We start from the raw sequence: 57,671 nt of genomic DNA, 5'->3' as shown, positions 1-57,671 counted from the left end.
TGTGCGGCGGCGACGGCCTCCTCGATCTGGGCGTCGGTGGGAATGCTCACCGTGCCGACCTTGCGGCCGTCCCAGGGCGAGGTGACGTCTAGGGTGTCCTCGCCGGTCGCCTGCCGGCCGGCGAGCCAGAACGCTTGTGTGGAAGTCACGGCAGAGTCCCTCCGGAGAGTGCGAGTACCTCTGCTGCCCACCGTAGGCGGTCGGCGGGGCAGGGTGCGTTGTCCGGCGCGTAGCACTCCGCTGGTGCGGCGCTACGCGACGGAAGGGTGGGGCGGCGCGGGGGTGCGGCGCCGGGGGCGGGGCCCCGCTGCCCGCCGGTGCGCGCACGGGCCGCCGAGGCCGAGGGTACGGGGTCGGGGGCCGCCGCGGCGCGGGACGCGGGGGGTCTGCGCGGGCCCGGCCGCCGCCCGGGTGATCTTGTCGGTGGGGCGGCCTACCCTGGGGCGGGCGTGCGGGGGACGGCGGGGGAGGTCCGCCAGAAGGCCGGCGGAAGGCAGGCAGAAGGCCCACGGAAGGCCGGCGGAACGCCTGCGGGAGGAGCCCGGGACGGGGGCGTGGGGGGCGTGCGGCGGGGTGCGGGACACCCGATTGGCGCGCGCGGGGTGGTGTCGCCCGGCCGAATCGGGTACATACGCACAAGTAGACCGGCTGGTAACCCCTACGCAGCGGCGAGGTGAGTCCCCTCATGACCGCACCATCCACACGGCCGTCCGTCTCCGAGAAGGAAGCCAGGGAGGTCGCCGAGGCCGCACGCGAGCAGGACTGGCGCAAGCCCAGCTTCGCCAAGGAACTGTTCCTCGGCCGCTTCCGCCTCGACCTCATCCACCCCCACCCCGAGCCCGCCGCCGAGGACGTGGCGCGCGGCGAGGAGTTCCTCTCCCGGCTGCGGGACTTCTGCGAGACGAGCATCGACGGGGCCGTGATCGAGCGCGACGCGCGGATCCCCGACGAGACGGTGCGCGGGCTGAAGGAGATCGGCGCCTTCGGCATGAAGATCGACCGGAAGTACGGCGGTCTCGGCCTCACGCAGGTCTACTACAACAAGTCACTCGCCCTCGTCGGCACCGCGAGCCCCGCCGTCGGTGCGCTGCTCTCGGCGCACCAGTCGATCGGCGTGCCGCAGCCGCTGAAGATCTTCGGCACCGAGGAGCAGAAGGAGGAGTTCCTGCCCCGGTGCGCCCGTACCGACATCTCCGCCTTCCTGCTCACCGAGCCAGACGTGGGCTCCGACCCGGCCCGGCTGGCGACCACCGCCGTCCCCGACGGCGACGGGCCCGACGCCGACTACCTGCTCGACGGGGTCAAGCTCTGGACCACCAACGGCGTCGTCGCCGACCTCCTCGTGGTGATGGCGCGGGTGCCGAAGTCGGAGGGGCACCGGGGCGGCATCACGGCGTTCGTCGTCGAAGCCGCCTCCGAGGGCGTGACGGTGGAGAACCGCAACCAGTTCATGGGACTGCGCGGCATCGAGAACGGCGTCACCCGTTTCCACCAGGTGCGCGTCCCCGCCGCCAACCGCATCGGCCCGGAGGGCGCGGGCCTGAAGATCGCGCTGACCACCCTCAACACCGGGCGGCTCTCGCTGCCCGCCCTGTGCGTCGGCGCCGGCAAGTGGTGCCTGAAGATCGCCCGCGGCTGGAGCGGCGCCCGCGAGCAGTGGGGCCGGCCGGTCGCCGAGCACGAGGCCGTCGGCGCGAAGGTCTCCTTCATCGCGGCGACGACGTTCGCGCTGGAGGCGGTGCTCGACCTGTCGTCCCAGATGGCCGACGAGGACCGCAACGACATCCGCATCGAGGCCGCCCTCGCCAAGCTCTACGGCTCGGAGATGGCCAGCCTCATGGCCGACGAGCTGATCCAGATCCGCGGCGGCCGCGGCTACGAGACCGCCGAGTCGCTGGCCGCCCGCGGCGAGAAGGCGATCCCGGCCGAGCAGATCGTCCGTGACCTGCGGATCAACCGGATCTTCGAGGGCTCGACCGAGATCATGCACCTCCTCATCGCCCGCGAGGCCGTGGACGCCCACCTGAAGGTCGCGGGCGACCTCATCGACCCGCAGAAGAACCTCTCCGAGAAGGCGCGCGCGGGCGCGCGGGCCGGCGGCTTCTACGCCCGCTGGCTGCCGAAGCTGGTCGCGGGCAAGGGGCAGGTGCCGCGGACGTACGGCGAGTTCCACCCGCCCGGGCACCGCGACCTCTCCACCCACCTGCGCTTCGTCGAGCGCGGGGCCCGCCGGCTGGCGCGCTCCACGTTCTACGGGATGTCGCGCTGGCAGGGGCGGATGGAGACCAAGCAGGGCTTCCTCGGCCGGGTGGTGGACATCGGCGCGGAGCTGTTCGCGATGAGCGCCGCGTGCGTACGGGCCGAGATGCTGCGCGCCGCCCCGGGCAGGGGCGGGCACGGCAAGGAGGCGTACGAACTGGCCGACGCCTTCTGCCGGCAGGCCCGCATCCGGGTCGAGGAGCTGTTCGGCCGGCTCTGGACGAACACCGACGACCTGGACCGCAGGGTGGTCAGGCAGGTGCTGGACGACGCGTACACCTGGCTGGAGGAGGGCATCGTCGACCCGTCGGGCGACGGCCCCTGGATCGCCGAGGCCGAGCCGGGCCCGGCGAAGAAGCCGAACCTGCACCGGCCGATCGGCTAGCGGACGGCGGTCGCGCGGACGGCGGTGCGGGCCGTCCGCGCGCCGCGGTCAGGCAGGCTGCCGCTCCAGGATCGACTTGAGCTGCGAGGCGAGCATGACCCAGCCGCCGCTGACGCTCTCCAGCATCCTGCTCTCCGCGCTGTCGAAGTGGTCGTGGGTGATGGTCAGCTTCACGCCCAGCTTCGGGATCTCGGCCGGCTCGATGTCGAAGGCGACCTGCGAACGCTCCTTGCTCGCCTCGGCGAACTCCGCGTCCGACATGCCCAGCATCTCCTGGTGCATCGGCTGCAGCGTGTGCCAGGTGTACACCAGCCGCCTGCCCGGCTCGGCCACCAGGACCCGCTGGCCCAGGTCCAGGGGCTCGCCGTTCTCCTCCATCGGCCAGTAGACGGTCGAGCCGGCCTGCCAGTCGGAGCGGGGCGCCCAGCCGCCGTGGTACTGCTTGAGGAACTCCGGCGTCGTCAGCGCCTCGTAGAGCTTCTCGGCCGTGGTCTCGATGTAGATCGTGTAGACGAACGCGGGCTTCTTCAAGGGATTTCCCTCCAACGCTTGCTTGAGCGCGGACAGGGCCGTGAGGCGCCCGCGCTCGTACCGGCCGATCCAGCGGTCGGCCACCTCGTGGATCGGCACGGGGTTGAGGTAGTGCAGCTTCTCCCGGCCGTGCCGCACGGCGGTGACCAGGCCGGCGGACTCCAGCACCGCCAGGTGCTTGCTCACCGCCTGCCTGCTCATCTCCAGTCCCGCGCACAGCTCCCGCAGGGTCTGGCCGTTCCGCTCGTTGAGGCGGTCGAGCAGCTCTCTGCGGCTGCCGTCGGCGAGCGCCCGGAAGACGTCGTCCATGGTCACCACCTCGGTCGCCCAGATTGGCAACCAATTGGTTGCCTGTCAAGGCGGGGCCGTCGAGTGGCGGAGCTCACGGTTCGGGTGTGAAAATCGCAGAAAGCTATCCCTAGCATCCCGATAGGAAATCCCTAGTATCGATGTCTATGGACTTTTCGTGGTCGATGGTCGTGGCCGGAGCCTTCGTGGGCTGCATGGTCGGCCTCACGGGCATGGGCGGCGGCGCCCTCATGACCCCCCTCATGGTGACGGTCTTCGGTGTCAACCCCACCCAGGCCATCGGCAGCGACCTCGCGACCTCGGTCTTCATGAAGCCCTTCGGCGCCGCCGTGCACCAGAAGGCGGGAACCGTCCGCTGGGACGTGGTGCGCTGGCTGCTGCCCACCGGGGTGCCGGCCGCGTTCTGCGGCGCCTTTCTGCTGCAGTTCCTCGGCGAGGGCGACGACCTGCAGAGCCGGGTGAAGATCGTCATCGGCGCGGCGCTGCTGCTCGCCGTCACCGGCATGCTCGCCCGGATGTGGCTGGACCGGCGACGCGCCGCGCAGGGCGAGGAGACCGAGGACGCGCACGTGCCGGTACGCCCCGTGCCCACGCTCGTCATCGGGCTCGTCGGCGGCCTCGTCGTCGGCATGACCTCGGTCGGCTCCGGCTCGCTGATCATCGTGATGCTGATGCTCGTGCACCCCCGGCTCAAGGCCAACCACCTCGTCGGCACCGACCTCGTCCAGGCCATCCCGATCGTCGCCGCCGCCGCGGGCGGCCACTTCCTCGTCGGCGACGCCAGTCTGGGGCTCGCGGCCGTGCTCCTCCTCGGCGCCATCCCCGGCGTGCTCGTCGGCGCCGTGCTCTCCACCCGCGCCCCCGGCGCCGTGCTGCGCTGGGTGCTGGCGATCATCCTGCTCGCCACCGGGCTGTCCCTGGTGCACGTGCCGGAGACCGTCATCGTCCCGGCCTGCGCCGTGCTCGCCGCGTACGCCGTGATCAGCAGCCGCCCCCGCCGCCCGCGGCCCGCGACGGCCCCCGCCGGCGCCCCGGCGGTGGACGGCGAATCGACGGGTGAGCCACCGGCGGACGGCATCGAGAGGGCATCTGCTCCGCGCCAAGTGTGAGCGGACACAATGGGGCGATGACCGAGACCTCTGCTGCCCCGCTCGCCGATCCGCACCTGCGTCCCGCGACCGCCGACGACGGCCCCCGCGAGATCGTCATCCTCGGCTCGACCGGATCCATCGGCACCCAGGCCATCGACATCGTGCTGCGCAACCCCGACCGGTTCCGGGTCACCGCCCTGTCCGCGGCGGGCGGCCGGGTGGAGCTGCTGGCCGAGCAGGCGCACAAGCTGCGCGTACGCCGCGTCGCGGTCGCCCGCGCCGGCAAGGCGGGTGAGCTGCGCGAGGCGCTGGCCGCGCGGTACGGGGCCGGGGAGCCGCTCCCCGAGGTGCTGGCGGGTCCCGACGCGGCCACCGAGGTCGCCGCCGACGAGTGCCACACCGTGCTCAACGGCATCACCGGTTCCATCGGCCTCGCGCCCACCCTCGCCGCCCTCAAAGCGGGACGGATGCTGGCGCTGGCCAACAAGGAGTCGCTGATCGTCGGCGGTCCGCTGGTCAAGGAGGTGGCCAGGCACGGCCAGATCGTGCCCGTGGACTCCGAGCACTCCGCTCTCTACCAGGCCCTGCTCGGCGGCACCCGCGGCGAGGTCCGCAAGCTGCTCGTCACCGCATCCGGCGGCCCGTTCCGCGGCCGGACGCGCGAGGAGCTGACGGAGGTCACCCCGGAGCAGGCGCTGGCGCACCCCACCTGGGACATGGGCCCCGTCGTCACCATCAACTCCTCCACGCTGGTCAACAAGGGCCTGGAGGTCATCGAGGCGCACCTGCTCTACGACGTGCCCTTCGACCGCATCGAGGTCGTCGTCCACCCGCAGTCCTACGTGCACTCCATGGTCGAGTTCACCGACGGCTCCACCCTGGCCCAGGCCAGCCCGCCCGACATGCGGATGCCGATCGCGCTGGCGCTGGGCTGGCCCGACCGGGTGCCGGACGCCGCGCCCGCCTTCGACTGGTCGGCCGCCGCCACCTGGGAGTTCTTCCCGCTCGACGAGAAGGCGTTCCCTTCCGTGCCGCTGGCCTGCCACGTCGGCGCCCTCGGCGGCACCGCCCCGGCGGTCTTCAACGCGGCGAACGAGGAGTGTGTCGACGGCTTCCTCACCGGCAAGCTCCCGTTCCTTGGCATCATGGACACGGTCAGCCAGGTCGTCGCGGAACACGGCACGGACGATCCGGGAACCCGGCTGACGGTCGCGGACGTCCTGGAAGCCGAGACCTGGGCTCGTGCCCGGGCCAGGGAGCTGGCCGGGCTGCCTGCCGACCAGCACGACAAGTGACGATCGACAACTGATGACGAAGGTGCGCCCATGACGACACTCATGACGATTCTCGGCATCGTCGTCTTCGCCCTCGGGCTCCTCGTCTCCATCGCCTGGCACGAGTTCGGCCACCTCAGCACGGCCAAGATGTTCGGCATCCGCGTCCCGCAGTACATGGTCGGCTTCGGCCCCACGATGTTCTCCCGCAAGAAGGGGGAGACCGAGTACGGCATCAAGTGGATCCCGCTCGGCGGCTACATCCGCATGATCGGGATGTTCCCGCCGGGCGAGGACGGGCGGGTACAGCAGCGCTCCACCTCGCCGTTCCGCGGGATGATCGAGGACGCCAGGCAGGCGGCGTACGAGGAGCTGGAGCCCGGCGACGAGAAGCGGCTGTTCTACACGCGGGCCCCGTGGAAGCGGGTCGTCGTGATGTTCGCCGGGCCGTTCATGAACCTGGTGCTGGCCGTCGTGGTGTTCGTCGGCGTGATGATGACGTTCGGCATCGCCACCCAGACCACGACCGTCGGCTCGGTCTCCGACTGCGTGATCAAGGCCGAGTCGGTCGCCGAGAACCCGGACCGCAAGTGCAGCGACGCCGACCCCGCCGCGCCCGCGAAGAAGGCGGGGCTGGAGCGCGGCGACCGGATCGTGGCGTTCAACGGCCGCCCGGTCGGCGACTGGGAGACCCTGCAGAAGAGCATCCGCGAGACCATCGGCCCGGCCACCGTCACCGTCGAGCGCGACGGCAAGCGCGTCGACCTGCACCCCACGCTCACCGAGAACACGGTCAGCAAGAGCGACGGCGACGGCGGCTACGTCGACGGCGAGTACGTGAAGGCCGGCTTCCTCGGCTTCACCCCCGCCACCGGCGTGGTCAAGCAGGACTTCGGCCAGTCCGTGGACCGCATGGGCGACATGGTGGTCAACGGCTTCGACGCGCTGATCGCGCTGCCTTCCAAGGTTCCCGACCTGTGGGACGCGGCGTTCCAGGGCGAGGAGCGCAAGGAGGACTCGCCGGTCGGCGTCGTCGGCGCGGCCCGGGTCGGCGGCGAGGTGCTGAACCTCGACATCCCGCCGGAGCAGCGGGTGGCATCGATGCTGCTGCTGGTGGCGGGCTTCAACCTGTCACTGTTCCTCTTCAACATGCTGCCGCTGCTGCCGCTGGACGGCGGGCACATCGCGGGGGCGCTGTGGGAGTCGGTGCGGCGCGCGTTCGCGCGGGTCTTCCGGCGACCGGATCCCGGGCCCTTCGACGTCGCCAAGCTGATGCCGGTGGCGTACGTGGTCGCCGGGGTGTTCATCTGCTTCACGCTGCTGGTGCTCGTCGCGGACGTGGTGAACCCGGTGAAGCTCACCGGGTGACCCGGGCGGCGGAGCGGGGCGCGGACCAGGCGGTACGCGCCCGCCCGCCGCCTCCCGGCGCCTGCGCCGGTCCGCGAGGCGCGCCCGGGCCGCGCGTCCGGCGCACCGTGCGGTAAACGTACGGTGCCGGTTTGTCGACACTTCCGGTGACCACCCCGGCGCCGGCCGCGGCCCGGCACACGGGTGCCGTAATCTCGGTAGCCGGGCCCTCATCCGGCGGGGGCCATGATCCGTACAACAGGGGTTGCCGCCAGATGACTGCCGTTTCGCTGGGAATGCCGTCCGTTCCGCTGAAGATGGCCGAGCGCAGGGCGAGTCGGACGCTGCAGGTCGGTTCCGTCGCCGTCGGCGGCGATGCGCCGGTCTCCGTCCAGTCGATGACCACCACCCGCACCTCCGACATCGGCGCCACCCTCCAGCAGATCGCCGAGCTGACCGCCTCCGGCTGCCAGATCGTCCGGGTCGCCTGCCCCACGCAGGACGACGCCGACGCGCTGCCCGTGATCGCCGGGAAGTCGCAGATCCCCGTCATCGCGGACATCCACTTCCAGCCGAAGTACGTCTACGCCGCGATCGACGCCGGCTGCGCCGCGGTCCGGGTGAACCCGGGCAACATCAAGAAGTTCGACGACCAGGTCAAGCAGATCGCCCGGGCGGCCTCCGCCGCCGGCACCCCCATCCGTATCGGGGTGAACGCGGGCTCGCTCGACCGGCGGCTGCTCGCGAAGTACGGCAAGGCCACCCCGGAGGCGCTGGTCGAGTCCGCGCTGTGGGAGTGCTCGCTCTTCGAGGAGTACGGCTTCACGGACATCAAGATCTCGGTGAAGCACAACGACCCGGTCGTCATGGTCAACGCGTACCGGCAGCTCGCCGCCCAGTGCGACTACCCGCTGCACCTCGGCGTCACTGAGGCGGGACCCGCCTTCCAGGGCACCATCAAGTCCGCCGTCGCCTTCGGTGCGCTCCTCGGCGAGGGCATCGGCGACACGATCCGCGTCTCCCTCTCCGCCCCGCCGGTGGAGGAGGTCAAGGTCGGCATCCAGATCCTGGAGTCCCTCGGCCTGCGCGAGCGCCGGCTGGAGATCGTCTCCTGCCCCTCCTGCGGCCGCGCCCAGGTCGACGTCTACAAGCTCGCCGACGAGGTCACCGCCGGTCTGGACGGCATGGAGGTGCCGCTGCGCGTCGCCGTCATGGGCTGCGTCGTCAACGGTCCCGGCGAGGCCCGCGAGGCCGACCTCGGCGTCGCCTCCGGCAACGGCAAGGGCCAGATCTTCGTGAAGGGAGAGGTCATCAAGACCGTCCCCGAGTCGAAGATCGTCGAGACGCTCATCGAGGAGGCGATGAAGATCGCCGACCGGATGGAGGCCGATGGCACCGCTGCCGGCGAGCCGGAGGTCACCGTCGGCTGACCGCCGGGCACGGCGCGTACCCGCAGGAAGCGGGCGGACGCGCGCACGGGTACAGTGCCGCTGTGTTGACGACCACCACCACCCGGCTGCTGGAGCCCGCGGAGCTCGACGCCGCCCGTGCCGTGCTCGACCGCGAACCGGTCGCCAACGCGTTCGTCGCCTCCCGCGTCGCCGTCGCGGGGCTCGATCCCTGGCGGCTCGGCGGTGAGCTGTGGGGCTGGTACGCGGGCGGGCGGCTGGAGTCCCTCTGCTACGCCGGCGCCAACCTCGTGCCCGTCTGCGCCACCCCCGAGGCGGTCCGCGGCTTCGCCGAGCGCGCCCGGCGCGCGGGACGCCGCTGCTCCTCGATCGTCGGCCTGGCGGAGCCCACCGCCGAGTTGTGGTCCCTGCTGGAGCCGGCCTGGGGACCGGCGCGCGAGGTGCGGGCGCGGCAGCCGCTGATGGTCACCACCTCGATGCCCGCGGAGGTCGAGCCCGACCCGCTGGTCCGCCGCATCCGCAAGGACGAGATGGACCTGATCATGCCCGCGTGCGTGGCCATGTTCACCGAGGAGGTCGGGATCTCGCCGCTCGCCGGCGACGGCGGGCTGCTGTACCAGGCGCGGGTCGCGGAACTGGTGGGCGGCGGCCGTTCCTTCGCGCGCGTGGAGGACGGCGAGGTCGTCTTCAAGGCGGAGATCGGCGCCGCGACGGCCCACGCGTGCCAGATCCAGGGCGTGTGGGTGGCACCGGAGCACCGCGGGCGCGGGCTGTCGGAGATCGGCCTCGCGGCCGTCCTGCGGTACGCGCTGCGCGAGGTGGCGCCGGTGGTCAGCCTGTACGTGAACGACTTCAACACGGTGGCGCGCGCGGCGTATCGCCGGGTGGGCTTCCGCGAGGTCGGGGCGTTCATGAGCGTGCTGTTCTGAGAGCCGGGTCCGCGGCGGCGCGGGGCGCGTACGGTCGCCGGGTCCGCGGGCTTCCGGCGTCGCGGCGGGGCGTGGCCACGGGGGTTGGGCCGGCGGGCCGCGGGCGCAGGGTAGGGTGCGCAGCCATGGATGACGTCGTCGTCGGCCCTCTCGACCTCGCCGCCCGCGTGGACGACGCGCTTGCCGTACAGGCCGTCGCCTTCGGGCTCACCGACGACGAGATCGCCGTCCGCCGCCATGTCGTGCTGCGGCACCTGACCAACACGGGCGCCCGTGCGCTGGGCGCCACCACCGCCACCGGCCGGCTCGCCGGGTTCGTCTACGGCATGCCGAACAACCGCGTGTACTGGTGGTCCACCGTCGTCCAGCCCTATCTGCGCGCCGCGGGCGAGGACCGCTGGCTCGACGACGCCTTCGTCATCACCGAACTCCACGTGCACCCCGCCTTCCAGCAGCGGGGCATCGGCCGCGAGCTGATCACGCGGATCACCGACTCCGCCGCGGAGCCCAGGAGCCTGCTCTCGGCGATCGACGTGGAGAGCCCCGCGCGCCACCTGTACCGGCAGCTCGGCTACCGCGACCTCGCCCGCCGCGTGGTCTTCCCCGGCGCCCCCAGCCCGTACGTGGTGATGGGCGCGGAGCTGCCGCTGCTGCGCTGAGTTGTCCACAACCGGCGAGTTGTCCACAGCTTCGGCGGGCGAATTACCGGCGGCCCCGCGTCCGGCGCTAGAGTCCGGGGCATGAGCCAGCACAGCCACGTTCAGCGCATGTCCCGGATGATGCTCAAGACGCTGCGCGACGACCCCGCCGACGCCGAGACCGCGAGCCACAAGCTGCTCGTCCGCGCGGGCTATGTCCGCCGCTCGTCCGCCGGGGTGTGGACGTGGCTGCCGCTCGGCAAGCGGGTCCTGGAGAACGTGGCGCGGGTCGTCCGCGAGGAGATGGACGCGATCGGCGGCCAGGAGGTGCTGCTGCCGGCCCTGCTGCCCCGCGAGCTGTACGAGACGACGGGCCGCGCCGAGGAATACGGCGACCTGCTCTTCTCCCTCCAGGACCGCAAGGGCGTGGACTATGTGCTGGGTCCCACGCACGAGGAGCTCTTCGCCCAGGTCGTCAAGGATCAGTGCTCGTCCTACAAGGACCTGCCCGTGATCCTCTACCAGATCCAGATCAAGTACCGGGACGAGGCGCGGCCCCGCTCCGGCGTGCTGCGCGGCCGTGAGTTCCACATGAAGGACTCGTACTCCTTCGACACCTCGGACGAGGGCCTGGCCGCGGCCTACGGGCTGCACCGCGAGGCGTACCGGCGGATCTTCGAGCGGCTCGGCTTCGACTACCGGATCGTCTCCGCCGTCTCCGGCGCCATGGGCGGGTCGGCCAGCGAGGAGTTCCTGGCCCCCGCCGCCGCGGGCGAGGACACGTATGTGCAGTGCCCCTCCTGCGGCTTCGCCGCGAACACCGAGGCGCTGACGACGACGGTGGCGCCCTCCCCGGCCGACGTCCACCCGCCGGTCGAGGAGCTGGACACCCCCGACACCCCGACGATCGAGACCCTCGCCGCGCACCTGGACGTCCCGGCGTCCGCGACGCTGAAGAACCTGCTGGTGAAGGTCGACGGCGAGATCACCGCGGTCGGCGTGCCCGGCGACCGCGAGGTGGACCTGGGCAAGCTCGCCGAGCACCTGGCCCCGGCCCAGGTCGAGGTCGTCACCGCCGAGGACTTCGCCGGCCGCCCCGACCTGGTCCGGGGGTACGTCGGCCCGCAGGGCATGGCCGGCAAGGCGTTCCGTTACCTGGCCGACCCCCGGGTCGCCCCGGGCACCTCGTGGGTGACCGGCGCCAACAAGCCCGACTCGCACGCGCGCAACGTGGTGTGCGGCCGCGACTTCGAGGTCGACCAGTACCTCGACGTGGTCGTCGTCGAGCCCGGCGACCCCTGCCCGCGCTGCGGCGCGGGCATCGAGCTGGACCGGGCCATCGAGATCGGCCACATCTTCCAGCTGGGCCGCAAGTACGCCGACGCCTTCGAGCTGGACGTCCTCGGCCAGAACGGCAAGCCGGTGCGGGTGACCATGGGTTCGTACGGGATCGGGGTCTCCCGGGCCGTCGCCGCGCTCGCCGAGCAGACGCACGACGAGCTGGGGTTGTGCTGGCCGCGCGAGGTGGCCCCGGCGGACGTGCACATCGTCGCGGCGGGCAAGGCCAAGCAGACGGAGCTGGCGCTGGAGCTGGCGGAGAAGCTGGGCGCCGCGGGCGTGCGGGTGCTGGTGGACGACCGGGCGTCGGTGTCGCCCGGCGTGAAGTTCACCGACGCCGAGCTGATCGGGGTGCCGCAGATCCTGGTCGCCGGGCGGCGCGCGGGTGAGGGCGTGGTGGAGCTGAAGGACCGCCGCACCGGCGAGCGCGAGGAACTGCCGGTGGACGAGGCGCTGGCGCGGCTGACGGCGGCGGGGTGAGAGCCGCGGCACCGGCCGCGGAGAACCGGCGGAACTGACCGGCGTCGGCCGCCGCCGTCGGGGCGGCGCGCGGCCGGGTGGCGGCGTCAGCGGCCGGAGCCGCCCTCCGCGGGCGCGGTCGCGCGGAGGAAGCCGGCGGCGACCGGGCCCGCGTCCTTGTCGCCGGAGCCGCCGTCCTCGACGCCGGGGCCGGTCGGTGTGGCGCGCGGCCTCCTCGTTCGCGCCGCGCGCCCAGGCGGCAACGTACGCCCGCACCTCCTCCTGCGCGTCGGCGGCGTCGTCGTCCCCGCCCCTCACGTACGCGATGCTCGCGTCCAGCACCCCGGCCGCGACCAGTACGGCCCCGGCGACCAGGGCCCACCGGGACCGTGTGCGCGAGGGCGGGGCCGGATCCATGCGGGCATCCCAGGGCGTCGCCCCCGCCGCCCAGCGGGCGCCAACAGGCCGTCCGCGGACGGCCTGTTGGCGCCCGCTGGGCGGCCCGGGAGCGGTCAGAGCCAGCCCGCGTACTCCAGGTGGAGTTCGCCGCCGTTGCGGTCGCCGCGGGCCAGGGCCGTCACGCCCGTCGCGACGCAGCGGAACAGCGTCCAGTCCCGCAGCCGGTCCCGGTCGACGTCCAGGGCGTCCGCCAGCTTCGTCAGCCGCCGCCTCGTCGCCGCCGCCGCGCCCGGCGCGGCCACCAGGGTGTCGACGCGGTCCCGCGCCGGCCAGGCCAGGTCGTACGCCCGCTCGCCCACCAGCGGCCGCGGCCCCACCGCGAGCCACGGCATCCGTTCGCCGGCCAGCACGTGCCCCTGGTGGTAGTCGCCGTGCAGCAGCACGTCGGGCCCCGCCGCCGCCCGGTCGCCGAGCAGCGCCTCGCGCCGGTCGAGCGCCGCGTCGACCAGCTCTGCGCACGGCTCGGCGCGCAGGGCGCGCAGGCGCTCCGCGAGCCGCCCGGTGTGCTCGGCCACGGTCGGCAGCGGGTGGCCCGCGGGCGGCGCGGTCCACAGCCGCTGCAGCGTCGCCGCCGCCTCCAGCTGCGCCTTCGCCTCCGCCAGCGAGCGGAGGCTGACGTCCGCCTGGAGCCGTTCCAGCAGCAGCGCCCCCGACGCGGCCTCCGCGCGCAGCAGCCGCACGGCGCCGACGCCGTTCCAGTGCTCCAGCGCGCGCTGCTCGGCCGCGATGCGCTCCGGCTCGTACGCGACCTTGAGCGCCGCCGGGGTGCCGTCCTCCTGCCGTACGAGGACGAGGACGCTGGTCCTGCCGCCCGGCGCGTGCACCCTCTCCGGAGTCAGCTCCCAGCGTCGCAGCAGCCCCTCCACCAGCTCGGACAGCCCTGCGAGCCAGGCGTGGCCGGGGTCGCCGCGGGCGGAGACGTGGCGCACCAGGCGCTCCGGCGGCTCGGCCCTGTACTGCGGTGCAGATGCCATACGGGCGGTGTCCTCTTGCTGGGTCGGGCCTGGCGGCGGGGGTCAGTCCTGGCGGCCGGCGCCCTCCTTCCGGCCCGCGGGTGCGGTGTCGGGCGTGCGTTCGGCCAGCCCAGGGAAGGCTACGCTCCCGCCGCGCCAGCGTGCCGCCCGGACCGCCGCCTCGCGCAGCGCGGCCGCCGCGTCGCGGCGCAGCTCGCCCTCCGCGGCGCGGACGAGGTCGGCGTAGCTGCCCGCGATCCGGTCCTCCAGCTCGGTCGCCAGCCGTACGGCGGCGGCCTCGTCCGGCACCGCGAACGGCAGCGCGTACGCGGCGGCGGCGGGCTGCGGCCGGTCGCCGAGGTCGCTGACGACGCGGCTGAGGGCGTCGCGGCGGGCGCGGTGGGCGTCGTAGCCGGCGCGCGCCTGGTCGGCCAGGCCGCCGGCGCGGGCGCCGACGACGCCGTAGCCGTAGACGGCGGCGTGCTCGGCGGCCAGCGCGCGCTGCGCCGCGGCGCGGGCCTCGTCGGACGGTTCGCTCACGGTGCCTCCTGGGGTACGGGCAGGGGACGGCCCGCCCGGCCGCCGCGCTGGGTACGGCGCCCCCCGCGGCGCCGGGGGGCGGGTCCCGTAGCGCTCACGCCATCGCCCCGAGGAGGTAGACGTGGGCCGCGCCCGCCGCGGCGACCGAGGCCAGCAGGCCCGCCAGCTCCCCCGGGGCCGTGGCCAGGGCGGCGGTGTGGGCGTCGGCGGTGCGCTTCTCGAGGGCGGCCAACTCGGCGACCGCCCGCGCCGGTTCCGCGGCCACCGGCTCGCCGCCGCGCTTCTTCCCGGGCGGCGGGGGAGCGGCGTCCGCGCGGTCGCCGGATCCTTCCGCCCCCCCTTCCGGGGACGCGGCGCGGGTGTCCGCGGGCAGGCCGCGGGCCAGGGCGGCCACGTGCTGCGCCACCTCCGCGCGCAGCGGGGCGAGCGCGTCGGCCACACCGGGGTGGGCCGCCGTCGTCGCGTCGTAGCGCCGCAGCAGTAAGCGCGACTCGTCCGCGGCGCGGCGCCGGAGCCGTTCGGTGCGCGCGGGGTCGGGATCCCCGTCGCCGCCGCCGTCTCCGGAACAGCCCGCGGTGGTGCCTGTCGCCGCCAGCAGGGCGGCACCGGCCAGCACGGTCCTTCTCGCCGGGAGTCCCTTGATCCGCACGAGCCGAGCGTACCGGTGGGCAACGCACAGGTCGTGGAGCGGATACGCTTTGACCGGACACGTGACGTCACACAACAGCACACGCGGCCGAGGAGTCACCCGGATGAGCACCACCCAGAACGAGAGGCTGCGGGATCTGCTGGAGCCACTCGTCAAGGAGCGCGACCTCGATCTGGAGGAGATCGCGCTCACCCCGGCGGGCAGGCGGCGTGTCCTGCGGGTCGTGGTCGACGCGGACGGCGGCGTGGGCCTCGACACCTGCGCCGACCTGAGCAGGCGCATCGCCGAGGAGCTGGACGCCGCCGACGCCATGGGCGACCGCCCGTACGTCCTGGAAGTCACCTCTCCGGGTACGGACCGCCCGCTGACCCTGCCGCGCCACTACCGTCGTGCGGCGGACCGGTTGGTCAAGGTGCAGTTGAGGGAGGGCGGCGAGGTCGTGGGACGCATCACCGCGGTGGACGACGCGGGACTGGACCTGGAGGTGCCGGGGGTGAAGGGTCGTAAGCCCACCGCCCGGCGGCTGGAGTTCGGCGAGATCGCCACGGCCCGGGTCGAGATCGAGTTCAACCGCAAGGTGACGAAGGACGAGGAGGGTTCGTAGCCGTGGACATCGACATGAGCGCGCTGCGCGGCTTGGTGCGGGAGAAGGAGATCTCCTTCGACCTGCTGGTCGAGGCCATCGAGTCGGCCCTCCTCATCGCGTACCACCGCACCGAGGGCAGCCGTCAGCAGGCCCGCGTGGAGCTGAACCGGGAGACCGGGCACGTCACGGTCTGGGCCAAGGAGGATCCGGACGACGTGCCGGAGGGCGGGGAGGCGCGCGAGTTCGACGACACCCCGTCGGGTTTCGGCCGGATCGCCGCCACCACCGCGAAGCAGGTCATCCTCCAGCGGCTGCGGGACGCCGAGGAGGAGATCACCTTCGGTGAGTACGCGGGCCGCGAGGGCGATATCGTCACGGGCGTCGTGCAGCAGGGCAAGGACCCGAACAACGTGCTGGTCGACATCGGCCGGCTGGAGGCCATCCTGCCGGTGCAGGAGCAGGTGCCGGGCGAGGAGTACAAGCACGGCACCCGCCTGCGCACGTACGTGGTGCGGGTGACCAAGGGCGTACGCGGCCCGTCCGTGACCCTGTCGCGCACCCATCCGAACCTGGTGAAGAAGCTCTTCGCGCTGGAGGTGCCGGAGATCGCCGACGGCTCGGTGGAGATCGCGGCCATCGCCCGCGAGGCCGGGCACCGCACGAAGATCGCGGTACGGTCCACGCGCTCCGGGCTGAACGCGAAGGGCGCCTGCATCGGGCCGATGGGCGGCCGCGTGCGCAACGTGATGGCCGAGCTGGGCGGCGAGAAGATCGACATCGTCGACTGGTCCGACGAGCCGGCCGACCTGGTCGCCAACGCGCTGTCGCCGGCGCGGGTGACCAAGGTCGACGTCGTGGACCTGGCGGCCCGCTCGGCGCGGGTGACGGTGCCGGACTACCAGCTCTCGCTGGCGATCGGCAAGGAGGGCCAGAACGCCCGCCTGGCGGCCAGGCTGACGGGCTGGCGCATCGACATCCGCCCCGACACCGAGCAGCCGGCGGACTGACGCCGGGGCCCGGTACCCGGCCCCGGCGCCGCCCGCGCCCGCCTCCCGGGCCCGGCGGCCGGCCCGCGAAAACCGGGTCGCACCGCCGGGCGTAGATCACGTATCGTCGGGCCCGCCGTGGGCTGTGCCCTGCCATGGGCGAAAACAGCCGTTCGATCGGCACCCCGAGGCGGTGCCTGTCGGCCGTGGAGGTAGACTTGAGCGTGTCTGGCCGGACGCGCGCCCGGGCGTGCCCCGAGCGCACTTGTGTGGGGTGCCGGGAGCGTGCGGCCAAAGGCGATCTGCTGCGTGTGGTGGAGGCCGGGGGCGCGTGCGTCCCTGATCCCCGCGGTACGCTGCCCGGCCGGGGCGCTTATCTGCACCCCGTCAAGGCATGCCTCGACCTGGCGGTCCGCCGCCGGGCGTTCGTCCGGGCCCTGCGGGCCCGCGGCCCGCTCGGCACCGCGGACGTGGACCGTTTCGTGGAGCAGCAGGCCGTGGAGGCAGACATGAGCACGGAGAACACGAGCGTCGCGCGGAACCCCGCGCGGCCAGGTACCTCGCGAGTCGGAAGTGGGTCGAGATTGCGATGAGCACTCGATGAGTACGCGATGAGTACGCCCATGCAGAAGTAGCGACGGTCCGGCGGACACCCCCGGACCAGAAGGAGCGAAGTGGCTAAGGTCCGGGTATACGAACTCGCCAAGGAGTTCGGAGTCGAGAGCAAGGTCGTCATGGCCAAGCTCCAAGAACTTGGCGAATTCGTCCGCTCGGCGTCCTCGACCATCGAGGCGCCGGTCGTACGCAAACTGACTGACGCATTCCAGTCCGGCAACGGCTCGGCTGCGGCCAAGCCCGCCGGCAAGCCCGCAGCGCCGAAGAAGACCGCCGCCAAGCCCGGCGTCCCCGGCGCACCCGCGGCGAAGCCCGCCCCCGTCAAGCCCGAGCAGGCCGCGGAGCGCAAGCCCGCGCCGCGCCCGGGCGCCGACGCCGGCAGGCCCGCACCCGGTCCGGGCCCCCGCCCGGCTCCGGGCCCGACCCCCCCGGCGCAGAAGACCCCGGCGCCCGAGGCGCCGGAGTTCACCGCACCGCCCGCCGCGGACCGCGGCGGCGCCCCCAAGCCCGGCGTGAAGCCGGGTCCGCGCCCGCCCGCCCCCGCGCGCGGCGGCGGTCAGGGCGGCGGCCGGCCCGACAGCGGCGGCCGTCCCGGCGGCGGGCGCTCCGGTGCCCCCGGCCCGCGTCCCGGCGGCAGGCCCGCGGGCCCGCGCCCGGGTAACAACCCGTTCACGTCCAGCGGCTCCACCGGCATGGCCCGCCCGCAGGCCCCGCGCCCGCAGGCCCCCCGCCCCGGCGGCGGTCAGGGCGGTGCGCAGGGCGGCGGTCCGCGCCCGCAGGCGCCGGGCGGCTCCCGGCCCACCCCGGGCGGTATGCCCCGGCCGCAGGGCGGCCAGGGCGGCGGCGCGCGTCCCGGCGGCCCGCGCCCGAACCCCGGCATGATGCCGCAGCGTCCCGCGCCCAGCGGGCGCCCCGGCGCCCCGGCCGGCGGTCGTCCCGGCGGCGGTGGCCGTCCGGGCGGCGGCGGTCCCGGCGGTCGTCCCGGTGGCGGCGGCGGTGGCGGCGGTCGTCCCGGCGGTGGCGGCGGCTTCGGCGGTCGTCCCGGCGGCGGTGGCGGCGGTGGCGGCGGCTTCGGCGGCCGTCCCGGCGGCGGTGGCGGCGGTGGCCGTCCCGGCTTCGGCGGCCGCCCCGGCGGTCCCGGTGGCCGCGGCGGCACGCAGGGCGCCTTCGGGCGTCCGGGCGGTCCCGCGCGCCGCGGTCGCAAGTCGAAGCGGCAGCGCCGCCAGGAGTACGAGCAGATGCAGGCGCCGTCCATCGGCGGCGTGATGCTTCCGCGCGGCAAGGGCGAGACGGTCCGTCTCTCCCGCGGCGCGTCGCTCACCGACTTCGCGGAGAAGATCAACGCCAACCCGGCGTCCCTGGTCCAGGTGATGTTCAACCTGGGCGAGATGGTCACCGCGACGCAGTCCGTCTCCGACGAGACGCTGCACCTCCTGGGCGAGGAGATGAACTACACCGTCCAGGTCGTCAGCCCCGAGGAGGAGGACCGCGAGCTGCTCGACTCGTTCGACATCGAGTTCGGCGAGAACGAGGGCGGCGAGGAAGCACTCGTGGCGCGGCCCCCGGTGGTCACCGTCATGGGTCACGTCGACCACGGCAAGACGCGCCTGCTGGACGCGATCCGCAAGACCAACGTCCTGGAGGGCGAGGCCGGCGGCATCACCCAGCACATCGGCGCGTACCAGGTGGCGACCGACGTCAACGGCGAGGAGCGCCGGATCACCTTCATCGACACCCCGGGTCACGAGGCGTTCACCGCCATGCGTGCCCGCGGTGCGAAGGCGACCGACATCGCGATCCTCGTGGTCGCGGCCAACGACGGCGTGATGCCGCAGACGGTCGAGGCGCTGAACCACGCCAAGGCGGCCGACGTGCCGATCGTCGTCGCGGTGAACAAGATCGACGTCGAGGGCGCGGACCCGTCCAAGGTGCGCGGACAGCTCACCGAGTACGGGCTGGTGGCCGAGGAGTACGGCGGCGAGACGATGTTCGTCGACATCTCCGCCAAGCAGGGCCTGCACATCGAGGACCTGCTGGAGGCCGTCGTCCTCACCGCGGACGCCAGCCTGGACCTGCGCGCGAACCCGAAGCAGGACGCCGAGGGCATCGCGATCGAGGCCCATCTCGACCGCGGCCGCGGCGCCCTGGCGACGGTGCTGGTACAGCGCGGCACGCTGCGGGTCGGCGACACGATGGTCGTCGGCGACGCCTACGGCCGCGTGCGCGCCATGCTCGACGACCTGGGCAACCCCCTGGACGAGGTCGGTCCCTCGACCCCCGCCCAGGTGCTCGGTCTGACCAGCGTGCCCGGTGCCGGGGACAACTTCCTGGTGGTCGAGGAGGACCGTACGGCCCGCCAGATCGCCGAGAAGCGCGCCGCGCGCGAGCGCAACGCCGCCTTCGCCAAGCGCACCCGCAGGGTGTCGCTGGAGGACCTGGACAAGGTGCTCAAGGCCGGCGAGGTGCAGCAGCTCAACCTCATCATCAAGGGCGACGCGGCGGGTTCCGTCGAGGCGCTGGAGTCCTCGCTCATGCAGCTGGACGTCGGTGAAGAGGTCGACCTCCGCGTGCTGCACCGCGGCGTCGGTGCGGTCACCGAGACCGACATCGACCTGGCCACGGGCTCGGACGCGATCGTGATCGGCTTCAACGTCCGCGCCGAGGGCCGGGCGACGCAGATGGCCGAGCGCGAGGGCGTCGACGTCCGGTACTACTCGGTGATCTACCAGGTCATCGAGGAGATCGAGGCCGCGCTGAAGGGCATGCTCAAGCCGGAGTACGAGGAGGTGGAGCTCGGCACCGCCGAGATCCGCGAGGTCTTCCGCTCCTCCAAGCTGGGCAACATCGCCGGTGTGCTCATCCGCTCCGGCGAGGTCAGGCGCAACACCAAGGCCCGGGTCATCCGCGACGGCAAGGTGGTCGCGGAGAACCTCAACATCGAGGGGCTGCGCCGCTTCAAGGACGACGTCACCGAGATCCGCGAAGGCTTCGAGGGCGGTATCAACCTCGGAAACTACAACGACATCAAGGTGGACGACGTCATCGCGACGTACGAGATGCGCGAGAAGCCGCGCGCCTGACAGCAGCACCGCCGGCCGGGGGCGGCCCTTCGCGAAGGGCCGCCCCCGCGCCGCCTTCCTTCCGTATATCCCGTACCGGCGGGTGATCCGGACACACGTGTACGTAGGGACGCTGTCCTGCGACTTCCTCCTCGGCGACGTACGGTCGCTGAAGGAGAAGCGCTCCGTCGTCCGCCCGATCGTCGCGGAGCTGATCCGCAAGTACGCGGTGACCGCCGCGGAGGTCGGGCACCAGGATCTGCACCGCCGGACCGTGATCGGGCTGGCGGCCATCTCCGGGGACGCCGGGCACCTCACCGACATCCTGGACCGGTGCGAGCGGATGCTCGCCGCCCGGCCGGAGGTGGAGCTGTTGTCCGTACGGCGGCGGATCCACCACGAAGACGACGAGTAGACAAGTGGGCAAGGAGACGGACCAGTGGCCGACAACGCACGGGCGAAGCGCTTGGCGGACCTCATCCGTGAGGTCGTGGCCGAGAAGCTGCAGCGGGGGATCAAGGACCCGCGGCTCGGCTCCCGGGTGACCATCACCGACACGCGCGTCACCGGGGACCTCCGGGAGGCGACCGTCTTCTACACGGTGTACGGCGACGACGAGGAGCGGGCGCAGGCCGCGAAGGGGCTGGAGAGTGCCAAGGGCGTGCTGCGCTCGGCGGTCGGCGCCGCCGCCGGGGTGAAGTTCACGCCCACGCTCGCGTTCGTGCCGGACGCGCTGCCCGAGAACGCCAAGAACATCGACGACGTCCTGGAACGCGCCCGGCTCCAGGACGAGCAGGTGCGCAGCGCCGCCGCGGGCGCGGAGTACGCGGCGGGGGCGGACCCGTACAAGCGGGACCGCGACGAGGACGGCGCGGACGACGGCGCGGACGACGGCGAGGCGGACCCGGGTGAGCCGGGCCCCGGCGCGGCGCGCGGCGATAAGGACGGGGGCCCGGCGGGGGCATGAGGGGGAAGCCGACCGGCCCGGACGGCCTTGTCATCGTCGACAAGCCGGCCGGGCTGACCTCGCACGACGTCGTCGGCCGGCTGCGCCGGCTGGCGCGCACCCGGCGCGTGGGCCACGCCGGGACGCTGGACCCGATGGCGACGGGCGTGCTCGTCGTCGGCGTGGAGAAGGCGACCCGGCTGCTGGGCCATCTCGCGCTCACCGACAAGGAGTACCGGGCCACGATCCGGCTCGGCCAGACGACGGTGACCGACGACGCCGAGGGCGACGTCACCGCCGCCGCCGACGCCGGTGACCTGCCGCCCGGCGCGGTCGACGCCGGCATCGCCGGGCTGACCGGCGACATCATGCAGGTGCCGTCCGCCGTCAGCGCGATCAAGGTGGACGGCAAGCGGTCGTACAAGCGGGTGCTCGACGGCGAGGCCGTCGAGCTGCCGGCCCGGCCGGTGACCGTCAGCACGTTCGTGCTGCACGACGTGCGGGCGGCGACGGCCGCGGACGGCACCAGGGTGACCGACCTGGACGTCACCGTCGCGTGCTCCTCCGGCACGTACATCCGCGCCCTGGCCCGCGACCTCGGCGCCGGACTCGGCGTCGGCGGCCACCTCACCGCGCTGCGCCGCACCCGGGTCGGCCCGTACGGGCTGGACGGGGCGCGGACGCTGGAGCAGCTGGAGGAGCGGCTCGACGTGCTGCCGATCGGCGACGCCGCGGCGGCGGCGTTCCCGCGCTGGGACGTGGACGCCGAGCAGGCGCGGCTGCTGTCGCACGGGGTGCGGGTGGCGGTGCCGGAGGGGCTGGCCGAGGAGCCGCACGCGGTGTTCGGCCCGGACGGGCGGTTCCTGGCGCTGGTGGAACCGGCCGGGGGACGGGCCAAGGCGCTGGCGGTGTTCGCGTAGTCCGCGGTGCCGGTCGCGTAGTCCGCGGTGCGGGTCGCGTGGTCCGCCGGGCCGCGGTGCGGTCGCGCGGGGGTACGTGACCGGCGCTCCGGGCCGCCGTGGCGGCGTGGATTCCGCCGAACGGGTGCCCCCGGGGGGCGCATCGGGCCATTCGTCGTTTCCCGTGATCAGGCGGTGGCAAGCCATGCCCTGGGGCTCACCCGGGGAGGCTGGTCGTTGCCGTATTCATCGCCGCCGCCGCGCGCGCCCGGCACCGTCGTACGCATCCGCGACCTGGCCGGCCGCCCGCGCGGCACCGGATTCGTCGTGGACGCCGAGGGCACGGTGCTCACGAGTCACGAGGCCGTGGACGGGCTCGCCCGGCTGGTGCTGCACGCACCCGGCGACGCGCACACCTGGCTGGTCGAGTCCGCGGACGTCACCTCGCTGCCGGGTGCGGACCTGGCGGTCGTACGGGCCCGGGGGCTGGCCGGCGCCCGGGCCTTCGCGCTCGCCGCGGCGGTGCCCGACGACGGCACGGAGGTGGCCGTCGCGCTGCCCCGGGCGCGGGTGCCGGGGCGGGTGGTGGCCGCGGCCACGGCCACGTACACCGCGACCGACCGCTACCACCTCGTCGACGGGGTGCTGCAACTCGCCCTGGCCCCGCATGAGTCGCTGCGCGCGGGCGGCGAGGCGAGCGGGGCACCGGTCGTGGACGCCGCGAGCGGGGCGGTGGTGGCGGTGGTCGGCACCGCGCTGCACGCGGACCGCGGCGGGGTGGCTCACGCGGTGCCGCTGCGCGGGGCGGCGGACGACGCGGCGGGGACCCTGGGCGCGGCGCTCGACCGTGGCGGGGCGCAGGTGCCCGCGTACGGCAGGGACTTGAACCTGGCGGGGGCGGTGGAGCTGGGGGCGGCGGGCGGTGGTGCGGCCGCGTTCGCCTTCCGTGCGGCGGGGGCGGGTGGAGCGGGGGTCGCGCGGGACGGGGGGCGTGCCGGCACGGCGGCTGCGGAGGGCGGCGGGTCCGGGTCGGTGTGGGGTCCGGCGGTGGAGCGGCGCGAGGTGGGGGCGGAGTTCGGGCGGTTCTTCCGCGGTGACGCGCACGTTCTCGCGCTCGTCGGCGGGCCCGGCACCGGGCGGTCCACGGAACTCGCCGGCCTCGCGGCCCGCCGCGCCGCGGAGGGCGCGCCGTCGGTACGCCTGCGCGGCGCGGATCTGAAGGTCGCGGACGCGGGGGTACGGGATGCCGTGGCCCGGGCGCTGCGCGACGCCGCGCGGGCGGTGGCCGTGGCGGCGGGTGCCGCCGGCTGCGCGGGCGACCCGGCGTCGGCCACCCCGGAGGCGGTCGCCGCGCAAGCGCACGTCGCGGGGCGGCCGTTGCTGGTCCTGCTCGACGGCCCGGAGGAGATGCCGCCGGTGCTGGCGGCGGCGCTGGGGGAGTGGACGGCGCACACGGCGGAGTGGCTGGTCGGGCACGGCGTGCGGCTGGTGCTGGCGTGCCGGCCGGAGTTCTGGGAGCGGGCGGGTGCGCTGTTCCCCGCGGGGATGCCGCACGCGGGGCGGTCGGGTCCCGACACGCTGCCGCCGTGCGTCCCGCTGGGGGACTTCACTCCGGCGGAGGCTGCACAGGCGCGCACCCGCTACAGCGTCCCGCCCACCGCACTCCACGGGGCGGAGGCCCGCCACCCGCTGACGCTACGGCTGCTGGCGGAGGTCCGCGCGGCGCTGCCGCGGGACACCGGGCCGGGGTCGCCGGGCGGACCCGGGGCGCGGCGGTGGGAGGTGTTCGAGTCGTATCTCGCGGTGGTCTGTCTGCGCATCGCCGAGCGGCTCGCCCGGGAAGCCGGACCCGCCGGGCCCCGGGGGGCCGCCCTCGGCCGGCTGGCCGTGTATGTGGCCGGGCAGGCGCACGAGGCGGCGCGGCGGTGTCTGGGGCCCGGGCAGGGGGAGTTGGAGCGGGCGGCGTTCGAGGAGCTGTTTCCCTGGCGGGTGCCGGACCACCTCGCAGGGCTCACCGGGTGGGCCTCCGCGGTGCTCGCCGAAGGGCTGCTGGTGCCCGCGGGTGCCGGGTACCGGTTCGCGCACGAGGAGTTCGCCGACTGGCTGCAGGGCGCGCACCTCGACGTCGACGCCGCCCTCGCCGTACTCGTCCACCGCACCTCCGAGCGCTGGCGCCCCGGCGACCTGCCGTCCTCCGCGGACGGCGGCGCCGCGCGGCGCGCGCTGCCGGTGCCGCCGCACCGGATCGGGGCGTGCGTCGAGGCGCTGCTCCTGCTGGAGCGCCGGCACGGGGGTACGGAGCTGGGCCGCCGGCTGTCGGACCTGCTGGCCGCCGCCGACGCCGCGGTCAGCCGCCGCACGTCGTTCCCCGAGCCCGGCCCCGGCACGCCCCCCGGGGCCGACGGCGGCTGGTGGGCCGCCCATCTGCTCGGCGAGACCCTGCTGCGGGTGCCCGACGCCCGCCCGTACCGGCAGGTGCTCCGGCGCCTCGCCGCCTGCCTCGCCGGGCACGCCGCCCGCTTCGGCGGCACCGCGCAACTCCCCGCCGTGCTCGCCCCCTTCGGCCCGTCGTTCTTCACCCGGCTGCCCCTCCCGCTCGCCGACCGCCTCGACCTGCTGCGCCGCCTCGTGCCCGCCGACACCCGCCGCCCGTCCGCGTACCTGACCGCCGCGGGCGAGCTGCTGCACGCCGACCCGGCCACCGCCCAGCCGCTCCTCACCGGCTGGTTCGGCGACGAGCGCGCTCTGCCCGCCGACGGCGCCACCGTCGCCGACGCCGCCCAGGCGCTCCTCCACACCCACCGCGCCCGTGCCGTGGACGACCTCGCCGACGCCCTCGTCGCCACCGCCCACCCGCGGGCCGGCGAACTCCTCGCCGCGCTCGCCGAGGACGAGCCGTCCGCCCTCTGCCGCGCCGTGGACCGCTGGGCGCGCGACCCCCGTCCGGAGCGGCGGGAGGCCGCCGCGACGTACGCGCAGAAAACCGCCCGGCACGCGCGCGGCGCGGCCGACCGCGCGCTGCTGCGCTACGCCGCGCGGGCCCTGCTCGCGCACACCGGCGACGACACCCTCCACGGCCCCGCCCTCGCCGTGCTCCTCCGCGACCCCGAGAGCCGCGCCGCGCACCTCGACCGCGCCCTCGCGCTCCTCGCCGCCGACGACCCGCACCTCGGCCCCGCCGACTTCGCCCCCGCGCTCGCCACCCACCCCGGGCCCGTGCTCGACGCCTTCCGGGACCGCCTCCACCGGCCCGGCGACGGCGCCGCCGACGTGCTGCGCACCCTCGCCCGCCTCCGTGCCCCCGCCCCCGCCCTGGCGCGCGGCGCCGCGGACCTCGTCCGCGAGTACGTCGACCACCACCCCGAAGGCGCCGCGGCCGCCGCCGACTTCGTGGACCGGAGGCTGGAGCACGGGCAGGGCGACCGCGCCGTGCTCCTCCCGCTCGCCGTCGAGCTGCTGACCGCGCACTCGCCCGTGGTACGCCGCGCGCTCGCGCCCGTCGTCGCGGACCCGGGCACCCGCGCCTCCGGCGCCCTCCGCCGCGAACTGCTCGCCGTGCTCCTGGACCGCGAGCGCGAGCCCGCCGTGCTCGACGCCCTCCTCGCCGCCGTCGGCCGCGCCACCGGCCGGCGCGCGGAGTGCGCCACCCGGGACCTCGTCCGGCGCATCGGGCTGCTGCTCTCCCGGACCCCGGAGGGGGCGGCGGTCTTCGACCGGCGCCTGGTGGCGCTCGCCGCCGAGCTGCCCGCGTTCGCGGCGCAACTGCGCGGCTGGCTGGCCGCGGACCGGGACGGCTGGGCCGTGCTGCTGGGGCCGAGCGCGCAGCTCGCCGTGGGCACGGCGCACCCGCGGCGCGCGTCCTGAGCCCGCGGGCGCGCGCCCGAAGACGGCGGAGTCGGTACGGACCGCCCGTACCGCCGCACGAAACCGGCCGTCCCGCCGGGCCGACAGGCGCCCGGGTCCTGCGCTCGACCGCGGGCATGGCAGTCTTGTGTTCCACAACCCTGTACGGGGCAGGCACGACAACGGCGGACCGAGGAGCGGGCAGAGTGCAGCGCTGGCGTGGCTTGGAGGACATCCCCGAGGGGTGGGGGCGCAGCGTCGTCACCATCGGCTCGTTCGACGGCGTGCACCGCGGCCACCAGCTCATCATCGGCCGGACGGTGGAGCGGGCCCGGGAGCTGGGCGTGCAGTCCGTCGTGGTGACCTTCGACCCGCACCCCACGGAGGTCGTCCGCCCCGGCAGCCACCCCCCGCTGCTGGCCGCGCACCACCGGCGGGCGGAGCTGATGGCGGACCTCGGCGTGGACGCGCTGCTGATCCTGCCGTTCACCGCGGAGTTCTCGAAGCTGGCGCCCGCGGACTTCGTGGTGAAGGTGCTGGTCGACAAGCTGCACGCGCGCGCGGTGGTGGAGGGCCCGAACTTCCGCTTCGGCCACAAGGCCGCAGGCGACGTCACCTTCCTCGCTTCCCTCGGCGAAACGTACGACTACACGGTGGACGTCGTCGACCTCCAGGTCAGCGGCGCTGCGGGCGGCGGCGAGCCCTTCTCCTCCACGCTCGCCCGGCGCCTGATCGCCGAGGGCGACGTCACCGGGGCGGCGGAGGTGCTGGGCCGGCCGCACCGCGTCGAGGGCGTCGTCGTACGGGGCGCGCAGCGCGGCCGCGAGCTGGGCTTCCCGACCGCCAACCTGGAGACGCTGCCGCACACCGCGGTCCCCGCCGACGGGGTGTACGCGGGCTGGCTGGAGGCCGCGGGCGAGCGGCTCCCCGCGGCGATCTCGGTCGGCACGAACCCGCAGTTCGACGGCACGGAGCGAACGGTGGAGGCGTACGCGCTCGACCGCGACGACCTCGACCTGTACGGGCTGCACGTGGCCGTCGACTTCCTCGCCTTCGTCCGCGGCCAGGAGCGCTTCGACACGGTCGAGGACCTGAAGGCCCAGATGCGCCGCGACGTCGACGCCTGCCGCGAGCTGACCGCGGGCCGCTGACGGCGCCGCCCGGGACCGCCCCGGGCCGGCGCCGCCCGCCGTCCTACGCGGGCGGGGCCGCCGCCGTCCCGGCCAGGTGGCACGCCACCCCCGGCCGGGCCCCGCCCAGCACCGGCAGGTCCCTGCCGCGGCAGGCGTCCGCGACGCCCGCCGACGCGGCCTCGCCGGAGGCGAGCTGCTGACAGCGCACGTGGAACCGGCAGCCGCCCGGGATCCGCGCCGGATCCGGCGGCTCGCCCGTCAGCACCACCGGCGCCGTCCCCGACTCCGGCAGCACCGACAGCAGGGCCTTCGTGTACGGGTGCCGCGGCGCCGTCAGCACCTCCTCCACCGGACCCGCCTCCACGATCCGGCCCAGGTACATCACCGCCACCCGGTCCGCGATGTTCCACGCCAGCCCCAGGTCGTGCGTGACGACCAGCGCGGAGAGCCCCATGTGGTCGCGGAGCCGCAGCAGCAGCGCCAGGATCTCGCCACGCACCGAGGCGTCGAGCGAGGCCACCGGCTCGTCGGCGACGATCAGCTCCGGGTCGAGCACCAGGGCACCGGCGATGACGACGCGCTGCCGCTGCCCGCCGGACAGCTCGTGCGGGTAGCGCAGGAAGAACCGCTCCGGCGGGCGCAGTCCCGCGCGGGCGAGCGCGGAGGCCACCACGGCGCGTTCGTCGCCGCGGTGGCCGTGGATGCGCAGGCCCTCGGCGACGGCGTCGTAGACCGTGTGCCGCGGGTTGAGCGAGCCGCTGGGGTCCTGGAGCACGAGCTGCACCCGCCGCCGGTACGCCTTGAGCGCCCGGCTTCCGTACGCGAGCGGGGAGCCGCGGAACGACACCGTGCCCGCGGTGGGGCGGACCAGGCCGAGGAGTGCGCGGGCCAGGGTGGTCTTGCCGCATCCCGACTCGCCGACGAGGGCGACGATCTCGCCCTGGCCGACGGCGAGGTTCACGCCGTCGACGGCCCGCGCGGCCGGTGCACCGTGCCGCCCGGGGAAGACGACCCGCAGCCCGTCGGCGGCGAGCAGCGGCCCGGCGGCGCGGGCGTCTTCGTCGCGTACGGCCGCGGGCCCGGACTTGCGCGACCCGGGGCCTCCGGCACCGGCCGAGGTCCCGTTCGCCGGCTCCTTTCCGGCGACCACGGGCTCACCCGCGCGTTCCGCCCGTACCTCCCCGTCCGCCTCCGGCGTCCCCGCGTCCTTCGCCTTCTCCGCCGACTCCCCGCTCACCGTGCCTCCTTGACGCTGTCCACGTGTACGCACGCCGCCCGCCGACCCGGGCCCGCCTCGCGCAGCCGCGGGTCTGCCGCCGCGCAGGTCTCCAGCGCCACCGGGCAGCGCGGGTGGAACGCGCAGCCCGGCGGCAGCCGGGACGGGTCCGGCGGATCGCCGGGGAGGCCCTGCGGGGCGCGGCGGTCGGCGGCGCGGCCGACGGCCGGGAACGCGGCCGCCAGCGCGCCGCTGTAGGGGTGCTCCGCCGCCGTGAACACCGTCTGCGCCGGGCCCTCCTCGACGATCCGGCCCGCGTACATGACGGCCAGCCGGTCGCAGGTGTCGGAGAGCACCGCCAGGTCGTGGCTGATCATCAGCAGGCTGATGCCCTGGTCGGCGACCAGCCGCTCGATGAGCCGCAGGATCTGCGCCTGGATCATGACGTCCAGCGCCGTCGTCGGCTCGTCCGCGACGATCAGCCGCGGGTCGCACGCCAGCGCCATCGCGATCATCACCCGCTGCCGCTGGCCGCCGGAGAGCTCGTGCGGGTACGCGCCGCCGCGGGCGGCCGGCAGCCCGACCTGCTCCAGCAGCCCCTCCGCCCGCCGCCGGGCCGCGCCGGGGGAGGTCTCCAGCCGGTGCAGCAGGATCGGCTCGGCGATCTGGTCGCGGATGCGGTGGACGGCGTTGAGCGAGTGCATCGCGCCCTGGAAGACGATCGACGCGCCCGCCCAGCGCACCGCGCGCAGCCGCCCCCAGGGCATGGTGAGCACGTCCTCGCCGTCGAGCAGGATCTCCCCGGTCAGCCGCGCCGAGCGCGGCAGCAGCCGCAGCAGCGCCAGCGCCAGGGTCGACTTGCCGCAGCCCGACTCGCCCGCCAGGCCGAGCTTCTGCCCGGCGGCCAGGCTGAGGTCCACGCCGCGGACCGCGGGGACGGCGGCGGCGCCCGTACCGTACGTCACGTGCAGGTCGCGCAGTTCGAGGAGCGTCACTTCGCCACCCCCAGCTTCGGATTGAGCACGGACTCCAGCGCCCGCCCCGACAGCGTGAAGCAGAGCGCGACCACCGCGATGGCGATGCCCGGCGGCACCAGGAACGACCAGTGCCCGGAGCTGATCGCGCCCGCCTCGCGGGCGTCCTGGAGCATGCCGCCCCAGGAGATGACCTGCGGGTCGCCGAGGCCGAGGAACGCGAGCGTCGCCTCGGTGAGGATGGCCTCGGAGATGACCAGCGTGGTCTGGGCGAGGACCAGCGGCATCACGTTCGGCAGCACGTGGCGGAGCATGATGTGCGTGTGCCCGCCGCCGAGCGCCCGGGCGCGTTCGACGTACGGGCGGGCCTCGATGGCCAGCGTCTGCGCCCGCACCAGCCGCGCGGTCTTGGGCCAGGCGGCCACGCCGATGGCGATGATGACGGTCGTGACCGACCGGGACATCACCGTGGCCAGCACGATCGCCAGCACCAGCGTCGGCATGACGAGGAAGAAGTCGGTCACGCGCATGATGACGCCGGAGAGCCAGCCGCCGTAGTGGCCGGCGACCATGCCGACGAGGGTGCCGATGCCGACGGTCAGCGCGGCGGCCAGCAGTCCGACGGTGAGCGAGATGCGCGCCCCGTGGACGAGGAGGTCGAGCACCGAGCGGCCGAACTGGTCGGTGCCCAGCGGGAACTCGGTGCTGGGGTCCTCCAGCGCGGTGCCCGGCGCGTCGGTCACGCTGTCGGCGTCGGAGCCGGCGAGCAGCGGCGCGGCCAGCGCCACGAACGCGATGACGACCAGCGCGACGAGGCCCACGAGCCCCGCGCGCTGCTTCCGGTACGCGCGCCAGAAGCGGGCCGCGGAGCGGCGCCGGCGCGCCCGGGCCAGCGCCCGCGGATCGGCGGCTGAGGGCTCCGCCGGGGGGCCCGGGGCAGGTGGCTCCGAGGCGGGGGGTTCCGTGGCGGGCGGGCCCTTGGGCTCGAAGCCCGGCTCCTCGCCCAGTGCTTCCGTACTCATCGGCCCACCCGGGGATCGAACAGCGGATAGATCAGGTCGGCGACCACGCTCGCCAGGATCATCGAGCCCGCGTAGACGATGAACAGGCCCTGGATCAGCGGCAGGTCGGGGATGCTGAGCGCCTGGTAGAAGAGCCCGCCCAGGCCGGGCCAGGAGAAGACCGTCTCCACCAGGATCGAGCCGGCCGCGATGAAGCCGAGGTTGACGAAGACGAGCGTGATCGTCGGCAGCATCGCGTTCGGCACGGCGTGCCGGCGGCGTACGAGGTCGTCGCGCAGCCCTTTGGCGCGGGCGGCCGTCAGATAGTCGCTGCCCATCTCGTCGAGGAGCGAGGAGCGCATGACCAGCAGCGTCTGCGCGTAGCACGCGGCCACGAGGGTGAGCACCGGCAGGAACATGTGGTGGATCACGTCCACGACGTACGCGACGCCGTGCTCGTCGCCCGACTCCATGCCGCCGGTGGGGAAGAGCCCGGGGACCGGACCGATGCCGACGGAGAAGACGATGATGAGCAGCATCCCGAGCCAGAAGTGCGGCACCGACCACAGCGTGAGCGCGATGCTCGTGTTGACCTTGTCGCCGAGGCCGCCCTGCCGCCAGGCCGCGCGGGTGCCCAGCCAGAGGCCGAGGGCGCTGTAGAGCACCACGGCGGTGCCGGTGAGCAGCAGGGTGGCCGGCACGCGCTCCCAGATGAGGTCGAGGACCGGCTTGTTGAACTGGTACGAGTCCCCGAGGTTGCCGGTGAGCGCGTCGCCGACGTAGTGCGTGAACTGCTCCCAGAGCGGCAGGTCGAGCCCGTACTGCCGGCGCAGCGCGGCGAGTTGCTCGGCGTCGGCCTTGCGGCCGTGCGTCATCGTCTTGACCGGGTCGCCGGGGATGATCCGGAAGAGGAAGAAGCTGGTGACGAGGATGGCGAAGAGGGAGACCGCGGCGCCGGCGAGCTTGCCCGCCACGTAGCTGAGGTAGGCGCGGCGGGAACTGCCCGCGGAGCCGCGGGCGTCGGGCGCCGATCTCACGGCGGCGGGGGTGACGGATGGGTCTGCCGTAGACATGGCCCTCGCTTTGCTGGGGTGCCGTCCGGGGTGCGGGGCGCGCATGCGGCGCGCGGGTGGAGTGCGACTGGGGGGCGGTGGAGGGGGGCGGGGTGTCCGGCGCCGCGGCGCCGGACACCCCGGGCGGCGAGGGTGCGTACGGGCTACTCGCGGTCCTCCGCGGTGGCCCGGCGGCGCAGCGTGAAGAACACGCCCGCCGCGACCACCACGACGACCGCCGCGCCGCCGCCGAGCACCACGCCCATCGCCGAGCCGCCGTCGTCCGACGCCTTCGCGGCGGGGACCGCGGTGGCCCAGCTCCAGGAGCCGTCCTGGCCCCAGATGTTGCCGTTGCCCGCGGGCATCGCGGTGATCGACTCGATGTGGTCGGTGCGGTACGCCTCCACGGAGTTCGGGTACGCCAGCACGTTCATGTACCCGGTGTCGTAGAGCACCGACTGCATCTCCCGGACTATCTCCGCGCGCTTGGCCGGGTCGTCGTACGCGGCCAACTGCTCGGCGTAGAGCCGGTCGTAGTCCTTGTCGCAGATGAAGTTGTCCGTCTGCCCCACCACGTCCTCCGACTCCGGCAGCGCGGCGCAGGTGTGGATGGCCAGGACGAAGTCCGGGTCGGGGTTGACCGACCAGCCGTCGAAGGCGAGGTCGTACTCACCGGCCACCCACGGGTCGCCCACGTTGTCCAGGCACTGCAGGTCCAGGCCGATGCCCAGCTCGCCCCACCACTCCTCCAGGAACTTGCCCGCCGCCTTGTCCTTGGGGTCGGTGGCGTGGCACAGCATCCGGAAGTTCAGCGGCTTGCCGTCCTTGCCGACGCGCTTGCCGTCCTTCATCTCGTAGCCCGCCCGGTCCAGCAGCCGCGCCGCCTTCTCCGGGTCGTAGCCGATCTTCTGCTCGGCGGACGGCTTCCAGTGGTAGTCGGCGAAGCGCGGCGGGATGTAACCCTCGCCCTCGACGCCGTGCCCCTGGAGCACCTTGTCCACTATCGCCGTACGGTCTACCGCGAGGAAGAGCGCCTCGCGCACCCGCGGGTCGAGCAGCGCCGGATGGCCGTCGCCGAACTTGCGGCCCTCGGCGTCCCGCGCCCCCGGGTTGGTGGCGATGGCCCAGAAGCGCCGGCCCTGGCCGTCGTTGACCTTGATGTCGGGCTGCCCCTTCAGCGACGCGGCCTGCGCCGGCGTCAGGTCCGGCACGAAGGACACCTCGCCCTTGCGCAGGGCGGCGACGGCGGCGTCGGTCTCCTTGTAGTACTTGAACGTCACCTCGTCGAACTTCGGCCTGCCGCGCCAGAAGTTCTCGTTCGGCTCGAAGGTGACGTGCGAGTCGGTCTTGAAGCCCGTCAGCACGAAGGGGCCGCTGCCCACGACCGGGAAGTCGGAGTCGTTGTTGAACTTCCCGAGGTCGTCGACGTCCTGCCAGACGTGCTTGGGCACGATCGGCAGGTCCATCGAGTTCATCGTGGCCTGCGGCTCCTTCAGCTCCACGACGAGCGTGCGCGCGCTGGGCGCCGAGACCTCCGCGAAGTTGGCGACGTACGAGCCGTTGGCCGCGCCCGCGGCCTCGTCGGTCATCATCGTGTGGAACGTCCAGCGGGCGTCCTCCGCGGTCAGCGGCTTGCCGTCGGACCACTTCACGCCGTCGCGGATGGTGTACGTCCACGTCCTGCCCGCGTTCGAGGGCTCCCACTTCTCGGCCAGCCCCGGGATGGGCTCCTGCGTCTTGACGTCGTAGTTGACGAGGGAGTCGTACATCAGCCGGTTCAGGCTCGTGGCCACGAGGGTGACCGCGAGGAACGGGCTGAGCGAGTCGACGGACTGCGCGACGGCGGCCGTCAGGACCGTCTTGTCGCCGTCGTCGCCGCCGTCGTCCTGGGCGGAGGTCGCCGCGGCCGGTCCCGCGGTGGCGGCGCCGAGCAGCGCGAGGGCCGCGGCGCCCGCGCAGAGCGCGCGGCGCAGCCGGCGTCCTGAGCGGGCGGCGGGGGTCGGTCGGCGGAGTGGGCCGGGCGTCGGGGCGTTGTCGTCGGTGGGCTGCATGACACCTCGCGGTCTTCAGGGGGCGGGATGCCGGCTGACCGGCCTGGGGGTCGGGTCTGTCTAGCGAGGTTGGTCTAAACATGTCAATGATCGTGACCGGCCTGTACGAGGGCGATACCCGGCTGAAACGCGAATGAGGCCCGCGCCTTCAAAAAGGCTGCGGGCCTCATTGGTTCAACCCAATGGCGGCAGGCCGGGCGGGCGGCGGGGCGGGGCCGTCGGCGCGAGGCACTTCGCCGCGCGCTCGCGGGCACGCGTCTGCGCTGGCCGGCCCGCCGGTACGGACCCGGGGCGGCCGGCGACCGGGGCCGCCGGCGGATCCGCCCGGGGCGTCACCCGTACGGGCTCGGGCCGGACTGCGCCTGCGACGGGCCGGTGCCGGGCGCGCCACCCGGATAGCCGCCGCCGCCCGGGTACCCCCCGCCCGCGCCGTAGCCGCCCGCGCCGCCGGCCTGGCCGGGCAGCGGCGGCATCGCGTGCGGCGGCTGCTGGCCGCCCTCGCCGGTCCACAGGCCCTGCGCCTGCTGGGCGCGGGTGAAGTCCTCGGCGACGAGCGCGGCGAGGTTGAAGTACGCCTCCTTGGTCTTCGGCCGCATCATCGACAGGTCCAGCTCCGCGCCCGCCGACAGGTGCTCGTCGAACGGGATCACCTGCACCGCGCGGGTGCGCTGCTTGAAGTGGTTGACGATGTCGTCGATCTTGATCATCTTGGCGGTCTCGCGGACGCCGGAGATGACCGTGATGCTCCGCGAGACCAGGTCCGCGTAGCCGTGGGCGTGCAGCCAGTCGAGGGTGGTGCTGGCGCTGGACGCGCCGTCGACGGACGGCGTGGCCACGACGATGAGCTGGTCGGCGAGGTCGAGCACGCCGCGCATGGCGCTGTAGAGCAGGCCCGTGCCCGAGTCGGTGAGGATCACCGGGTACTGCTTGCCGAGCACGTCGATGACGCGGCGGTAGTCCTCGTCGTTGAACGTCGTGGAGACCGCCGGGTCGACGTCGTTGGCCAGGATCTCCAGGCCGGACGGCGCCTGTGAGGTGAACCGGCGGATGTCCATGTAGCTGTTGAGGTACGGGATCGCCGTCACCAGGTCGCGGATCGTCGCCCCGGTCTCGCGGCGCACCCGGCGGCCCAGCGTGCCGGCGTCCGGGTTGGCGTCGATCGCGATGACCTTGTCCTGCCGCTCGGCGGCGAGGGTCGCGCCCAGTGCGGTGGTCGTCGTGGTCTTGCCGACGCCGCCCTTGAGGGAGATCACGGCGATCCGGTAGCAGGACAGCACCGGGGTGCGGACGAGGGCGATCTTGCGCTGCCGCTCCTCCTCGGCCGCCTTGCCGCCGAGCTTGAAGCGGGACAGGCCGCCGCGCTCCGACTTGCGCTGCGGCTTGTGTTTGTCGTGCAGCAGTTGCTCGGAGGACAGCTCGACGGCCGCGGTGTAGCCGAGCGGGGCGTTGTGCACCGGCTGGCGGCGCTGCTCGGGCGTGACGTCGGGCCAGCCGCCGGACCGCGGGTCGCCGCCGGGCTGGGCGGGGGGCGCGGGGGAGGTGGCCGGGGAGAGCGCGCCCTGGCCCGGGGCACCGGTCTGGGCGCCGCCGGCGGGCGGGAGGCCCGGGGGCTGCTGGGCGGGCTGGGCGGGCTGGGCGGGGAGTTGGCCGGGCTGACCGGGCTGGGCCTGGTGGCCGGGCTGCCGGCCCTGCTGCGGGGGCGGGGCGGGGAGGCCGGGGTAGGGGCCGGGCTGCTCTCCCGGTTGGCTCTGCTGCCCGGGGATGGCCTGCCGACCCTGTTCTCCCTGCCGTCCCGGCTGGTTCTGCTGGGCGGCGGGCGGCTGAGGCCAGCCGTAACCGCCCTGCGGGGCGCCGGAGTCGGGCTGCTGGGCGGCCGGTGCCACGGGTACGCCGGAGGGCGACGCCACGGTCCAGCCGGGCGGCGGCTCGGCGGCGGGCCCGGAGCGGGGCGCCTCGGCGCCGGCGGCGGGCGCGGCCGGGGCAGCGGGCGGTGGGGCGGACGCCGCGGCTGCGGCACCGGGAGCGGGCAGGCCCGGGTACGGCTGCTGCTGCGGTGCCGCGGCGGGCGGTGCGGAGGGCGCCGCCGGGGGAGCCGCGGGGGGCTGCGGCGCGGACTGCTCAGGGGCGGGCCGCGGGGCGGGCGACTGCCAGGGTGCGCCCGGGGCGGGCGGCGGGCCGGACGGCAGGTCCGCGGCCTGAGGGCGCTGCTGCTCGGCGGCGGGGAACTGCGGGGGGAGCGGCGGCAGCGCCGTGGGCGAGGCGGACTCGTCCGGCGCGGGCGCGGGCGCCCACGGGTTCGCGCCCGCGGGGGCGCTGTCCGTCGCGTACGGGCTGGCCTGCGGCGGCGCGTCCTGCGGCTCGTCGTCGCGGGCGGGCGCGGCGTGGGCAGGCACCCGGTCCTGCACCTCGGCGGACGCGGGCACGGCGTCGTTCGGCTCGTCGCCCGCGGGCGTACGGTCCTGGACCTCCGCGGCCTGCGCGCGCAGCGAGGCGGGCGAGAAGCGCATGGTCGCGCCGCTCACCACGTCGCCCCTGTCCGGTTCGTCCTGCGCCGCGTCCTCGTCCCGGCCCTGCTCCTGGTCCTGGTCCGCCCGCGCGGCGGCGCCGGGCGCGGCATGGGCGACGAGCGGGGTCAGCGTGCGCGTGGCGTCGTCGCGGTACGGGGCGGGCGTACCCGCCTCGTCGTCGTCCGGCCGCGGCGGGGCCGCGAACTGCGGCGCGGGGAAGGCGGATACGGCGGCGGCAGGCGCGCCGTCGTCCGCCTCCGCGGCGGGCTGCGTACCGGGCACGGGCGGCCACGCGGCACCCGCCTCCGGAGCCTCGGTGCCTTCGCCGGACGCGTCGGTCCCGTCGTCCGCGGCTTCCTGCGCGCCGGCGAACGAGGGCCACGCGGACCCGGACCCGGCGGACTCGCCGGCCGCGGCGTCCTGCCAGCCGGTGCCGGAGGAGGTGGCGGCCGGTTCCTGCGCCTCGGCGGCCTCCTCGTCCCCCGCCGGGGAGGCGGCCGGGATCGGCCAGGACGCGTCCGATCCGGACGCCTCGCCCCCGTCCGCGGCCGGCGCGGCGGTGCTGTGCCAGTCGGTGGCGCTCTGCCAGTCGGTGCCGGGCGCCTCGGGCTCCGCCTCCGGGGTTTCGTCGGTACGGGCCGCCGCGGCCGGTTCGTCGTCCGCCGCCCGCTCCCCGGCCGCGTCCGCGGACGGGGAGGGCCACCCCGACTCCGGCTCGCTGCTGCGCCAGGAGGTGTCGTCGGCCCGGTCGTCCTCTCCGGCCTGCGCGGCGGGGGCCGCCTCAGGAAGGGAGGGCCAGCCGGCGCCGGACGACGGGGAGTCGTCATCGGTCTGCGCGGCGGGAATCGCTTCCGGGAGGGACGGCCGGTCGGTGCCGGTCCCGTCGTCCTCGCCGGACGTCTCGCCGGTCGCGGACGAGTCGGAGCCGGTGTCCCGGTCGTCGTCCGCGTCGGCGGACCGGGCCGTGGCGTCCGCGGGGTCCTCGTCCGCCTCGGGCGCGGCGGAGGCGGTGTCCCGCTCGTCGTGCGCCTCGGCGCCCGCCGAGGTCGCGGAGGCGCCGCCTCCGTACCAACTCGGGGCGCTCACCGGGGAGGACGAGAACTCCTCGGCCTCCGCCGCGGGCGCGGCGCCGTCGTCGGTCCCGGCGTCCCCTTCGCCGTCGGTCCCGGCCTCCGGCGCCGCCGGGGCCGCCGGCAGGGCCGCGAACGCCACCGCGGCCGGGTCCGTCGCCGCCGTCAGCGGCGGGGAGTCGTCCTCGTCCGCGTACGGCTCATCCTGACCGTCGTCGCGGCCGTCGTCCCGCTCGTCGTCCTCGTCCCGCTCGTCGTCCTCGTCCCGGTCCGCGGTCGGCTCGGCGGCCGCGGGGGCCACGGGGGCCGCCTCCGGCTCGGGCGGCGTCGTGGGCTCCGGGACCGGCGGCGGCTCCGGCGGCTCGTCCGGCAGCGTCAGCAGGAACGGCGGCGGCGTCATCGACTCCGGCACCGGCCCCGGGGCCGGTGCGTGCGCCGCGGTGAAGCCGTTGGGCAACGGGGGCATCGCCGAGCCGGCGTGGGACGAGCCGGTGCCCGCCTCCTCGTCCTGTCTGGTGCTCGGCGGCGGCACGCCCTGCGTGTACCAGGCCGCGGGCGCCGGGCTGCTGGTGAACTCGCCCGTACCCTCCGGCTCCGTAGCGGACCGCTCGACATCGGGGCTGGTCCGGCCCGCGCCGTTCTCGTCCCGATCGCTGCTCACTGTGCCTCCCAGATCCCCTCGCACCACGGCGGTCGTGCCGGCGCCTGCCCGGTGCCGTGTGCTTCTCCCACCCTAAGGGGAGTACGGAGCGCACCGGCAGGCCGGACTGTCGCAATCGGCAACGGAAGTGTCACCGTTCAGAACACCGGCCCCGCCCGGGCCACGGCGCACCCCGCGGGACCGTCCGCCCGACTGCCGGTCAGAACACCGGGTTTGCGGTCAGCGACCCCGTGTAGAGGACGAACACCCTGTTGTTCGCGGCGGTCAGGGTCCAGTCGTCCCGCTCGCGCGACGTGCGGCGGTCGTCCCAGGCCAGCCTGCCCTTGTCGATGTCGTAGACCTTGATCGCGTCCGGGTCGACGCTCGACGTCGTCCCGGCCCACAGCGAGTTCCCCTGGACCACCGGCGGGTACTTCAGCGCGACGGACCCGGCGTCCGCCGTCCACTCGATCTCCCGTGTCCTGGCGTTCCGCACGGTGAGCTGGGTGTCGTTCACGGCGTAGAGCAGGCCGCCGGCGAGCGCCGGTGCGCTCCAGATGTACTCGCCCTTCGGGTCCTCGTTCCACTCCACCTTTCCCTCGCCCTTCAGCGCGTACGCCGTCAGCCCGTCCCCGCCCGCGTACACGAAGCCCCCGCCGACCGCGCACGGCAGCGCGTACGAGCTGCGCTGCGGGGTGTCCCACACCTTCGTGCCGTCGCGGGTGTCGACCACCGCGAGCTTGCCGTCCGAGCCGGAGAGCACCAGCATGCCGTCGGCCGTCGTGGCCCACGCGGGCTTGCTGACGGTCGACTTGACCGGCAGCGGGACCGTCCACCGCTCCTTGCCGTCCGTGCCGACCGCGCGCAGTTCGCCGTCCTTCGTCGTCACGTACGCGCCCTGCCTGTCGCCCGCGAGCACGACCGCCGCCCGGGCGTCCGGCGCCGACCACTGCTCGCGCCGGTCCCGGCCGCGCAGCCCGTACAGCACCCCCTCGGCGTCCGCCGCGGCGAAGGTGTTCTCGTCGAGCCCCGCCGCGCGCGACGCCGCCGCGGCGTCCTTCTGGCGCCACTTCTCCTTGCCGGTGCGGATGTCCAGGCCCGCGATGCTGCCGTCGGCCATCGCGGCGACCAGCGTCTCGCGCAGGGGAAGCAGCATCGGCATATCGGAGTTGAGCCCGCCGACCGGGCCCCAGAGCGCCGCGGGGGCGTTGTCGGAGCTGTAGCTCTTCAGCGGCTGCGCCGCCCACGGGTCGCGCTTGGGCGCCGCGGTCGTACCGCCGTCGTCCTTGCCCAGCCACCACCAGGCCGCCGTGCCCGCGCTCGCGGCCAGCACCGCGCCGCCGGCGCCGAGCCCGACGAGCAGCCGCCGCCGCGAGGGCCCCGGCACCTGGGTGTCGCCTGCCGCGGGGAGCGCGGCGAGGCGCGCCGCCTCCTGCTCGCGGCCCCCGATGTCCTGTGCGAGCGGGCCCTGTTCCCAGACGGCCGCCGCGCCGGGCGGCGGGGCGAGGGCGGCGGCGATCTGCGGCGGAGTGGGCCGGTACGCGGGGTCCTTGGCCAGGCACGGCGCGATCAGCGGGTAGAGGTCGGGCGGCAGCCCTTCGAGCCGCGGCTCGCCGTGCACCACCTCGTACTGCACGGCCGCCACATGGCTGCCCTGGTACGCCGTCTGCCCCGTCGCCGCCAGCGTGAGCACCGCGCCGAGCGCGAAGACGTCCGCGGGCGGGCCCACACGCTGCCCGAGCACCTGCTCCGGCGGCCCGTAGCCGGGCGTGACGGGGGCCTCGCCGGTGCTGGTGAGGGTGAGGCCGTGCTCGGGGCGGGCGATGCCGAAGTCGATGATGCGCGGCCCGGTCGCGGTCAGCACGATGTTCGGCGGCTTGACGTCGCGGTGGACGAGGCCCGCCGCGTGGATGTCGGTGAGCGTGTTCGCCAGCGCGGCGCCGACCGCCCGCAGCGCCGTGCCGTCCAGCGGCCCGTACCGCTCGACGGCCTCGGCGAGGGTAGGCCCGGCGAGGAACTCGCAGGCGATCCACGGCCGGCCGCCCTCCGTCTCGGCGCCCAGCACCCGTGCCACGCCGGGGCTCTGCACCGCCTGGGCGGCGTGCGCCTCGCGGACGAAGCGCTGCGCCAGGTTCGACTGGTGGGCCAGCTCGGGCCGGAGCACCTTGATCGCGGCGGGCCGCCCCGAGGAGTCGCGGCCGAGGTACACCTTGCCCATGCCGCCGGCGCCGAGCACGCCGATGAGGCGGTACGGGCCGAGGCGCAGCGGGTCTCCGGTGCCGAGGGGTTTCATGGACGTACCGCTCCTGGGTGAAGTTCCTACTGAAGGGGAAGCCCGCGCACGTCGGCCGCGGTGACGACGAGGACGACCTTGGCGTCGTCCTGGGCGAGGACCATGGGGCGTTCGTTGTCCTCGGGCCCCCGGTACGACCAGGCCGTCTTGTGCTGCTCGAGGTCGACGGCCCGGACCCAGTCGCGCCCGCCGGTGCCCACGTACGCGTACTTCTCGCCGACCACGGGCGCGACGATGAACGCCTGCGGCCCGGCCCAGTCCGCCCTGGCCTCCCACTCGACCTCGCCGCTGGCGCCGTCGATGGCGATGAGCCCGTTGCCGTTCTCGACGACGTAGACCTTGCCGTCCTTGACCGCGGGGGTGCCGTACAGCCGGGTGTCGGGGCCGAGCGCGGCGCGCGCCTCGCGGCCCTCGCCGACGGACCAGCCCACCTCGCCGTCCGACAGCCTCAGCGCGGTGAGGTCGCGCAGGCCGAGGAGGACGTGGCCCTTCGCGGTCGGGAACTGCTGCAGCCCGGCCAGCGACTCGCGGTCCTCCTTCGGCGCCTTCCAGGTCCAGCGCACCTCGCCGCTCCTGGCGTCGATGCACGTCAGGGTGGACTCGACGCGGATGAGCGCCTCGTTCTTCGTCAGTGCGGTGGCGTACGAGGGGCCGGTGTCGGGGGACTTGTTGTCGAAGCCCCACAGCAGCTCGCCGGTCTCCATGTCCGCCGCCACGAACTGCGAGGTCCACGGCGTCTTCTCGACGATCTTCTTCTTCGTCTTCTTGTCGCGGTAGACGCGGGTCACCCAGCGGGTGCTCGCGCGCAGCAGCACGATGCCGTTCTCGGCGGCCTCGATGGCCGTGCCCCTGACGTCCGCGCCGTTGAGGACGACGTCCTCCTCGGAGTCACCCGTCTCGGGGTCGTTGGTGAAGAGCGCGTGCGTGCCCTCGCCCGAGACGCTGCGGCTGCCGACGGAGTAGAACCCGGAGTCGTCGCCGATGATGCCGAGCGACGGGCTGAGGACCTGGCTGACGCCGCGCAGCTTGCCGTTGCGCGCGTCGACGAACTGCCCGCCGCCCGTGGTGGTGAGGAGCAGCACGTAGTTCCCGCCGGTCGCCAGGCTGAACGCGCCGCCGCCGCCGACGACCGGGCGCGTCCACAGCTCCTTCGGCGCCTTCGGCTTCTTCGCCTTCGGCCTGGCCGCCGGCTCCTTCTCGTCGTCGCGGAGGTACGCCCAGGCCCCCATCCCCGCGCCGCCGACGGCCACCGCGCCCGCGCCCGCCAGCGCCAGCACCTTGCGCCGCGACGGGCCCGGGCCGGCGCCCAGTTCGGTTTCCATGGCGGCCTGATGCGGCGAGGGCAGCCGTGGCGGCTGCGGCTGCCAGGCGACGGCGGCGCGGCGCAGGATGTCGGCGTGCAGCGCGTCCGGGAGCTGGTCGGCGAAGTCGGCCGTACCGTCCGGCAGTCCCTCGGCGAGCAGCATCGCCAGTTCGTCGGTGCCGGGGCGGGTCTCGGGCTCCTTGGCCAGGCAGCGCTGGAGCAGCGGCAGCAGCCCCGCGGGCACGCCGGACAGGTCGGCCTCGCCGTAGCGCACCCGGTACAGCAGGTCCGCGGCCTGCCCGCCGCCGAAGGGGCCGTGGCCCGTACAGGCGAAGACCAGCACGCCGGCGAGCGCGAACACGTCGCCGACCGGGGTGTGTTCGACGCCGGACGCCTGCTCGGGCGACATGAAGGCGGGCGTGCCCGCGGCGGTGCCGGTACGGGTCAGGTGGTCGTCGCCCGCCGCGCGGGCGATGCCGAAGTCGATGACCTTGGGCCCCGCCGCCGTCAGCAGGATGTTCGACGGCTTCAGGTCGCGGTGGACGACGCCGGAGCGGTGCAGTTGCCCCAGCGCCTCGCAGAGCGCGGCGCCCAGCGCGCGCGTCGTCGTCTCGGGCAGCGGCCCCGACACGGCCACCGCCTCGTCCAGCGGCGGGCCGAGCACGTACTCGGTCGCCAGCCAGGGCGTCTCCGCCAGCGGGTCGGCGTCGACGACCTCGGCGCCGTAGTGGTCGCCGATGACCCGGGCGGCGTCGGTCTCCAGCCGGAAGCGGGTGCGGAACTCGGCGCCCGCGGTGCCGGCTTCGCCGCTGACGAGGTCGGCGTGCATGGTCTTGAGCGCCACGGTGCGCCCGCCCGCAGAGCGGGCGAGGTAGACGGTGCCCATGCCGCCGCTGCCGAGGCGGGCGACCAGCCGGTACGGGCCCAGTTGCTGCGGATCGTCGTGGGTGAGGGGCGTAGCCATGGGATCAGTCCACCGGGAGTGCGTAGAGGGCGTCCTTGGACAGGACGAGGGCGATGCCGTCGTCCGCGGCGAGCACGCGGCCGGAGACGCCCGTACCGTCGCCGGAGGAGCCGCCGCCCTCGCTGACCGTGGCGAACCGCCAGAGCGGGGCGCCGTCGCGGGTGTCGAACGCCTGCACCTCGGCGTCGTTGCTGTAGAAGAGGGTGCCGCCGGTGCCGCTGAGGACGACGTCGGTGACGTCGAACCGGCCGCCGGAGTAGACCGGGGTGCGCCACACCCGCTTGCCGTTCTTCACCGACAGCGCCGTCACCTCGGCGCCCTGCGTGCCGTACAGCACGCGCGAGCGCGTGTCGGTCAGCTCCCCGGAGAAGTGCTCCTTCATCGGGTGCTCCCACAGCTTCTTGGCGCCGCGCATCTCGAATCCCCGCAGGGTGTCGCCCTCGTTCTTGGGGCTGACGAGTATCCCGGCCCCGGTGGCGAAGGTGCTGGGGCCGTCGTAGTCCTCGATGCCGGCGAACTTCTGCTCCCACGCCTTGTCCCCGCTGCGCCGGTCGAGCGCAAGGTACGAGAAGTCGAAGCCGGAGGTGGGGGCGCTGGGGATGAGCAGCTCGCGGCCGCGGATCTTCATCCTCTCGCCGTCGCTGAGCGGATTGTCGTTCAGGTCGCCGTAGCCCTCGGGCAGCGGCTTGTTCCACACCTCTTCGCCCTTGCGGGTGTCGTACGCGACCATGGAGAACTCCTCCATGTCGGAACCCCGCGTGGCCAGGAAGTAGACGATCCCGTCGACCGCGCCGACGGCCTCCTGGAAGGACAGCTTGCCGTCCACCGCGTAGTCCTCGATGGCGCCCTTCGACTTGCCGCCGGCGATGTCGACGACCTCCATGGGGCCGAACATCGGGATGAGGAGCACCTGGCCCCGGCCGAGGTCGAACAGCCCCCCGTCCGCGAAGACGTCGGAGTCCCACGCCTTCTTGCCGGTGCGCACGTTCACGGCGGTGAGCGCGCCCATCGTCTCCACGACGGCGATCTTGCCGAGGAGGCTGATCGAGTCGGCCTCCTGGCCCTGGAGCGAGTAGTGCCACAGCGGCGTGGGCGCGGCGCCCTTTGCGGGGGTGGTGCGGTAGACCGGCGGATCCTCCTTGGTCGCCCGGCGGTACGCGTAGACGCCGCCCCCGCCGGCCGCGAGGCCCGCGGGGCCGAAGGCGAGGCCGCGCAGCAGGGCGCGGCGGCCAGGCCGCGGCGGGGGCACGGAGGTCTCCCCGGCGCCCGCTCCGGCCGACGTCTCCGGCGTCTGCCCGGGAGCCGGCGGACCGCCGGGGCCGCCGGGCTCGCCGGGGCCCGGCGGCGGCGCGAGCGGGCCCTGCGCGGGCAGCGACGGCAGTTGCGCGGTCAGCGCCGCGGCGACGGCGCCGGGCACCTGCTGCTGCCCGGGCTCCGCGGGAAGGGTTTGCTGCGCCTGCTGGAGCTGCTGGAGCAGCGCGTCCGCGCGCGGGCGCTGTGCCGGATCCCGGGCCAGGCAGCCGACGAGGACGGAGGCCAGCGGCTCGGGCAGCGCGGCCGGGTCGGGGGAGTGGGCACCGGTGGCGGCGTACGCCAGCACCACGCCCAGCGCGTAGACGTCGCCCAGCGGCCGCGGCACCCCGCCGGCGTGCTGCTCCGGGGGCAGCCACGCGGGCGGCAGCCCGGGCACCGCCGTACGGGGCCCGTCGCCCGGCGCCGCGGCCCGTACCGCGCCGTACGCCACGAGCCGCGGCCCTGCCGCCGTCAGCAGCACGGCGGCGGGCGTCAGCCCCGCGTACACCAGGCCCTGCGCGTGCGCCTGGAGCACCGCGGCGGCCAGCGACACACCCAACTGGCAGACGTACGGCACCGGCAGCGGACCGCCCTGCGCCGCCAGCGCCGCGGGCAGCGGCAGCGCGGGCGCGCAGTCGTAGGCCACCCACGGCTCCTCGTCCTGCGGCGCCACCCCGGCCACCGGCGCGGCGGCAGGACCGGCCAGCCGCGCGGACGTGCCGGCCTCGGAGGCGAACCGGACCCGGAAGCCCGGGTCGGCGGCGAGCGCCTCGGGCGGCGTCATCAGCACCACGACCCGGCCGAGCGGCTCGCTGTACGCCAGATGGAACCGCGGCCCGCCGGCGCCGGACCCGGCTTCGGGACCGGACGTGCCCAGCGGCGCGACGATCCGGTGCGGGCCCACTCTCTCCTGGCCGCCGACGGTGGTGCCGGTCGCGCCGCCGGTGTGACCGCCGGAGCCGGTCAACGTCTGCATACGAACAATCCCCCTTGCCGCCACGCGCTCAGTCCAGCGGCAGCGCGTACACGCTGCTCCCGCTCGCGATCACGGCCGTGTCCTTGCCGACCGCCACCCGGCGCCGGTGTGCGTACTTCGGCTTGCCCGGCCGCATGTCGGTGAACCGCCACAGCAGGTCGCCGCCGTCCGCGTCGTACGCCAGCACCTGCGTGTCGTCGCCCGCGATCAGGACCTTCTCGTCGGGCGTGACGTGCAGCGGCGGCGCCTGGACGAGCACCCCGACGTAGGCGAGCTGCGGGTTGCGCTTCCACTGCTCCTCGCCCGAGTCCCGCGCCACGGAGTGCACGGCGCGGAAGGTGTCGAGGGCGTGGACCATCTCGCCCTGCACGGCGGGCGGGCCGAAGTTCTGCGGGTTGGTGCTCTCCACGTCCTCGTCCCACGGCTCCGCGGTCACGCTCCACACCTCGTCGCCGCCGCTCGCGTCGTACCCGCGCATCGTCTTGCCGGCGGTGGCGACCAGCAGGTCCCTGCCCGCCGCGGCCCAGTGGCCGCCCGCCATCCCGGCGTACTCCTGCGCCCACCGCTCCTCGCCGCTGCCGAGGTCGAGCGCGGAGACCGCGGCCGGCTTGTCGCGGTGCCTGGCGTCCTCGTCGGCCTCGGGCACCAGGACGACCGAGCCGCCGGGGAAGAGCGCGGCGGTCGAGGCGGCCGAGCCGGGCGAGCGCCACAGCTCGCGGCGCTCGGCGAGGTCGAAGCCGACGACGGTCAGCTCGCCGCCCTCCTCGACGGTGAACGCGGCCGTGTCGCCGGCCACGCCGAGCAGCGCGCGGTACGGCGTCTTGCCGCCGCGGCGGAACTTCTCCGACGTCCACGCCACCGAGCCGCTCGCGGCGTCGAGCACCGTCAGGTCCTTGCCGGGCACCAGCACCATGCCGTCGGCGAGCGGCACCGCGGGCGCCGACGCGCGGACGTCCGACTGCTCCCACAGCTCCTCGCCGGTGCGCAGGTCCAGCGCGAAGACGCCGGACTTCGCGACGACCAGCGCGGTGGTGCCCGCGGCGACGGCCGGCGGTCCTACCGGCTCCACCTTGCCGAGGCCCTTGCCCCACAGCACGGGGGGCGGGGCGCCGTTCAGCCGCTTCCTGCCGGTGGTGCGCGCGGCCAGCCGCTCCGCGGTGGTCGGCGGCGGAGGCGGATCCTCCGTGGTCGCGGCCCAGGCCGCGGCGCCGCCGGCCGCGACGCCCACCGCCCCGCCGGCGATGCCGGCGATCAGGGCGCGGCGGGTGGCGGGACGGCCGATGACGGTGGTGCCGCCGATCAGGTCCGGGGTGCCGGGGCCCGGGGCCGGCGCCGCGAGGAACGCGGGGTCCGGCTCGGTCTCGGCGGCGAGCACGTCGGCGGCCTGGAGCGCGAGCGCGGCGCTGACCCGGCGGGGCAGCCAGCCGGGGGCCAGCGCGGCGCCGGAGCGGGTGGTCGCCGCGTCGAGCACGGTCCCGGGGGCGGCCGCGCCCATGCCGGGTGCCGCGGAGTGGCCGGGTGCCGCGGCGTGCAGCAGTTCGGGCAGCAGCGCGGCGGCGGCGGGGCGGCGGGCCGGGTCGGGGTGGAGGCAGGGCTCCAGGGCGGCGCGGAGTGAGGGCTGGAGCAGGTCCAGCGGGTTCGCGGGGGTGCCGTATGCGCCCGTGGCGTACGGGTCCGCGGCGTACGGGTCCGGGCCGTACCCGGGATCGCCGGTGAGCGGGTCCGTCAGCGGGTCACCGAAGGCCCCCGCCTGCGGGTCCGCGGCCTGGCCGCCCGGAAGCAGCCCGGTGGCGGCGTACAGGAGCACCGCGGCCAGTGCGTACACGTCCCCCAGCGGCCGCGGCCGCCCGCCCGCCGCCTGCTCCGGCGGCAGGAACTCCGGTATCAGCCCGGCCAGGCTCCCGCGCGGGCTGCCGTCGGCGCCCGCCGCGCTCACCGTGCCGTAGCCGGTGAGCAGCGGTCCGTCACCGGTGAGCAGCACGGCCGTCGGGTCGAGCCCGCCGTGCGCCATGCCCGCGGCGTGCAGCGAGGCCAGCGTCTCGGCCAGCGCGGCGCCCACGGCGTACACGGTGCGCTCGGGCAGCGGGCCCTGCTGGGCGTCGAGCGCGGCGGGCAGCGGCAGCGCGGGCCGGTACGGCATCGCCCACCACGGCGGTCCCGTGGCCGACAGCTCGCTCACCGGCGCCAGCCACGGTCCGCCCGTGCCGCCGAGGCGCTGGGCCTCGGCGGCGGCGGCGTGGAAGCGCCCGGCGTGGCCGTGGTCGGCGGCCGTCGCCTCGGTGCGCGGTGCGGTGATCAGGACTGTGCGTTCTCCACCCGGCGCCTGCGCGATGTAGCGCGCGGCCGGCGCGCGCATCTCGCCCGCGTCCGTGTCCAGACGCCCCACCGGCCGGTACGCCCCGAACTGCTCGGGGTCGTCGAGTCGCAGCGGTTCCATACCCCCTCCTAGGAACTGGCCGCACGCAGCCTACCGGGGACGGCCGGGCTCCGTGCCGGGCGGGGGGTAATTGGTCCCGCGCGGCAGGGGAGAAAGTCCCGCGCGAGCGCCGCGGATTCTTATCGGGAAGTGGCGTGCACCACATGCCTCTGAAGGAATCCTAAAAGCGGTAGTAGCGGAATCTGACGAGGGTCCGGGACTTTAGCCCCTGCGGTCACCTGACTTTTGGCAGGGGAGTCCGCCGGACTTGTGGACACGGCCCGTGTGAATGGCTCTGACCTGCATATATGGCCTACGCCAGCCCTCCCGTGCGCCGTCCGGGGGCGTTCTCCTGGCCCTTTTCGGAACGTCCGCAAGGGGCAGAAAAACCCGACTCGCCACTACGACCCCGGCTCGTACCAAGCATCCTTGTCCGTCCCGATCCGGCGCGTTACCAAGGTGATGCGACCTCGGAGCGCAGCCGGGGTCGAAACCTTTCTGGAGGGAATTCAGAGAATGTCCAAGCACGCCAAGTTCACCGCCCCCATAGCCACCACCGCGATGCTCGCCGCCGGCGGCGGCATGGTTCTCGCCCTGGGCTCCGGGGTGGCCACGGCCGACAGCAAGCCCGACTGGGTCAAGCCCGTCACGGCCGACTACGACGTCACCGGTCAGTACAACCAGGGCGGTGCCCGCTGGGCCGCCAAGCACAGCGGCCAGGACTTCGCCGCCCCCACGGGCACGAAGGTGAAGGCGGCCAGCGACGGCACCGTCGTCACGGCCGGCTGGGGCGGCGCCTACGGCAACAACATCGTGATCAAGCACGGTGAGGGCCTTTACACCCAGTACGCCCACCTGTCCAAGATCGACGTGAACGTGGGCGAGAAGGTCAACGCCAAGGAGCTGATCGGCAAGATCGGCACGACCGGCAACTCCACCGGTCCGCACCTGCACTTCGAGGTCCGCACCACCCCCGACTACGGTTCCGCCGTGGACCCGGTCGCGTTCCTCAGCAAGCACGGTGTCAAGATCTGACCCGCACCCCCGGCCCCGCCGGGTGGCGCCGCACGGCGGTCTTCGGGCCGCCGTGCGGCTGATAGGCTGGCGGACGGTTCGCGTGAGCGCCCCCGTGTCCCACGGGTGAGGCGCCGCGACCGCCCCGCCTGCCGAGTCACCGCAGATTCCCTGTGACCAAAACCAGGGGCGCTCGGCGGCGCCGATCCGAGGAGTGGGAAAGCATGTCGCTCGACACCGCGACGAAGAAGAAGATCATGGCCGAGTACGCCACGAAGGAAGGCGACACCGGCTCGCCCGAGGTCCAGGTGGCGATGCTCACCCAGCGCATCAGCGACCTGACCGAGCACCTGAAGACCCACAAGCACGACCACCACTCGCGCCGCGGTCTCCTCCTGCTCGTCGGCCGCCGCCGCCGGCTGCTGCAGTACCTGGCGAAGAAGGACATCGCCCGCTTCCGTACGCTGGTCGACCGCCTCGGCATCCGCCGCGGCGCCGCCGGCGCCCGCTAGCCCCGTATGAGGGAGCGGTTCCCCGCACCGGGAGCCGCTCCCTCGGCGTATGCCCGCAGCGCTCCGGTTTCGCCCGGACGCCGGGCCGGTCCGTCCGTACGGACCCTTACCGAACGGTTGCCAGCCAGCCGTCGAGACGCCGCCAGGGGGACTTGTACTCTGGTCGGCAGGACATCAGCACAGAGTGAATACGGGGAGCAACCGCCCGCAGCCGCCGGACCAGTGCCGACAGCGGGCGCCGGTCCTCGGTAGTGGCCTTCGGAGCACGCGAGAGCGCGCACCCCGGTGGCTTCGATCGAAGACCGGCCCGGCCTACAGCCGCTCATCCGGGCCCGAGCCTGCCGCGCGGGTGCTCCACCGCTCACCGCCCACGCCACACGGGCGTGGGCGCAGACGAGGAGAATTTCCTGGTGGAGAACGAAACCCACTACAGCGAGGCCGTCATCGACAACGGCTCGTTCGGCACCCGCACCATCCGCTTCGAGACCGGCCGGCTCGCCAAGCTCGCCGCCGGCTCCGCTGTCGCCTACCTCGACGACGAGACCATGGTCCTCGCGGCGACCAGCGCCTCCAAGCAGCCCAAGGACCAGCTCGACTTCTTCCCGCTGACGGTGGACGTCGAAGAGCGCATGTACGCCATCGGCAAGATCCCCGGCTCCTTCTTCCGCCGCGAGGGCCGCCCCAGCGAGGACGCCATCCTCACCTGCCGGCTCATCGACCGGCCGCTGCGCCCCTCCTTCAAGAAGGGCCTGCGCAACGAGATCCAGATCGTCGCCACGATCGAGGCGCTCAACCCCGACCACCTCTACGACGTGGTCGCCATCAACGCCGCGTCCGCCTCCACCCAGCTGGCGGGCCTGCCCTTCTCCGGCCCCATCGGCGGCACCCGCGTCGCCCTCATCCGCGGTCAGTGGGTGGCGTTCCCCACCCACGCCGAGCTGGAGGAGGCCGTCTTCGACATGGTCGTCGCCGGCCGCGTCCTCGACGACGGCGACGTGGCGATCATGATGGTCGAGGCCGAGGCCACCGACCAGACCGTCGAGCTGGTCAAGGGCGGTGCCACCGCGCCGACCGAGGAGGTCGTCGCCGCCGGCCTGGACGCCGCCAAGCCCTTCATCAAGACCCTGTGCAAGGCGCAGGCCGACCTCGCCGCCAAGGCCGCCAAGCCGACCGGTGAGTTCCCCGTCTTCCTCGACTACCAGGACGACGTGCTCCAGGCGCTCACCCAGGCCGTGCGCGACGAGCTGGCCCAGGCCCTCACCATCAGCAACAAGCTGGAGCGCGAGGCGGAGCTGGACCGCGTCAAGGACGTCGCCGCCGAGAAGCTGCTGCCGCAGTTCGAGGGCCGCGAGAAGGAGATCTCCGCGGCGTACCGCGCGCTCACCAAGGAGCTGGTGCGCGAGCGCGTCATCCGCGAGAAGGTCCGTATCGACGGCCGCGGCGTGACCGACATCCGCCCGCTGGCCGTCGAGGTCGAGGCGATCCCGCGGGTGCACGGCTCGGCGCTCTTCGAGCGCGGCGAGACCCAGATCATGGGCGTGACGACGCTGAACATGCTCCGCATGGAGCAGCAGCTCGACACCCTCAACCCGGTGACGCGCAAGCGCTACATGCACAACTACATCTTCCCGCCGTACTCCACCGGCGAGACCGGCCGCGTCGGCACCCCGAAGCGCCGCGAGATCGGCCACGGCGCGCTCGCCGAGCGCGCCATCGTGCCGGTGCTGCCCAGCCGCGAGGACTTCCCGTACGCGATCCGCCAGGTCTCCGAGGCCCTCGGCTCCAACGGCTCGACGTCCATGGGCTCCGTCTGCGCCTCGACGATGTCGCTGCTGAACGCCGGTGTGCCGCTGAAGGCCCCGGTCGCCGGCATCGCCATGGGCCTGATCTCCAAGGAGATCGAGGGCGAGACCCGCTACGTGACGCTGACCGACATCCTCGGCGCCGAGGACGCCTTCGGCGACATGGACTTCAAGGTCGCCGGCACCAAGGAGTTCGTCACCGCCCTGCAGCTCGACACCAAGCTCGACGGCATCCCCGCCTCCGTGCTGGCCGCGGCCCTGAAGCAGGCCCGCGACGCCCGGCTGCACATCCTCGACGTGATGATGGAGGCCATCGACCGGCCGGACGAGATGTCCCCGCACGCCCCGCGGATCATCACCATCAAGATCCCGGTGGACAAGATCGGCGAGGTCATCGGCCCCAAGGGCAAGATGATCAACCAGATCCAGGAGGACACCGGCGCCGAGATCACCATCGAGGACGACGGCACGATCTACATCGGCGCCGCCGACGGCCCGGCCGCCGAGGCCGCCCGTACGACCATCAACGGCATCGCCAACCCGACGATGCCCGAGGTCGGCGAGCGCTACCTGGGCACGGTCGTGAAGACCACCTCCTTCGGCGCCTTCGTCTCCCTCCTCCCCGGCAAGGACGGCCTGCTGCACATCTCGCAGATCCGCAAGCTCGCCGGCGGCAAGCGCGTGGAGAACGTCGAGGACGTCCTCGGCGTCGGCCAGAAGGTCCAGGTCGAGATCGCCGAGATCGACCAGCGCGGCAAGCTGTCCCTCATCCCCGTCCTGGAGGACGAGGAGAAGGACGGCGACGACGCCGGGAAGTCCGAGGACGAGTCCGCGAAGTGACTCTCCCCCGCAGTAGTCGGAAGGCGGCCCGCCCCCCGTACCGGGGGCGGGCCGTCCCCCGTCCGCGCTCCACCACCGCGACGCTCCTCGAAGGCGCCGACGGCTCTGCCGGCCCGGATGGTGCCGGCACCGTACGCAAGACGGTGCTGCCCGGCGGGCTGCGCGTGCTCACCGAGAGGCTGCCCGCCGTCCGCTCGGCGACCTTCGGCATCTGGGCGCACGTCGGCTCCCGCGACGAGACCCCCGCGCTCGGCGGCGCCACGCACTACCTGGAGCACCTGCTCTTCAAGGGCACCAGGACGCGCTCGGCCCTCGACATCTCCGCGCCCATCGACGCGGTCGGCGGGGAGATGAACGCGTTCACGGCCAAGGAGTACACCTGCTACTACGCGCGGGTCCTCGACACGGACCTGCCGCTGGCCATCGACATCGTCTGCGACATGCTCACCGGCTCCGTCATCCGCGCCGAGGACGTCGAGGCCGAACGTGGCGTCGTCCTCGAAGAGATCGCGATGACCGAGGACGACCCCGGTGACTGCGTCCACGACCTCTTCGCCCGCACGATGCTCGGCGACACCCCCCTCGGCCGCCCCGTCCTCGGCACCGTCGAGACCGTCACGGCCCTCACCCGCGACCGCGTCGCCCGCTTCTACCAGCGCCACTACGTGCCCGCCCGGCTCGTCGTCGCCGCCGCGGGCAACGTCGACCACGACGACGTCGTACGCCGCGTGGCCGCCGCCTTCGACCGCGCCGGCGCGCTCGACGCCACCGCCGCCGCCCCGCACGGCCCCCGCGCCGGCAGCCGCGCCCTGCGCACCGCGGGCCGCTTCGAGCTCCAGGAGCGCCGCACCGAGCAGACCCACCTCGTCCTCGGCGCCCCCGGCGTCGGCCGGCACGACGAGCGCCGCTGGGCGCTCAGCGTGCTGTCCGCGGCGCTCGGCGGCGGCATGAGCTCCCGGCTCTTCCAGGAGATCCGGGAGAAGCGCGGCCTGGCCTACTCCGTGTACTCGTACACCTCGGGATTCGCCGACTGCGGCCTCTTCGGCGTCTACGCGGGCTGCCGCCCCGCGCAGGCCGCCGACGTGCTCAAGCTCTGCCGCGAGGAGCTGGCGCTCGTCGCGAAGAAGGGGCTGCCCGACGACGAGGTCGCGCGCGCCGTCGGCCAGTTGTGCGGCTCCCTGGTGCTGGGCCTGGAGGACACCGGTGCGCTGATGCACCGGCTCGGCAAGAGCGAGCTGTGCTGGGGCGAGCAGATGTCGGTCGACGACATGCTGGCCCGTATCCGCGCCGTCACCCCCGACGACGTCCGCGAGGTGGCCGCGACCGTCCTGGGCCGCCGCCCGTCCCTCTCCGTCATCGGCCCGGTCACGGACCGCCAGGCCACCGCGCTGCGGGCGGCGGTGGCCTGAGGGAGCGGGGCGCGGGTGCCGCGGGGACACGGCGTAACGTGGGCGCGTGCCCGCGGCCGCGGCGACGCCCCCTCCCGGAGCAACCCATCGACACCGGAGGTAGTACGCGCATGACCACCCAGCTCAAGGTCGGCGTCATCGGCGCCCGCGGCCGTATCGGCTCCGAGGCCGCCGGGGCGGTCGAGGCCGCCGGGGACATGGACCTCGTCGCCGCCGTCGACCGCGACGACGACCTCGCGGAGCTGACCCGGGCCGGCGCTCAGGTCGCCGTCGAGCTGACCCACCCGGACTCCGCCCCCGCCAACGTCGACTTCTGCGTACGCCACGGAATCCACGCCGTCGTCGGCACCACCGGCTGGACCGACGACCGCCTCGCCGCGCTGCGCGCCCGGCTCGCGGAAAGCCCCGGCACGGGCGTGCTCATCGCCCCGAACTTCTCCCTCGGCGCCGTCCTCACCATGCACTTCGCCCGGCAGGCCGCGAGGTTCTTCGAGTCCGCCGAGGTCGTCGAGCTGCACCACCCGAACAAGGCCGACGCCCCGTCCGGCACCGCGACCCGCACCGCCCGCCTCATCGCCGAGGCCCGCCGCGAGGCCGGCCTGCCGCCGCAGCCCGACGCCACCGCCACCGCCCTGCCCGGCGCCCGCGGCGCCGACGTCGACGGGGTGCCCGTGCACGCCGTACGGCTCCGGGGACTCCTCGCCCACCAGGAGGTGCTGCTCGGGGACACGGGGGAGACCCTCACCATCCGGCACGACTCCCTGCACCACAGCAGCTTCATGCCGGGCATCCTGCTCGCCGCCCGCCGGGTGCCCGGGACCCCGGGCCTGACGGTCGGCCTGGAACACTTCCTCGACCTCGGCTGACGCCGCCAACGGGGCCCCGCTCATGCGCTCGAAGATCACGTACATCGTGCTGTCGGCCGTGCTGGTCGTGTACTTCTTCCTCGCCGGCACCCGCGGCTGGTACCTGCTGCGCGAGGGCACGCCGCTGACCGTCGCCTTCGGGGTCGCCGTGCTCGTGCTCCCCGCCATCGGCATCTGGTTCCTCTGGCACACCACCGCCTTCGCCCGCGCCGCGAGCGCGCTGGCACGGGAGCTCGACGCCGAGGGCGGGCTGCCGGTCGACGAGCTGAAGCGCACCCCGAGCGGCCGTATCGACCGCGACTCGGCCGACGCCGTCTTCCGCCGCCGCAAGGCCGAGACGGAGGCGGCGCCGGAGGACTGGCGGAGCTGGTTCCGGCTGGCGGTCGCGTACCACGACGCGCGGGACACCCCGCGGGCGCGCAAGGCGATGCAGCAGGCGATCAGGCTGCGCCGGGCGGCGGGCTAGCTAGCGGGGCCGTACGCGGGCGGGCGCCGCCGGCGGCGCCACGGCAGCGTCAGCGCAGCTCCGTCGCCCACGCCTCGACGGTGTCGGCCGCCCGGTCGAACGCCTCGGGGCGGCTCAGGAAGTCGGCGTTGGAGTCCGTCAGCAGCGGCCGCAGCGGCGCCGCGTCCCCGCCCCGCCCGCGCCGCGCCCCCGGGACCACGAGGAGTGCCTGTCCCTGCACCGTACGCGGCAGGCCGAGCCACTTCACCGGCTGCTGCACGGTCCGTACGGCCGCGACCTCGTCCCACGCCAGGGTGACGGTGCGGAGGAGATGCACCTGCCGCAGCCCGTGCGCGCTCACCCACACCCCGACCCGCAGCAGCCGCAGCGCCGCCAGGATGAAGCCCCCCGCCACGCCCGCGCAGGTCAGCGCGCCCGTGACCGAGTCCGCGAGCAGCATGATGACGGTCGCGAAGAGGAGATACGAGGCGAGCAGCAGCTCGATGGCCGCCATGAGCACCCGCCAGGGTCCCGGACGGTACGGCCGGCGCCAGCGGTCGCGGTCGGCGTAGGGGAGGGGCGCGTCGCCGGCGACGTCTCCGAAGTCGCGGTCGGCGGTGAGAAAGGGCAGTGGCACGCCTGCGAGGCTAGCGAGGCCCCGGCGGGCCCACCACCCCGGGGGTGCGGACGGGGCAACCGGGCCGGCCGTGACGGCGGTGACAGGGGTGCCGCGGGCGGCGTCAGGGGGTGTGCTGCGCGGACCCCGGGTCGTCGGTGAGCTCCATGGCCGGGATGCCGAACACCACCGCGCCGACGAGCCCCGCCACTATCAGCACTCCCACCAGCGCCCGGCCGGCGATCTCGCCGATCCCGGCGCGTTTCACGGGGGGCGGCACGGGGGCGTCGCTGCGGAAGCGGTCGGCCTCCGCTACGAAGGCGAACGGAACGGGCTCACGCCGACGGCGAAGCATGCGGGGCACCACCTCAGGGATCGTGGGTTTGTCGACTTGACTCCTGCCATCCGGGCAACGTCGGAACGTCCCGTAAAGTGCCCAGATCCAGGGCCATGTGCTGAATACCTCAAAGATACCCGGCCGTAGCGGGCGCCCGGCGGGCCGGCGGAGCCGGGGGCGCTCGATAGGGGCTGCAAATTGTCCGGAATGGTGGTTATCGCGAAGTTCGCCTAGGCTGAGGATACGAACCCGGTACTGCTTGAACCCCCGAGCAGGCAGTGCCGGGTTCTCCCGCGCCTGCCGCACCGCACGCCACCCAAGCGCGCACTCCGGGCATTCTTACGAGTAGCGTGTCACTCATGGCTCCGACATCCACCCCGCAGACGCCCTTCGGACGGATGCTGACCGCCATGGTCACGCCGTTCACCCCCGCTGGCGCCCTCGACCTCGACGGCGCCCAGCGACTCGCCGCCCACCTCGTCGACGCAGGCAACGACGGGCTGGTGCTCAACGGCACCACCGGTGAGTCCCCTACCACGAGCGATGCGGAGAAAGCCCAGCTCGTACGGGCCGTGGTGGACGCCGTCGGCGACCGCGCCCACATCGTCGCCGGAGCCTCGACGAACGACACCCGGCACAGCGTCGAGCTGGCCCGCGCCGCCCAGGACGCCGGCGCCCACGGCCTGCTGGCCGTCACGCCGTACTACAGCAAGCCGCCGCAGCAGGGCCTCTACGCCCACTTCACGGCCATCGCCGACGCCACCGACCTGCCCGTGATGCTCTACGACATCCCCGGCCGCAGTGGCGTCCCGATCAACACCGAGACCATGGTCCGGCTGGCGGAGCACCCCCGGATCGTCGCCAACAAGGACGCCAAGGGCGACCTCGGCCGCGCGAGCTGGGCCATCGCCCAGACGGGCCTGGCCTGGTACTCCGGCGACGACATGCTGAACCTGCCACTGCTGTCCGTCGGCGGCGTCGGATTCGTCTCCGTCGTCGGCCACCTCGTCACCCCCGAACTGGTCGCCCTCATCGAGGCGTACACCGGCGGGGACGTGGCCAAGGCCACCGAACTGCACCAGCAACTGCTCCCCGTCTACACCGGCATGTTCCGCACCCAGGGCGTCATCACCGTCAAGGCGGCGCTCACCCTGCGGCAGATGCCCGGCGGCCCGCTGCGGCTGCCCCTCGTCGGACTCTCGCCGGAGGAGACGGAGCAGCTCAAGCGGGACCTCAAGGGCGGCGGTGTGCACGTGTAGCCGTACGCGCCCGGCCGTACGCGTCGCACCACCGCCGTCCTCACCGCCGTAGAGACGTCACAACCGCATACCGAGAAATCCGCGGCGCGGCTTCAGGGAAGCCGCCGTCGCACGCATCCATGTGCGCCCCGCCCGGGCCCGCCGCCGGGACCCGGCCGGTGCGCATGGTGAGGAGACACCTTTGAGCCATCCCCATCCCGAACTCGGCCCACCCCCCGCACTCGCGGAGGGCGCCCTGCGCGTCACGCCGCTCGGCGGACTCGGCGAGATCGGCCGCAACATGACCGTCTTCGAGTACGGCGGCCGCCTGCTGATCGTCGACTGCGGCGTCCTCTTCCCCGAAGAGGAGCAGCCCGGGGTCGACCTGATCCTTCCCGACTTCTCCACCATCAGGGACCGCCTCGACGACATCGAGGGCATCGTCCTCACGCACGGCCACGAGGACCACATCGGCGCCGTGCCGTACCTGCTCCGCGAGAAGGCGGACATTCCCCTGATCGGCTCCAAGCTGACCCTCGCCCTCATCGAGGCCAAGCTCCAGGAGCACCGCATCCGCCCGTACACCCTCCAGGTCGCCGAGGGCGGCAGGGAGCGCATCGGGCCCTTCGACTGCGAGTTCGTCTCCGTCAACCACTCCATCCCGGACAGCCTGGCCGTCGCCGTCCGCACCCCCGCGGGCGTCGTCGTGCACACCGGCGACTTCAAGATGGACCAACTACCCCTCGACGGCCGCCTCACCGACCTGCCCGCGTTCGCGCGCCTCGGCGAGGAGGGCATCGACCTGCTGCTGGTGGACTCCACCAACGCCGAGGTCCCGGGGTTCGTGGCCCCGGAGAAGGACATCTCCGGCGTGCTGCGCGGGGTGTTCGCGGCGGCGCAGCGAAGGATCATCGTCGCGAGCTTCGCGAGCCATGTGCACCGCATCCAGCAGGTCCTGGACGCGGCGCACGGGTACGGCAGGAAGGTCGCCTTCGTCGGCCGCTCCATGGTCCGCAACATGGGCATTGCCCGCGACCTCGGCTACCTGCGCGTGCCCGCGGGACTCGTCGTCGACGTGAAGACCCTCGACGACCTGCCGGACCGCGAGGTCGTCTTGGTCTGTACGGGCTCGCAGGGCGAGCCGATGGCCGCCCTGTCCCGGATGGCCAACCGTGACCACCAGATCCGCATCGTCGCCGGCGACACCGTCATCCTCGCCTCGTCCCTGATCCCCGGGAACGAGAACGCGGTCTACCGCGTGATCAACGGCCTCACCCGCTGGGGCGCCAACGTCGTCCACAAGGGCAACGCCAAGGTCCACGTCTCGGGCCACGCCTCGGCCGGCGAACTGCTGTACTTCTACAACATCTGCAAACCCCGCAACGTCATGCCGGTCCACGGAGAATGGCGCCACTTGCGCGCCAACGCCGAACTCGCGGCGGCGACGGGCGTCCGCGCGGACCGCATCGTCATCGCGGAGGACGGCGTGGCCGTCGACCTGGTCGACGGGGTCGCCAAGATCTCCGGCAAGGTCCAGGCGGGATACGTGTACGTCGACGGCCTCTCCGTCGGCGACGTGACGGAGTCCTCGCTCAAGGACCGCCGCATCCTCGGCGAGGAGGGCATCATCAGCGTCTTCGTCGTGGTGGACAGCACCACGGGGAAGATCGTGGGCGGCCCCCACGTCCAGAGCCGCGGTTCCGGCATCGAGGACGGGGCGTTCCGGGACGTCATCCCGAAGCTGGAGGAGGCCCTCGCCAAGTCCGCCTCGGACGGCGTCGCCGAGACGCACCAGCTCCAGCAGTTGGTCCGGCGCACGGTGGGCAAGTGGGTCTCCGACACCTTCCGCCGCCGCCCGATGATCCTCCCGGTCGTCGTCGAGGTCTGACGCCCCACGGGAGACGCCCCGTTGCCCCCGGCCCGGCCCCAACCCCCGCCTCGGACATTGCCCCAGGCGGGGGTTGGGGCCGGAGCCGATTTGCACGAGGACCGAACGTCCAGTAGGTTGACGACACCGCCTGATGAGCCCGAGGGCCTTCGTGCCCGCTCAACTGAGGCTGAGGGGCGGTCATTTCAACCCACAGGAAGCTGATAGGGTTGGAACACACCGAAGGGAAACGCCCGGAGAGGCCCGGAAGGGTTTTGAAGGTAGTGTCCGTTCTTTGAGAACTCAACAGTGTGCCAAGTAATCGATGCCAA

Annotated in this window: 42 protein-coding genes and 1 pseudogene (1 of these 43 running past the window's edge); 25 read left to right on the top strand and 18 right to left on the bottom strand. The window is 74.3% G+C overall.

The features are described 5' to 3' along the window. Positions 1–149: the 5' portion of an aldehyde dehydrogenase family protein gene (locus tag FB457_RS26415; protein WP_047018384.1), read on the bottom strand. The gene continues 1,300 nt to the left of window position 1, outside the view; only the first 149 of its 1,449 coding nucleotides appear in the window; the start codon lies at positions 147–149; its stop codon lies off the left edge, out of view. A 536-nt stretch (positions 150–685) separates the two neighbouring features. Here FB457_RS26415 and FB457_RS26410 point away from each other — a divergent pair. Then, the gene (locus FB457_RS26410) at positions 686–2,644 is read left to right on the top strand and encodes an acyl-CoA dehydrogenase family protein (RefSeq protein ID WP_047018385.1); all 1,959 of its coding nucleotides are present in this window, start codon (positions 686–688) and stop codon (positions 2,642–2,644) included. 48 nt (positions 2,645–2,692) lie between these two features. Here the strand turns inward: FB457_RS26410 and FB457_RS26405 are convergent, their stop codons facing one another. Continuing rightward, positions 2,693–3,484: an ArsR/SmtB family transcription factor gene (locus FB457_RS26405; RefSeq protein ID WP_047018386.1), complete on the bottom strand. Its 792-nt coding sequence runs from the start codon at positions 3,482–3,484 to the stop codon at positions 2,693–2,695. A gap of 146 nt (positions 3,485–3,630) precedes the next feature. Between FB457_RS26405 and FB457_RS26400 the strand changes: the two genes are divergently transcribed. The 7 genes from FB457_RS26400 to FB457_RS26370 all read left to right on the top strand — a co-directional run bounded on the left by FB457_RS26400 (position 3,631) and on the right by FB457_RS26370 (position 11,990). After that, positions 3,631–4,593, top strand: coding sequence for a sulfite exporter TauE/SafE family protein (locus tag FB457_RS26400; RefSeq protein ID WP_253911445.1), 963 nt, complete (start codon positions 3,631–3,633; stop codon positions 4,591–4,593). Between the two features lie 17 nt (positions 4,594–4,610). Further along, the gene (dxr, locus tag FB457_RS26395) at positions 4,611–5,870 is read left to right on the top strand and encodes a 1-deoxy-D-xylulose-5-phosphate reductoisomerase (protein WP_047018387.1); all 1,260 of its coding nucleotides are present in this window, start codon (positions 4,611–4,613) and stop codon (positions 5,868–5,870) included. Positions 5,871–5,900: 30 nt separating this feature from the next. Continuing rightward, entirely contained in the window at positions 5,901–7,217 is a 1,317-nt protein-coding gene (locus tag FB457_RS26390; protein ID WP_047018388.1) for a M50 family metallopeptidase, read from the top strand. A gap of 254 nt (positions 7,218–7,471) precedes the next feature. Beyond that, complete coding sequence (gene ispG / locus FB457_RS26385; RefSeq protein ID WP_145783503.1) at positions 7,472–8,626, top strand: flavodoxin-dependent (E)-4-hydroxy-3-methylbut-2-enyl-diphosphate synthase; 1,155 nt, start codon at positions 7,472–7,474, stop codon at positions 8,624–8,626. A 62-nt stretch (positions 8,627–8,688) separates the two neighbouring features. After that, a complete protein-coding gene (locus FB457_RS26380; RefSeq protein ID WP_047018390.1) occupies positions 8,689–9,534 on the top strand; it encodes a GNAT family N-acetyltransferase in 846 nt (281 codons plus the stop codon). 125 nt (positions 9,535–9,659) lie between these two features. Beyond that, positions 9,660–10,193, top strand: a complete 534-nt coding sequence (locus tag FB457_RS26375) for a GNAT family N-acetyltransferase (protein ID WP_047018391.1) — start codon at positions 9,660–9,662, stop codon at positions 10,191–10,193. Positions 10,194–10,274: 81 nt separating this feature from the next. Next, positions 10,275–11,990, top strand: a complete 1,716-nt coding sequence (locus FB457_RS26370) for a proline--tRNA ligase (protein WP_145783501.1) — start codon at positions 10,275–10,277, stop codon at positions 11,988–11,990. Positions 11,991–12,076: 86 nt separating this feature from the next. Here the strand turns inward: FB457_RS26370 and FB457_RS35420 are convergent, their stop codons facing one another. From FB457_RS35420 to FB457_RS26350, 4 genes are all read right to left on the bottom strand, one after another. Then, a complete protein-coding gene (locus FB457_RS35420) occupies positions 12,077–12,232 on the bottom strand; it encodes a hypothetical protein (protein ID WP_186462050.1) in 156 nt (51 codons plus the stop codon). A gap of 249 nt (positions 12,233–12,481) precedes the next feature. Next, on the bottom strand, positions 12,482–13,402 hold the full coding sequence (locus FB457_RS26360) for an aminoglycoside phosphotransferase family protein (protein ID WP_347615812.1): 921 nt from the start codon (positions 13,400–13,402) through the stop codon (positions 12,482–12,484). Positions 13,403–13,444: 42 nt separating this feature from the next. Further along, positions 13,445–13,921, bottom strand: a complete 477-nt coding sequence (locus FB457_RS26355) for a DUF4439 domain-containing protein (protein WP_047018394.1) — start codon at positions 13,919–13,921, stop codon at positions 13,445–13,447. A gap of 94 nt (positions 13,922–14,015) precedes the next feature. Next, positions 14,016–14,570, bottom strand: a complete 555-nt coding sequence (locus tag FB457_RS26350; RefSeq protein ID WP_486589139.1) for a hypothetical protein — start codon at positions 14,568–14,570, stop codon at positions 14,016–14,018. Between the two features lie 103 nt (positions 14,571–14,673). Between FB457_RS26350 and rimP the strand changes: the two genes are divergently transcribed. The 9 genes and pseudogenes from rimP to FB457_RS26305 all read left to right on the top strand — a co-directional run bounded on the left by rimP (position 14,674) and on the right by FB457_RS26305 (position 26,655). After that, positions 14,674–15,174 (top strand): ribosome maturation factor RimP, encoded by a 501-nt coding sequence (gene rimP / locus FB457_RS26345; RefSeq protein ID WP_047018396.1) that lies wholly within the window; start codon positions 14,674–14,676, stop codon positions 15,172–15,174. 2 nt (positions 15,175–15,176) lie between these two features. Next, positions 15,177–16,163: a transcription termination factor NusA gene (gene nusA / locus FB457_RS26340; RefSeq protein ID WP_047018397.1), complete on the top strand. Its 987-nt coding sequence runs from the start codon at positions 15,177–15,179 to the stop codon at positions 16,161–16,163. Between the two features lie 203 nt (positions 16,164–16,366). Further along, positions 16,367–16,633 (top strand): annotated as a pseudogene (locus FB457_RS26335) (YlxR family protein); the annotation flags it as partial. A 183-nt stretch (positions 16,634–16,816) separates the two neighbouring features. Continuing rightward, positions 16,817–19,837, top strand: coding sequence for a translation initiation factor IF-2 (gene infB / locus FB457_RS26330; RefSeq protein WP_145783499.1), 3,021 nt, complete (start codon positions 16,817–16,819; stop codon positions 19,835–19,837). Positions 19,838–19,934: 97 nt separating this feature from the next. Then, positions 19,935–20,231 carry a DUF503 domain-containing protein gene (locus FB457_RS26325; RefSeq protein WP_047018399.1) on the top strand — a complete coding sequence of 99 codons (297 nt, stop codon included), beginning with the start codon at positions 19,935–19,937 and terminating at the stop codon, positions 20,229–20,231. Between the two features lie 24 nt (positions 20,232–20,255). Continuing rightward, a complete protein-coding gene (rbfA, locus tag FB457_RS26320; protein ID WP_047018400.1) occupies positions 20,256–20,783 on the top strand; it encodes a 30S ribosome-binding factor RbfA in 528 nt (175 codons plus the stop codon). Next, a complete protein-coding gene (truB, locus tag FB457_RS26315; protein WP_047018401.1) occupies positions 20,780–21,682 on the top strand; it encodes a tRNA pseudouridine(55) synthase TruB in 903 nt (300 codons plus the stop codon). Before rbfA ends, truB begins: the two co-directional genes overlap by 4 nt. A gap of 216 nt (positions 21,683–21,898) precedes the next feature. Continuing rightward, entirely contained in the window at positions 21,899–25,525 is a 3,627-nt protein-coding gene (locus FB457_RS26310) for a trypsin-like peptidase domain-containing protein (RefSeq protein ID WP_145783497.1), read from the top strand. A gap of 185 nt (positions 25,526–25,710) precedes the next feature. Beyond that, positions 25,711–26,655, top strand: coding sequence for a bifunctional riboflavin kinase/FAD synthetase (locus FB457_RS26305; RefSeq protein WP_078898465.1), 945 nt, complete (start codon positions 25,711–25,713; stop codon positions 26,653–26,655). A gap of 43 nt (positions 26,656–26,698) precedes the next feature. On the opposite strand, the gene FB457_RS26300 is transcribed toward FB457_RS26305, so the two are convergent. The 10 genes from FB457_RS26300 to FB457_RS26255 form a co-directional block, all read right to left on the bottom strand. Continuing rightward, entirely contained in the window at positions 26,699–27,673 is a 975-nt protein-coding gene (locus tag FB457_RS26300) for an ABC transporter ATP-binding protein (RefSeq protein ID WP_145783550.1), read from the bottom strand. 197 nt (positions 27,674–27,870) lie between these two features. Then, positions 27,871–28,848 (bottom strand): oligopeptide/dipeptide ABC transporter ATP-binding protein, encoded by a 978-nt coding sequence (locus FB457_RS26295; RefSeq protein WP_145783495.1) that lies wholly within the window; start codon positions 28,846–28,848, stop codon positions 27,871–27,873. Continuing rightward, a complete protein-coding gene (locus tag FB457_RS26290; RefSeq protein ID WP_145783493.1) occupies positions 28,845–29,849 on the bottom strand; it encodes an ABC transporter permease subunit in 1,005 nt (334 codons plus the stop codon). The genes FB457_RS26295 and FB457_RS26290 overlap by 4 nt, the downstream gene beginning before the upstream one ends. Beyond that, entirely contained in the window at positions 29,846–30,901 is a 1,056-nt protein-coding gene (locus FB457_RS26285; protein ID WP_186462049.1) for an ABC transporter permease, read from the bottom strand. The genes FB457_RS26290 and FB457_RS26285 overlap by 4 nt, the downstream gene beginning before the upstream one ends. Positions 30,902–31,044: 143 nt before the next feature. Next, positions 31,045–32,931, bottom strand: a complete 1,887-nt coding sequence (locus FB457_RS26280; protein ID WP_047018407.1) for an ABC transporter substrate-binding protein — start codon at positions 32,929–32,931, stop codon at positions 31,045–31,047. 332 nt (positions 32,932–33,263) lie between these two features. Then, a complete protein-coding gene (locus FB457_RS26275) occupies positions 33,264–37,169 on the bottom strand; it encodes an SCO5717 family growth-regulating ATPase (protein ID WP_145783490.1) in 3,906 nt (1,301 codons plus the stop codon). Positions 37,170–37,368: 199 nt separating this feature from the next. Then, on the bottom strand, positions 37,369–39,441 hold the full coding sequence (locus tag FB457_RS26270) for a protein kinase domain-containing protein (RefSeq protein ID WP_047018409.1): 2,073 nt from the start codon (positions 39,439–39,441) through the stop codon (positions 37,369–37,371). A 26-nt stretch (positions 39,442–39,467) separates the two neighbouring features. Continuing rightward, on the bottom strand, positions 39,468–41,708 hold the full coding sequence (locus FB457_RS26265; protein ID WP_047018410.1) for a protein kinase domain-containing protein: 2,241 nt from the start codon (positions 41,706–41,708) through the stop codon (positions 39,468–39,470). A 4-nt stretch (positions 41,709–41,712) separates the two neighbouring features. Then, on the bottom strand, positions 41,713–43,977 hold the full coding sequence (locus FB457_RS26260) for an outer membrane protein assembly factor BamB family protein (RefSeq protein ID WP_145783489.1): 2,265 nt from the start codon (positions 43,975–43,977) through the stop codon (positions 41,713–41,715). Positions 43,978–44,005: 28 nt separating this feature from the next. Then, entirely contained in the window at positions 44,006–46,414 is a 2,409-nt protein-coding gene (locus FB457_RS26255; RefSeq protein WP_145783488.1) for an outer membrane protein assembly factor BamB family protein, read from the bottom strand. 495 nt (positions 46,415–46,909) lie between these two features. Here FB457_RS26255 and FB457_RS26250 point away from each other — a divergent pair, with 495 nt between their 5' ends. The 6 genes from FB457_RS26250 (at position 46,910) to FB457_RS26225 (ending at position 53,302) form a co-directional block, all read left to right on the top strand. Further along, on the top strand, positions 46,910–47,428 hold the full coding sequence (locus tag FB457_RS26250; RefSeq protein WP_047018413.1) for a M23 family metallopeptidase: 519 nt from the start codon (positions 46,910–46,912) through the stop codon (positions 47,426–47,428). A 203-nt stretch (positions 47,429–47,631) separates the two neighbouring features. Further along, a complete protein-coding gene (gene rpsO, locus FB457_RS26245) occupies positions 47,632–47,919 on the top strand; it encodes a 30S ribosomal protein S15 (RefSeq protein WP_027743620.1) in 288 nt (95 codons plus the stop codon). 410 nt (positions 47,920–48,329) lie between these two features. Continuing rightward, positions 48,330–50,561, top strand: coding sequence for a polyribonucleotide nucleotidyltransferase (locus tag FB457_RS26240; RefSeq protein WP_047018414.1), 2,232 nt, complete (start codon positions 48,330–48,332; stop codon positions 50,559–50,561). Further along, positions 50,558–51,970: a M16 family metallopeptidase gene (locus FB457_RS26235; RefSeq protein WP_047018415.1), complete on the top strand. Its 1,413-nt coding sequence runs from the start codon at positions 50,558–50,560 to the stop codon at positions 51,968–51,970. The genes FB457_RS26240 and FB457_RS26235 overlap by 4 nt, the downstream gene beginning before the upstream one ends. 110 nt (positions 51,971–52,080) lie before the next feature. Further along, positions 52,081–52,836 (top strand): 4-hydroxy-tetrahydrodipicolinate reductase, encoded by a 756-nt coding sequence (gene dapB / locus FB457_RS26230; RefSeq protein WP_047018416.1) that lies wholly within the window; start codon positions 52,081–52,083, stop codon positions 52,834–52,836. Positions 52,837–52,858: 22 nt separating this feature from the next. Next, on the top strand, positions 52,859–53,302 hold the full coding sequence (locus FB457_RS26225; RefSeq protein WP_047018417.1) for a tetratricopeptide repeat protein: 444 nt from the start codon (positions 52,859–52,861) through the stop codon (positions 53,300–53,302). A 49-nt stretch (positions 53,303–53,351) separates the two neighbouring features. Here the strand turns inward: FB457_RS26225 and FB457_RS26220 are convergent, their stop codons facing one another. Then, positions 53,352–53,918: a hypothetical protein gene (locus FB457_RS26220; protein ID WP_047018418.1), complete on the bottom strand. Its 567-nt coding sequence runs from the start codon at positions 53,916–53,918 to the stop codon at positions 53,352–53,354. 103 nt (positions 53,919–54,021) lie between these two features. Continuing rightward, positions 54,022–54,252, bottom strand: a complete 231-nt coding sequence (locus FB457_RS26215) for a hypothetical protein (RefSeq protein WP_047020424.1) — start codon at positions 54,250–54,252, stop codon at positions 54,022–54,024. Between the two features lie 341 nt (positions 54,253–54,593). On the opposite strand from FB457_RS26215, the gene dapA reads away from it, so the two are divergent. Further along, complete coding sequence (gene dapA, locus FB457_RS26210; RefSeq protein WP_047018419.1) at positions 54,594–55,493, top strand: 4-hydroxy-tetrahydrodipicolinate synthase; 900 nt, start codon at positions 54,594–54,596, stop codon at positions 55,491–55,493. A gap of 181 nt (positions 55,494–55,674) precedes the next feature. Then, positions 55,675–57,360, top strand: a complete 1,686-nt coding sequence (locus tag FB457_RS26205; RefSeq protein WP_047018420.1) for a ribonuclease J — start codon at positions 55,675–55,677, stop codon at positions 57,358–57,360. Positions 57,361–57,671 lie beyond the last annotated feature (311 nt).

The organism is Streptomyces sp. CNZ287, assembly GCF_007827615.1.
This window is presented reverse-complemented; position numbering and strand designations above follow the sequence as displayed.

Coding starts and splice junctions, on each gene's coding strand:
- FB457_RS26225 (WP_047018417.1), top strand. CDS start 52,859: ATGCGCTCGAAGATCACGTACATCGTGCTGTCGGCCGTGCTGGTCGTG.
- ispG (WP_145783503.1), top strand. CDS start 7,472: ATGACTGCCGTTTCGCTGGGAATGCCGTCCGTTCCGCTGAAGATGGCC.
- FB457_RS26215 (WP_047020424.1), bottom strand. CDS start 54,252: ATGCTTCGCCGTCGGCGTGAGCCCGTTCCGTTCGCCTTCGTAGCGGAG.
- dapA (WP_047018419.1), top strand. CDS start 54,594: ATGGCTCCGACATCCACCCCGCAGACGCCCTTCGGACGGATGCTGACC.
- FB457_RS26265 (WP_047018410.1), bottom strand. CDS start 41,708: ATGGCTACGCCCCTCACCCACGACGATCCGCAGCAACTGGGCCCGTAC.
- dxr (WP_047018387.1), top strand. CDS start 4,611: ATGACCGAGACCTCTGCTGCCCCGCTCGCCGATCCGCACCTGCGTCCC.
- truB (WP_047018401.1), top strand. CDS start 20,780: ATGAGGGGGAAGCCGACCGGCCCGGACGGCCTTGTCATCGTCGACAAG.
- dapB (WP_047018416.1), top strand. CDS start 52,081: ATGACCACCCAGCTCAAGGTCGGCGTCATCGGCGCCCGCGGCCGTATC.
- FB457_RS26260 (WP_145783489.1), bottom strand. CDS start 43,977: ATGCAGACGTTGACCGGCTCCGGCGGTCACACCGGCGGCGCGACCGGC.
- FB457_RS26285 (WP_186462049.1), bottom strand. CDS start 30,901: ATGTCTACGGCAGACCCATCCGTCACCCCCGCCGCCGTGAGATCGGCG.
- rimP (WP_047018396.1), top strand. CDS start 14,674: ATGAGCACCACCCAGAACGAGAGGCTGCGGGATCTGCTGGAGCCACTC.
- FB457_RS26250 (WP_047018413.1), top strand. CDS start 46,910: ATGTCCAAGCACGCCAAGTTCACCGCCCCCATAGCCACCACCGCGATG.
- FB457_RS26390 (WP_047018388.1), top strand. CDS start 5,901: ATGACGACACTCATGACGATTCTCGGCATCGTCGTCTTCGCCCTCGGG.
- FB457_RS26290 (WP_145783493.1), bottom strand. CDS start 29,849: ATGAGTACGGAAGCACTGGGCGAGGAGCCGGGCTTCGAGCCCAAGGGC.
- FB457_RS26255 (WP_145783488.1), bottom strand. CDS start 46,414: ATGGAACCGCTGCGACTCGACGACCCCGAGCAGTTCGGGGCGTACCGG.
- FB457_RS26375 (WP_047018391.1), top strand. CDS start 9,660: ATGGATGACGTCGTCGTCGGCCCTCTCGACCTCGCCGCCCGCGTGGAC.
- rpsO (WP_027743620.1), top strand. CDS start 47,632: ATGTCGCTCGACACCGCGACGAAGAAGAAGATCATGGCCGAGTACGCC.
- FB457_RS26360 (WP_347615812.1), bottom strand. CDS start 13,402: ATGGCATCTGCACCGCAGTACAGGGCCGAGCCGCCGGAGCGCCTGGTG.
- FB457_RS26270 (WP_047018409.1), bottom strand. CDS start 39,441: ATGAAACCCCTCGGCACCGGAGACCCGCTGCGCCTCGGCCCGTACCGC.
- FB457_RS26370 (WP_145783501.1), top strand. CDS start 10,275: ATGAGCCAGCACAGCCACGTTCAGCGCATGTCCCGGATGATGCTCAAG.
- FB457_RS26280 (WP_047018407.1), bottom strand. CDS start 32,931: ATGCAGCCCACCGACGACAACGCCCCGACGCCCGGCCCACTCCGCCGA.
- FB457_RS26400 (WP_253911445.1), top strand. CDS start 3,631: ATGGACTTTTCGTGGTCGATGGTCGTGGCCGGAGCCTTCGTGGGCTGC.
- FB457_RS26410 (WP_047018385.1), top strand. CDS start 686: ATGACCGCACCATCCACACGGCCGTCCGTCTCCGAGAAGGAAGCCAGG.
- FB457_RS26405 (WP_047018386.1), bottom strand. CDS start 3,484: ATGGACGACGTCTTCCGGGCGCTCGCCGACGGCAGCCGCAGAGAGCTG.